Here is a 57,671-nt window from a genome sequence, read left to right as displayed (position 1 = left end):
GCCGCTACCCGGTGCTTTGAACATAAGCCGGGTAGCGGCATTTTTATTATTCATATAGATTGACAGTGATAATCGTTATCAATAATGTGAAGATAGGATATACGACGATCAATCTCAGAATTCCCCACAAACTACTATTGAAATGAGGTATGCAATGTGAAAATCGACGTTGATCAGTTAGCAGAGCATTTTGCACACATTCCTTTCCAAGTAGAAGGAATATATCGATATGCTAGAAATCCAGGTGTGCCTTACGCTGACTATACAGATTCTTTTCCTGGATTTGTTTTTCCACTTACAGGGAAGGTACAATTTCAATTTAATGGCACGCCTTATATCCTTTCGCCAGGAAAAGTTGTGCATGGCGGTGCAAAAATGAAACTAGCTCAAAAAATGTTTGGTAACACCAACTGGGAGTATATTCTTGTTTTATACCGGATATGTAATTCAGAACTAGAAGGGTCAAGCTTTTCTCATCAGCATTTTGAATTATCAACGGGACAATCCCCTCGTCTGATTGAATTAATCATGCGTCTTTGGCATGTGTATAATCAGCGTGGTGGCCTTTCGATGTTTCAGACCGAAATGCTGTTTCGAGATGTACTGAATGAAGCCTTATTATGTGTTGTTAATAGGCAAAATAGCTGTGAATCACATGCTTTATTCGAACGGGTATCTACTTATATTCATGAATACTATTATCAAAGCCTTACAATAGCATCGCTTGCAGAACAATATAACGTTAATCGAAATCGACTTTCTTACGTATTTAGAAGACATGCAGGCATGGGACCAGCAGAATATTTATTGAAATATCGTATAAAGATGGCGCAAAACATGCTATTTACAAGTGATGTGCCCGTACAGCAAATTGCGCAAACTGTTGGAATTGCTGACCCCTTTTATTTTAGTAGAGTGTTCAAGAAACAATTTGGTATTTCTCCTACTGAATATCGAGAGAAGTTCATCAATAATCCATGCTAATTTCAACAGGCATCCATTTTAAACGAATAATGACTTAACTATACTGATGGCAAGCCTAAGAAAACATCATGTCGGAGGAATTGCGTATGCACAAGATGAAAGGCTTGCTAATCTCCATGCTATTATTAGCAGGCATACTAGCAGGTTGTAATGAAACACCTGAAAATAAAGGATCAACTACAGAAAGTACATCAGCAGTTAAGGCAGATGCACCTGATTGGCCAAGAACAGTTAAGGATGCGTTAGGTAAAGAAATTGTTATCAAGCACAAACCAGAAAAATTGGCTGCATTATGGTATTTTTATCCTGAAATATTAGTTGCATTAGGTGAGCCTCCTGCTGCTTCTACTGATAAAGAGTATCTATCTTCTTTATCTTATTTAAGTGGAAAGCTGGATTCAGCTGAAGAATTAGGAGACAAATTGTCCCCTAGTATCGAGAAAATTTTATCTATTGAGCCTGATTATATTTTAGCAACAGAACAACATGAAAAAATGTATGATTCACTAGAAAAAGTTGCGCCAGTCATTACGTTAAAGTCCAAGGACATCTATGAAAATTGGCAATATGGACTTCGTACAGTAGCCGAGATTATTGGGAAAGAAGACGAAGCGGAAAAGGTCATTGATAAAATGATGAAAGAAATTACAACTGGGCGTGAAGCATTAAAGTCGATTCAAGGAGAGTCAGTAGCTCTTATTTTGTCTTGGGATGGTAAAACTTTTAATGTTCTAGGTGAAGGAAATCCTGTCTATACACTTGCGTTTGATAAAGAAAAGGGACTGGGGCTTACACCAGATGATACATTTAAAGGTACAAATAATAAATTTACGACGTTTGAAGGAATTTCAACTGTTCAAGCAGACCACATTTTCCTTATAGGTGACATTACAAAAAAGGAAATATTAATGAATGACTTAAAGCAAAGTAAGGTATGGAATAATCTGAATGCCGTGAAGAAAGGCAATGTCTATTTAATGGATACTTCCGCTATTACTGGTGGCCCATTAGCTATCGAATACGCTTTGCAAAATATAACAAATGCCTTGCGTAAGCTCTAAATCATGCAGGTTAAAAAATAAGGAGGGATTACTATGCATTACCAAGCTATCAATCTGAATGAGGAGCTATCTACATTCACCGATCTGTGGTCTCCGAAAGTCATTGCTGAAATGAATGACTATCAATTTAAGCTCGTTAAGATTGCTGGGGATTTTATATGGCACGAGCATCAAGGTACGGATAAGGTATTTATGGTACTCGAAGGAGAGATGTTCATTGATTTTCGTGATGGTCGGGTGAAAATTTCCAAGGGTGAGATGTTTATTGTCCCGGGGGGAGCCGAGCAGAAGCCCTTCGCCGAAAAGGAATGCCATATTATGTTGGTAGAGCCAAGAGGCGTAGTAAACACTGGCGGTACTGAGTCTGAATAACAGCAGTCAATAATACTTGGATCGATCCAGTGTTTGTTACTAGTACGAACTCAATGTATGAGAAAATGGTTCACGTAAGAAAAATAAACAGAAGGTGACAAGTGGAGTTGAAGCAAATGGAACAAGAGCTCGTTGCTTTAACATGCGGGGTATGCAAAGGCGTATCAGAGCGCATAAGGATGGAAAGTGAGCTGTTTGATATTGCTGGCTTCGAAAATGATATTATGGAATGGTCAGATTTTGAAAACGAAGTTCCTCCGTTGGATGAGCGACATTGGCTACGTTCTGATCGCCCGCCTGAGCAAGGTCAGGTTAGAACGGTGAAGGTTTCCCATCCTTTCCATATGAGGATTGGAGAACCCTTTTGGATCATGTACACTCCGGTACTCTCCAGTTTTAATGGATGGGATTCGCATCCCGAAGAGATTGAACAATCTTCATTTGTTCGGTGTTCTCTTGAGCGTGTTATTGAGCGGAATGAGTTTACAGCTTGGTTGTGCGTAAAGATTTTAGATGTATGGATGATTAAGGATTACAACGAGAGATTTCCAGAAAGAGATGGGAGCACAGGTTATTTAGAAGGTTTTGAGATGTTCGGAGATCCTTACATATTCAACTACCGGAACTGGCTATTTATCAGTGCTGGTGCACAGGGAGATCTCGGCGAATGGGGACTCGTAAAACAATTAAATAGTCAGTACCATATGCTCGTATATGGAGATTGGGGCTTTCATAAGAATAATGCTTATGGAGGAAACATCCTGCTGCCTAAGGATCGGATCGATGGATGGATCAAGCAAGCGATGGAGAATAATCGTTATGAAACGATAGAGTAGTAAGATGAGAGCGTGAAAGAGGCTTCATGGAAAGCATATGAATTTATCATTGCTTGGGGTAACGAAATAATGATTGAATATTAAAGGAAGGAGCTGACCGCCACAGCCCCTTCCTTATTTTTGCATTTTCATTCACATATACTGGAATTCGGGAATTTTCCTTGCAGATAGGAATCCCACAGGCTATTGATAAATTCAATATTGATCTTATTTTCAAACGCCTTGGAAATTAGACCAAAGTCGTCGGACGCATACCCTGCCAGCTCTGATTTCTGTGTGATCCGAAAAGTTTGCTTAAACACAAACTCCCTAATTTCTCTAATCACAGTATTTTCAGAGGGGGCAATTTCCTCAACTTTTTTGTAACTAGAACTCCATGCCGTATCAAATTCATCAGCATCCCTAGCGTCTAATTCAGCGTCCCAATCAACATCTTTATTGAAGACATTCTCTAAAAAACTGTCATTACTGATTATCGAAAGTATCTCACTTGCTGTTTTCAACGGAACCAGCCCCCTTCCATAATATACTAATGGGGATCACTTTGTAGCACAATGGGATATGCCTCAGTTTTTGCAAATCAGACATTCCCTTTCTTCTTCCATGCTTTGTATCTTCTCCGCTCAACTCTACAAGGCAAAATAAATTCAAAAAGGCTGACGTTTCGCAGTGCCTCGGCACCGGAACCGTCAGCCTTTCGTGCAGTTTATCCTACACCATCACTTTCTAACAAGGAATAAAAATTATTTCGGTCTTCGTCACCAAATTTGCCGAGTGTCCGTATCCTAACAAAAATTTGTAACGTTAACGGTATAATAGAACGGAAACATAGAACACATGAAGAGAAATTCTGCGAAAGCTTTACATATGTGGAAAGTAAGATAGGCTTGGCTCCGAGCCGTATCACCCGAAATGAAAGGGGAAGATGCATCATGTCGAAAACAATCGTTGAGAAGCTGAACCTGCAAAAATATCAAAAAACGGCTGTCTTACACACACCGGAGGGTGAGGGGAGCTTAGCCGTACTTAAAGAAGCGGACCATGAGTTGAAAGACGTGCAATATGACATGATTTTTGCCTTCGTACTGGATATGAAGTCCTTGTAGGAGCTGATGAAGAAGGTAATCGACCATAGCTATTTATTGGAGGGAGGGCTTCTATATGTTGCTTATCCCAAGAAAGGGAATAAAGTCTATCCGACTTATATCCATCGGGATGAATTATTCGATGGATTAGGAGCCGACGAAGATGGCTATATCGGGACAAGCACGATCAAATTTAATCGAATGGTCGGCATGAATGAAGTATTTACGGTTGTCGGGTTTAAAAATGAGAAAAAGAAGGCGGCAAAAGCTTCATCTAAGCCGAGTCAATGCGTAGATGATTATATAGACTTTGTGCCGAAAATAGAAGAGGATTTGCGTCATGCGCCAAAAGAGCTCGCTTTTTACCAATCTCTCACGCCCGGGTACCAAAAGGATTGGGCTCGGTATGTATATAGTGCCGCACAAGAGGGGACACGGGCAAAGCGCCGAGCTGAAATGATGGCAGTCTTGGCTGAAGGCTTTAAAAGCATCGATCTCTATCGCCGGAGTATATGAGGCGCTGTTTGAAGTTGTGAGGAGACCTCCATAGAATGAAATACAAGAAGAGCCCGCGTCGTGCGTGGGCTCTTTGTTGTTTGAATGAACCGAGGAGACCTTACCGGGGAAGCAGCCGCCACAGCTCTTGCCTTCCCGAACCGCAGACAGGGCGAGGAAAATACGGTCTCCAGCATACAGGGGGATGTCCTCCAAGCGAATCTCGTGCCACTTAAAAGGCTTTAGGAGTCAGCCTTTAAAACGGTTGATCGGAGAGCTCTTATATAAGAATACATCTTCAATGTATATATTAGCCTAAGGGCAAAAACACTATTACAGCATATATTAATATAACGATGATTTTCTTTATTTGGGAGTGAAATATTGTGAAAACTCCATGGATAAATTATGCGAAGATGGGGCAGATCAGTTTAAAACAAAAGAATAGTAAAAACACTAAGGTACCGCCAAAAAAAGAAATCCGTCTCAAAAAAAATAAAAAGAATGATGGCAAACAGCTAAAAAAGGCGAAAAATCGCAGAGCTGGAAACTATCATTATTGTCATATAGCTGAGAATTTTGATTGTAACCACAACTCTCAAGACGATGAGTTTTCTGTTTCTGATAATGTTATGGAAGTGAACGATTCCAAAGAGATTGAGCAAGTTTCTCAGATTGAGCAAGTCGATGAACCGACTAATGATCCGCAAATCGAATCGCCTAAACGTGGAAGAATCTATTCGCTAACAAACAAAAGCCCATTCTCGACTATTGTAAAAATTAAGGATTTTCTTCATCCCCCCATTTTTGGCGGTATAGATCAAAATACAATTGAATTTATAGACCTAAATAATAAACAACAACCTCAATTAGATACAAAGCTAGTCAATAGTACAGCTCATTATCAGGAGGAGATTTTTGGTCGTTTAATTCATTCTACAATTGCTGGAAGTATATTTTTAACTACTACTGTTCATGCGTGTAATATGAATAAACAAGATAATCTTTATCACACTTTTGCAGCTCCCATTCATGACTCGCCTGATACAATTTCAGCAGAAACAAATCATATATCCTGTCCTACTCATCATTTCATAAATATCAGGGTACCAGTTATAGTTGGAGAATATAAGGTTGAAATACCTCTAGATGAGGATATTATATTTGAAGAAGAGGTACTGGGTATTAAAGGAATCTCAAATGAGGTAATCCTTAAGGAGTGTAGATTGGTTCCTACTCAATTTTATCCATCATTAGGGGAAGGAACAAGGAAAGCCCGGGAAGGAGATTTATTCCTGGAGGGATATATACATCAAAATATCGAGTATTCTGTCGCGGACAAAACAAATGATACTACAATTCAAAAAGAGTCAGTATTGAATTTTTATCAATTACATCAAAAAATTGCAGTAGAATTAATTGTTCACATACTACAAATTCAACCGGTTCGAATCAGTTGTGATGGCACTAAAATTTAGGCAATAACGGAATCAAACACCGACTCAAGTAAAATGGGTATGTTGTCTAAGAGAATTGCCCTTACTTAAAAAGGAATGCGGAATATAGTGATATCGAGTTTAAAAAACTCAAATTGAAAATTGGAGTTGATTTCCAATTATGAGCAATGTCAATCCAAATCAAGTGACCCCCGCATGTCCAGTATTTTCGACAGAACAAATTCCATTAACCGTCGAACCAACCACGATCATTTCTCAAGCAGCTATACCAACCATTAAGGTTCCAGTTGTACTTGTGGAGCCAACACTTCAAATCGTTGTAGAAGCAAATATTCCACTTAACCCACCAGCAACCGAGATTAAGAGAGTGGTAAAACATGTATTTCTCAATCAGGTTAAACTTGTTCCTGTCGCATTTCAGCGTATTGGTACTACTGACTTTTTCAATGTTACAAGAGCCAAGTTATTTGTAGCAGGATTCATTCGTAAAAACATTGAATATGCTGCTGCTGGATGTAGTGGAGCACTTCAAGATACAATTGCGGATGTTTCTTTTACAGGTTTTGCTGACATCAGAACATTTTTAACAAGGCCAATTATTGGTGTCTCTGAGGCGAGTAAAGCATTTTTCCTCAATGAGACGGATGGCCAGATTCCACGTTTGGATAAAAATTTCTTCCAAAATCTCGTTAAATACAACGAACAACCATTTGGTGAGTTGGTAGCTGCCAACTTCTATGAACTTGATTTTTCACCGGTTGCCGCAACACCGGAGGGAACATTTAGTAGCCTGACTGAAAAAATTGTCCTAGACCTTACTGTAAAAGTGTTGCAGACACAACAGTTATTAGTTAATGCTACACAACAAATTACAATTCCTCCTGCAGGTACAGTTGGTTGTGACGAATAGGTTTATCTAAGAAGGTTATTCCCCATCGGCCTAAACGGTCGGGGGAATGACCTTTTTTCATTTTCGGAAATGGTCTACACTTTTCGGCAGAGTTCTTTCCGTTGAGTTGTCTCTCAAATTAGGAGACACCCTTTTTTGTTAGTTTCTTAAGAGAGTCTATTATGTACACCCATCCAATCAGGCCACATAAAACAAACCCAAACGCATGCAGAGATCCGTAAATCGGAATGAAATCGTGTATGGTTAAAGAAAACATGTTCTTCAATAACGGATAGCAAATGGAAACTACAACAATCGTGTAAAAGGAAATGCAAGAAAGGACTAAAAAGAAGTTGGACTTATTGAGCAAAGAACCTCTTTTCAAGTAACCAAGCAGATAAGTCGTGTAAATCGCAATATTACATGCGAACAAGGTGACGCCAATATACTCAATCGGCTTCGAGAAAATAATACCGATAGCGATCAGAATAGGTCCAATGATATCGACAGCAACGACCCAAGGATACCAGCTTTTCTTCGTCATAACCCGTCCGAGTAGACCGATAAAAATCGGAACGATTGCAGATGAGAAATGAAAGTGGAGCGAACTCAGGGCGTGAGTTGCGGGCTTAGCCTGGAAGAGGTCAAACTGATACTGATAGAGGGTGAACCAAATGCCCCCGATAAAAAAGTAAACGAGTCCCGCGCCAATCGCGATTTCCTCTGTTCTTCCCTTGCGATTCACAATAATGGTCAGGCCATAGATGCCGAGCAGGAATGTGAACAGTAGCCACCCGAGCGAGAGGGTCCCTGGTATTGCTGTGCTTCCCAGCCCACACGTCTTGCTGCCCATTACAGAGGCTAAGGCGAGAAGCGCTGCCGGAAATTGAAGTAGCTTGATAGCAGCAAAAATACTCCGTTGATGTTTATTCTTTTCGTCATAGCGCAAAACTCCAATCACAAGAGGCACAATGACGAAAGCCGCAAACATGAGAAATTTTTCAACAAGGTTAAATGGGAAGTAATCCAGATAAAAGATCAGGATGGTTATGATTCCACCGGGAATCGTCCGTACTATCAATGGTTTCATCACTTGCCCCCAAGAAGCCATTCATGGATATTCATATAATTGGTTGCTTATAGTAGTGTAACACATTTTGTGAGGGCTATTCTGTTCACGAATCGCATACTAGATTTGCTCCCTATTTATTGGAAGTATGCGAGAAAGGTGCTGCGGCGCCTTCTTTTCTTTCAGAATTCCAGCATGTATCCTCGGCAGAACTTAACCAGCGCTACTTCACCGAACGTACCGATGGTCTTTCGCTGCCAAGCGGCGAGGAATTCCTGGTAGCCACTACATAGAGTCGAGACTCATAAGAATTTGAGTGAAGAAAACCCCGGGTCCTTATCTTAGGATCGGGGTTCTTTAAGCTGTTTTCCAATGATTAGTAAAGCTTATGATCATAATAACGAATTCCAATTGCTCGGGTACTACTCACTGTGGTAGCTTAAAGTAAATAATCATATAAGAATACTCGGAATTAATTTTTTCTCTTGTGAGGTGCATATCGTTGGTACTTAAGGTGACAGATAGTCCTTTCAGTCAGGAACAAGTAGAGCTCCTAAATCGGTTGCTGCCCACGCTTTCGGAGGTGCAAAAGGTTTGGCTGAGCGGGTATCTTGCAGCTCTTCACAAAGTGGAGGCACCGATGACCGCTGGGTTTCAAGCCGCTTCAGCTGCCAATGGGGCAGTCATTTCGAAAGAAGTGACAGTGCTTTTCGGATCTCAGTCCGGGAACAGCCAGAAGTTGGCCAAGGTGCTGACCGGAAAGCTTCAGGAGCACGGCTTCCACGTAACGCTTTCCTCCATGAGCGACTTCAAGACGAATGCGTTGAAAAAGGTTGAAAACCTGCTTATTGTGGTAAGCACACACGGGGATGGTGAACCACCGGACAATGCTATCTCCTTCCATGAATTCCTGCACAGCAAAAGAGCGCCGCAATTGGTGGGCCTGCGGTTTTCCGTGCTGGCATTAGGCGACACCTCTTATGAATTATTCTGCCAAACTGGCAAAGAGTTCGATAAGCGGTTAGAAGAGCTAGGAGGCAAGCGTCTTACTCCCCGGGTGGATTGCGATGTAGATTACGACGAGCAAGCCTCTGAATGGATGAATCAGATCCTGGCTTCTCTCAGTGAAACTTCGGCAACCCAGGTTGCTGCTGCAAGCGCGATCGTCGGCGGTGCAGTGATCGGGACAGGGTCACAAACCGATTATTCACGGTCGAATCCGTTTCAGGCTGTGGTCTTGGAGAGCTTGAATCTGAACGGACGCGGATCAGATAAGGAAACTCGCCACTTGGAAATCTCCCTTGAGGGTTCCAATCTCGAGTATGAACCGGGTGACTGTTTGGGGATCTATCCCAAAAATCATCCTGCCCTTGTCCGTGAGCTGATTGACACGATGGGTTGGAAGGCGGAAGAGCTCGTTCCCATTCATAAAAACGGGGAAGAGCGCACGTTGGAAGAGGCCTTGTCCAGTCATTTTGAAATCACGGTTCTCACCAAGCCTCTCTTGGAACAAGCAGTAAAGCTATCATCAGGAAACGGGTTGCAGGAACTGCTTGCGGAAGGGCGAGAGCAAGAGCTTCGCGATTATGTTCGAAATCGGGATTTGCTGGACCTGGTGGAGGATTACGATTTTAAAGGCGTGCCTTCCAAAGAATTTGTCTCCATACTTAGAAAGCTGCCGCCGCGACTCTATTCGATCTCAAGCAGCTTAAAGTCCTACCCAGACGAAGTTCATCTGACAATTCGCAATGTTCACTATCAAGCTCATGGCCGAGATCGTTACGGCGTTTGTTCGAGCTATATCGCGGATCGTTTGGAGACGGGTGATACGCTGCCAGTATTTGTACAGCATAACCCCAACTTTAAGCTCCCGGTTAACCCGGACGCCTCGCTGATCATGATTGGTCCCGGCACGGGTGTCGCTCCGTTCCGTGCCTTCCTGGGAGAACGGGAGGAGCTTGGGGCGACGGGCAAGACATGGCTTTTCTTTGGTGACCAGCATTTCTCCACAGATTTTCTCTATCAACTCGAATGGCAGCGTTGGCTCAAAAAAGGCGTACTAACGCACATGGATGTCGCGTTCTCTCGAGATACAAGCGAAAAAGTGTATGTTCAGCACCGGATGCTTGAGAAGAGCAAGGAGCTCTATCAATGGCTACAAGATGGGGCGCACGTATACGTATGCGGAGACGAGAAAAAGATGGCGCACGATGTTCACGCAGCAATGGTCACCATTCTCCAACAAGAGGGCGGACTCGATTCAGAGGAAGCTGTGGCGTATTTGAAGCGGATGCAGCAGGAAAAACGCTATCAGCGAGATGTCTACTGATTTTTGAGAAAGAATGAGAGGGGAGATGAAACCATGTCAGAAAATCATTTACTTTCGCCAAACAGTGCTCCTCACAGCGATGTAGAAGACATTAAACGCAAAAGCGATTACTTGCGGGGGAGCCTGGTGGAAACACTGGAAGACAAAATTACAGGGTCCATCCCTGAGGATGATAACCGCCTGATGAAATTTCATGGCAGCTACATGCAGGATGACAGGGATCTTCGTAACGAACGGAGCAAACAGAAGCTGGAGCCGGCCTATCAATTCATGGTGCGCGTGCGTGCCGCTGGTGGCGTTGTCACACCAGAGCAATGGCTCATGATGGACGATATCGCCCAGCAGTTTGCCAATGGAACGATTCGCCTGACGACTCGTCAGTCTTTCCAACTGCATGGCGTGATCAAGTGGAATATGAAGCAGGTGATTCAAGAAGTAAACGAAGCCTTGCTTAGTACACTGGCTGCTTGTGGGGACGTCAACCGCAACGTCATGTGCAACCCGAATCCGTACCAGTCGGAAGTGCATCAAGAGGTTTACGAATGGGCAAAAAAAATAAGCAATCATCTCGATCCCCGTACCCGCGCCTATCATGAAATCTGGCTGGATGAAGAAAAGGTTGTCGACAGTCGGGATGGGGAAGAGCAAGAACCGATCTATGGGCCTGTTTATTTACCACGCAAGTTTAAGATCGGCATCGCCGTACCGCCTGCCAACGATGTTGACGTTTTTTCTCAGGACTTGGGCTTTATCGCCATTCATGAGGACGGTCGACTGCTGGGCTTCAACGTTGCGGTCGGAGGCGGAATGGGAATGACCCACGGCGATCCAAAAACGTATCCGCAGGTGGCGCGGGTGATCGGCTTCGTCACACCGGAACAAGTCTTGGATGTCGCCGAGAAAACGGTCATGATCCAGAGAGACTACGGAGATCGCGCGGTGCGGAAGCACGCTCGATTCAAATATACAATCGACGACCGAGGTATCGAATGGTTTATCCATGAACTGGAGCAACGACTGGGCTGGGAGCTGGAGAAGGCACGCTCCTATCACTTCGAGCATAATGGCGATCGCTATGGCTGGGTGAAAGGGAGTGACGATAACTGGCATTTTACCCTTTTCATTCAGAATGGCCGTGTAAAAGACGAGGACAACTATCTCCTGAAGTCCGGTCTGCGGGAGATTGCCAAGGTGCATACAGGGGATTTCCGCCTGACGCCGAATCAAAATCTCCTCATTGGAAATGTCACCAGTGAAAAGAAGCCGGAAATCGAACAGATCATTCAAGCATACGGGCTCACCGATGGAACTTCCTATTCTGCACTGCGGAGAAACTCCATGGCTTGTGTTTCGTTGCCGACTTGCGGACTCGCGATGGCTGAAGCGGAGCGTTATTTGCCTACACTGCTGGATGAGGTCGAGCTGATCTTGGATGAGGCGGGTTTGCGCGATGAGGAAATCGTCATTCGCATGACAGGATGCCCTAATGGATGCGCAAGACCTGCACTCGCAGAAATCTCTTTTATTGGGAAGGCTGTAGGTAAATACAACATGTATTTGGGCGGTGGTTTCTCCGGCAATCGATTGAACAAGCTGTATCGTGAAAACATCGGAGAAGCAGAAATATTGAATGAACTGCGGCCAATTTTAAATCGGTATGCGAAGGAACGTGAGGAAGGCGAGCACTTCGGAGATTTCGTTATTCGGGCAGGGTATGTGAAAGAAGTCAGATCGGGACTCGATTTTCATGAGTAGTGTGGCTGCGAAGAGAAGACCATCCCGTTAAGGATGGTCTTTACCTTTTTCTTTTAGGCTTCTCGCAGCTGCTGAATCACTTCCGCTGCGAACTGATCTGTAAACCGGATATGCCCATTTTCCTGTACAATCTGCCCTTCCTTCTTGCGACGGTCCAGCCATTCGCTAATCCATCCCGGGGCATAGCCGCCTTGACCGAATTCTCCACCAAAGGCGATCATTTTCTCATAGACAGCCAGGTACTGTTCGCGAGTGGTATCGGGATATGACTTTATGTATAGCCAAAATTGCACATCATACATCAGATACGAGAGTTCATCCGCATGAAAAGAAAAATAGCCTTTTTCCTCTACAATCCGTGTACAAATGCTGCGTATTTTTTGATCGATTTGTTCCACTTCCGATACTGGCGTGCACAGCTCCTCTAGCAAGGGAGAAAACTTCCCGTGGGCCACTTTATAGAGAGCGGCTTCCTTATCCTCCTCGGAGGTATCGTATTCTTCTTCGCTCACCAAGCCCTTGATAAACGCCTCGAAATTTTCAGCCAGGAACGTAATTTCATAATCGCTTTCCTGATCGACGTGAATGACTTCGGGTTCACCATCTCTCCCGCATGCCCGGTAATCCAGCATGACTACGTCGTGACCTGCTGAAGGACAATCGCAGATGACGACTCCAATGTCGGGATATCCCCAATCCTCAATCATAAATTGACTGCCAAGATCCCCGCAGAGCGAATAACTTTTCTCACGGCCAATGCCGAGAATACCACTAATGGCAATGTGATCCTCAGCCCAGGAGGTAGGGTCCTCTGTTGGAAAGCAGGTGTTCTTTGGAATTCCGCCATTCTGCTGCTTCATTAGTGCAAGATAGGAGGCAGGGAGCTTGTATCCCAGCTCTTCCTCGATCGATGCGATCAGTTCATCCGTGGGTGGCTCGGATAGATAGGACTTTTTCGCGTACTCGCTGTCGTCCCAAAAGTCTTCAAGCGACATGTTCGAAAAAGGAACTTCCTCCGATCCTGAACCCTCAACAGCAGCAGCTCTTTTGGCAGCCATCCGAAGCTCTTGTCTTTGCTGCTTTTCCGCTTTTTGCAAGCTCCATTTTAACCATGATTCGGTATTCTGATTACCGGTTTCTAACTTGTCTGAGGTACGGAATGATTGTGCCGCCTCTTCATATCTTTTCAAATGATAGAGGGCAAAACCTACCCGAAAGTGCCAGACTGGGTCTTGCTGACCTGCTTCAGCAATATTCTCCAATTGGTTGAGCGCTTCTTCATAATGCCCCAAGTTGTTATAAGCTCTGCCCAGTCGGCTGATTGCCTCATAGTCTCGTTCCTCCTCGGGGAGGCGTAACAGCGAGTCCACAATTTGCTGGTGTTCGTCTTCTTCATGCCAGCGGTCCAATTGTTCGATAAGTGCCTGGTCCATGGTAGCCTCCTAAACGATTCTTTTTCTTAAAAAATTTCCGGTGCTTAAGGGTTATTTCGACGCCAGCCACGCGAAGCTACTCCCATCTACCAAACGATTATGTATTCATATAAGATTAATTTATTTCGTGTCGTTTGTGCACTGCTGATCTAGAAGGGGTTAAATATTAAGGGGGCGTACAAGTTGAGTAAGATGGATATCCATGACGTATGGTTCGATTATGCCGCAGCCTTTGTGCAGAAAAAGAATGCTTCGGGCTGGAACACACTGACCTCACAGGAACAAGAGATTGCCGCCTTATGGTTGTTGGAAGCTGATGTATATAACGGCGGGTTTTTGCAGTTTTTTTGCAACTGGGGAGAAGAGGCATATATCTACGCGGTACGGGCTTTACAAGCCATCGGGGCAGTCCATGCACTCGAAATCGTCCAGTCGGGATATGCCTGCATCGAGCATTTATCGGAAGACAACCGCCTCACCCAACTCTGGGATATTCCACAGTTCCGTACTGAGGAAGAGGAAGAGCGGCTGGATAAGCTTGATCAGAGCTTCTGGGAAGACCAAGATCGCATTGCAGAAGTTGCACATCGATATTACGTACAGCAGTTGGGAATACCCACCCCATCATAAGGTGACGGGGGTGGGGACTATCAAGGAGAATCCGACACCTATTCGTCAGCACTGGCCTCTTCTGACTGAAGCATAAGCAGCAGCTCCCCAATATCGGGAGCGAGCTTATCATTCCCTTCCATAATTGCGGTGAAAACGGGAATGGAATCCTTTAGCAGCGAATAACTGAAAGAAAAATAGCTGAAAAATGCTTCCTGCTCATAACCCCGGGGCTCCTCTTCTTCCCACCATAATTCATCGTCTTCCTCGTCCTCTGGCCATAAGTACTTTTCGTCCAATAGCTCGTTCATGGACTCAACCGCATTTTGGGAATCCATTTCGTCCACGTTTATAGCCGAAGCTACAGCCAAGTACAACTGAATTTCCTGCGAAGAGACCTGCTCTGGTTTTTGTTTGGCAAGCTCCTTCAGGAGAATGAGCAACACCCACGGAGTCGTCTGCCACAAGGTGCTTTGGTGCTCGATTAGACTGGCTAATTCCTCATATTGCCCGGTTTCAATAAGCCGCGGAATGTCCGTTCCTCTCCCATAGGCTGTCGTCAAACGCTGCCACGGAATGTTGTTTGTCAGGTGGGTCAAAGAGTTCATCTCCATCTCTCCTTAGACATGAGATTAAGGTCTATATATTTTACTAAGTTTTGCTATATGCAACTTAAAAATTTATATGGTAAGCGCCTCGCTGGTTACAACAAACCAAATCCTTCACCCCTGCAAGAAGCTAAGGTAAGGTCTTGGTTTTTATATGTTCCTATAACCTTTTCTAGACAATCCTCTCTTTTTTACCAACATTAAATAGTTATTAATCCTCTAATTATAATAGATAATTGAATCAATAAATAATTTCTATGATATAGTTATAGTTGTGAAAGGTAAGATGTTTTCGTAGCGTCTTGCAACGGGGCAAGGAGCTACTACTTCTTTTTTACAAAAACAGTAGATAAGGAAGGGTAATATGAGCTCCATACAGCAAAAAACAGACGTTATTTTGATTGGTGCAGGGGTCATGAGCGCAACTCTGGGAGCATTACTGAAAGAATTGGCACCGGAGTTGGAAATCAAAGTTTTTGAGAAACTCGCAAAAGCAGGCGAAGAAAGCTCTAACGAATGGAATAATGCGGGTACTGGCCACGCGGCACTCTGTGAGCTGAACTATACATCCGAGAAAGCTGACGGGTCTATAGATATTAGCAAAGCGATTAAAATCAATGAACATTTTCAGCTGTCCAGACAATTCTGGGCTTACCTTGTAAAAAACAATCTCATCCAAAATCCGCAAGACTTTATCATGCCAATACCTCATATGAGTATGGTACAAGGCGAAAAGAATGTAAGCTTTTTGAAAAAACGTTTTGAAGCGCTGGCAAACAATCCTCTATTTCAAGGGATGGAATACTCCGATGACCCTGAAAAACTGAAGGAATGGATTCCACTCATCATGGAAGGCCGCGCATCGAATGAACCAATAGCTGCAACCAAAATCGACTCTGGTACCGATGTCAATTTTGGTGCTTTGACACGTATGTTGTTCGATTACCTGAAGACGAAAGACGTCGAGATTAACTACAACCATGCTGTTGAGGATATCAAACGTACGAGCGACGGCATGTGGAAAATGAAAGTGTACAATATGGGTACCGGTAACATCGAAGACCATATTGCCAAATTCGTCTTTATCGGCGGTGGCGGCGGAAGCTTGCATCTGCTCCAAAAAACCGGTATTCCAGAGTCCAAACATATCGGTGGTTTCCCGGTAAGCGGATTGTTCATGGTTTGTAAAAATCAAGAAGTGGTAGAGCAGCACCATGCAAAAGTGTACGGTAAAGCAAAGGTTGGAGCTCCTCCAATGTCGGTACCGCATCTGGATACCAGATACATCGACAACAAAAAATCCTTGCTGTTTGGACCTTTTGCGGGATTCTCGCCAAAGTTCTTAAAAACAGGTTCCAATATGGATTTGATCACTTCTGTAAAACCGAACAACGTCATCACGATGTTGGCGGCAGGCGTAAAAGAAATGGCATTGACCAAATACCTGATCGAGCAAGTTATGTTATCGCATGAAAAGCGCATGGAAGAACTACGGGAGTTCATTCCGAACGCGAAAAGCGAGGATTGGGGTATCGTGGTAGCGGGCCAACGCGTGCAAGTTATCAAGGATACACCAGCTGGAAAAGGTACCCTTCAATTTGGTACAGAAGTGGTTAGTGCCGCTGATGGCTCCGTAGCTGCATTGCTCGGCGCATCTCCGGGTGCTTCTACAGCTGTTCAGGTTATGCTAGAGGTATTAGAAAAATGCTTCCCACAACGTATGGCTGAGTGGGAACCGAAAATCAAAGAAATGATTCCTTCTTATGGCGTGTCACTCTTGCAAAACCAAGAGCTTCTTCAAGAGATTCAACGTTCGACAGACGAGGTGCTTGGTCTCGCCGAAAAAGAACTGGCTTATAGTTAATTAGTTAATGGCAATCTTACAGTGAACCTTCGATCCGTTTTTGGATGGGAGGTTCTTTTTTTCATAGGAGGCTAAAGGACAAAATTCAAAAGGAAAGTAGAGTGAAGGGTGAAAAGCTTGAAAAAATAAAAGGAAATAAATATACTATACTGTGCTACGATATACTGAAAATGATTATCATTAGCAAAAACAAGAGGATAGGAATGGGAGACACTGATTTATGAAAAAGAATAGCACTTATTCGTTCGCAGCACTTTCTTTCATTCTGGCAAGCTGCTTGTTTCTCTCCGGCTGCGGTGCTAGCCAGGAACAAATGTCTACTGCCAGTGACAATCAATCATCCGTACAGCGGGTCATTGAACACTATTCCGGTAAAACGACCATAAAAGGGGAGCCGAAGAAAATTTCAGTGCTTGATTATCGGCTGGCTGACTCTCTTTACGCTCTTGGCATAAAGCCCTATGCCATGACATCCTACCAGGGAGAAACGAACCTGGAATACATGGAGGGGAACCCGTTTGAAGGCGTGAAAAATCTGGGAGATGACCCGAATCTGGAAGCGATTCTGGAGGCAGAACCTGATTTGATCATAGGCAGGGAAGTCCATGCTAAAATTTATGACGACGCATCGAAAATAGCTCCCACAATCATTTTAAAAGACCAAGATGACTGGCGACTTGCTTTCCGTGAATTAGCAAGCATGCTTGGCAAGGAAAAGGAAGCTGACACATGGTTGGCAAGCTATGATCAAAAAGCCGAGGAAGCCAGGAAAAAGCTGGCGAAAAAGGTTGGTAAAGATGAAACTGTGCTCTACATGCGGGTCATGGCAAAAGAATATCGGATTCACGGCCCGAAGCAACTGTTTGGCGCGACGATTGCCCGCGATTTGGGATTAAAGCCGCTCCCACAAGTTGAAGCTATCAAAAAATTTGAAGTTATTTCTATGGAAAAATTGCCGGAGCTGAATCCAGATCATATTTTCATTCAGGTCGGAAATCCAGCCAAGGGTCCAGACAAAGAATCTGATAAGAAATTCCAAGAGTTGACTAACAGCGCTTTATGGCAGCAGTTAAAAGCAGTCAAAAACAATCAGGTATATGCCGTTCCTCACTGGATCATCAGTGATTTCCCCCACATCAAGGAGAAATCGATAGAGCTTGTCCTTGAAAAAATGAAAGCAGAGTAGGTCAGGGCTGCGTTCATTCGGCAAGCTAAGTTCATGCATAGATTCATATGGAAGCCACTCCGATGATTTGGGGTGGCTTTGTCTGTTGTCCGAAGGAGTGAGCGATCCCTGACTGATTATGACTATTAATGATTGTTTTTGAGTGAATTTGAATGTATAATTAAAATCAATCCTGGTGCAACTAGGAGAAGGGAGGATACGATGCTAACCCCTGAACGTCATCAACTGATAGTAGCTTTAGTGAAAGAAAAAGATATTGTGCGCATTCATGAGCTTGTGGAAGCGACTGGGGCATCGGAATCGACGATCCGGCGAGATTTAAGCGAATTGGAAGAACAGCGCTTGGTTAAACGCGTGCACGGCGGGGCGTCTGTGCTGCAGAGCAAAATCGAAGAGCCGACGATTCTGGAAAAATCGGTCAAACATGAGCGGGAGAAACTGGCGATCGCCAAATATGCCTCCAGCTTGATAAAACCACACGACTCGATTTTCATCGATGCGGGAACCACGACGTATCAGATGCTGCCCTATTTACCTTACGACAACATCATGGTCGTTACCAACGGTGTGGACATTGCCCTTCAGCTTATCAAGCGAAACATCAGGACGATCCTGCTGGGCGGAGAATTGAAAGCGGCTACACTGTCGATGGTGGGGCGTGATGCGATCACTGCGCTCAGTCAATACCGATTCGACAAATGCTTTCTCGGAATCAACGGCATTGACCAGCATCACGGTCTGACCACACCTGACCCGGATGAGGCATACGTCAAGCAGCTGGCCTTGCAGTTTTCCGACGAGCGATTTGTCTTGACCGACTCTGACAAGTTTTCCAGGGTCACCTTTGCCAAAGTGGGAGACCTGGAAGGCATCACGGTAATCACAGATGACGGTTTGAGCCAAGAGGAACAACAAGTTTACGGCAGATTATCAACTCTTAAAGTGGTGAAAGCATGATTTACACAGTAACCCTGAACCCATCGATTGACTACCACCTGTGGATTACTGCTCTGTCGCAAGGAACCATTCACGAGGCGCAAAAAGAGTGGAAGGTCGCAGGCGGAAAAGGCATAAATGTATCAAAGGTTCTCCGCATACTCGGGGAAAACAGCACGGCGCTGGGGTTTGTCGGTGGATTTACGGGAGCGTTTATTCAACAGCAGATCGAGCAAGCCGGCATCTCTCATGACTTGATACAAATCGAACAGGATTCCAGAATCAATTTAAAAATAAAGGCGCAAACCGAAACGGATATCAGCGGAGTCTCACCGGACATCCCGGAAGAAGCGCTCCAAAGGCTGATGCAAAAGATCGACAGCTTGCAGAGCGGCGATTATCTGGTACTCGCGGGAAGCGTGCCGAAAAGCTTGCCGTCTGATATGTACCAGACGATCATGAAGCGGCTGTGTGGCAAGGGCGTCCGTATCTTCCTCGACGCAAAAGGGAAAGCGCTTGAAACCGGTTTGTCGGAAGAGCCGTTTCTCATCAAGCCCAATCATCATGAGCTGGGGGAACTGTTTGGGGTGACGATTGCCACACCAGCAGAGGCGATCGATATGGCGCGTAAGTCTTTGCAAATGGGCGCACAGAACGTCATCGTGTCGATGGCTGGTCAGGGTGCTGTATTTGTCAATCGGCAAGCAGCCTATGTCGCCCAGATTCCGCAGCGCAAACCAGTCAATTCGATCGGTGCCGGAGACTCGATGGTTGCCGGTTTCCTTTATGGCTATAGGCAGGGAATGGATACGGAAGCGGCGTTTCGCTTTGCCGTCGCCGCGGGGAGCACGACTGCCCTGTCGGAAGGCTTCTGCACACATGAAAAGATACAAGCATTTCTTCCGGAAATCACAATAACCGCCATTTAATAAAGGGGGTTCAACGATGAATAACGAGATTCGCATTGCCGATTTGTTAAAAGCTGACACGATTCTTTTCCCTCTGTCTGCTTCCTCCAAGGAAGCGGTATTAGATGAGTTGATTGAAAAATTGGACGAAGCTGGACGGCTCAACAGCAAGGAAGAGATGAAGCAGGCCATTCTCGCGCGCGAGTCACAAGGCTCCACTGGAATTGGAGAAGGAATCGCCATCCCGCATGCCAAGACAGCAGCAGTCAAAACTCCCAGCATTGCATACGGCTTTTCCAAAGAGGGCGTTGATTTTGACTCGTTGGATAACCAAAAAGCACATCTTTTCTTCATGATTGCGGCTACCGAGAACGCCAATCAGGCCCATCTCGAAACACTGGCGTTGCTTTCTCAGATGCTCATGGATGAAGCATTTCGTCAGGAGCTGACGGGTGCAGAAACGAAGGAACAGGTGCTGGAGATTATCACGCGCAAAGAAAAAGAAATCCAGGGCGAAAATGAAAGCGCTGTAGAGAACAAGGAGCTAGAAGAGCAACAGAAGAGACAAGAGACCTCAGAGAAACAGGCGACAAAAGTAGTCGCGGTAACCGCTTGCCCGACCGGGATCGCCCATACGTACATGGCGGCCGATGCGCTGAAGAAAAAAGCAGCAGAGCTGGGGATTATCATCAAGGTGGAGACAAACGGTTCTGGCGGTGTGAAAAACAAGCTTTCCACGCAGGATATTGAGGAAGCGACAGCGGTGATTGTAGCTGCTGACAAGCAAGTGGAGATGGAGCGATTTGCTGGCAAGATCGTCATTGAAGTGCCGGTTGCGGAAGGGATTCGCAATACCGAAGAACTGCTTCAGCGCGCAGTAGAGCAAAAGGGTAGCATCTACCGCGGAGGCGGGACCAGCTATCAGGACCATGTCCAAGAAGCAAAGGCGGAGAAAAAAGCGAAGCAGCCCGCTTTTTACAAGCATCTGATGAACGGCGTGTCCAACATGCTTCCGTTTGTCGTGGGCGGCGGGATTATCATTGCGCTGAGCTTTATGTTTGGGATCAAGGCAGTTGATCCAAACGATCCGTCCTTCCATCCGTTGGCCAAAGTCCTGATGGACATCGGCGGAGGGACTGCGTTCCAGCTGATGATCCCGGTATTGGCCGGGTTTATCGCCAAGAGCATCGCTGACCGCCCTGGTTTTGCTCCCGGTATGGTGGGAGGCTTGCTGGCGGCTACTTCCGGCTCGGGCTTCCTCGGAGGAATCATCGCAGGGTTCCTGGCCGGATATATTGTGGTCGGATTGAAAAAAGTGTTGGCTGGACTGCCCGAATCGTTAGAAGGCATCAAGCCGATGCTGTTGTATCCGCTGCTTGGGATTTTGCTTACAGGCTTTGTCATGGTGTACGTAGTATCTGAACCGATCGCTGCCGCCAATACGGCGCTAGGTGACTGGCTGAAAAATATGGGTACTGGTAACGCCGTCATCCTTGGTGTGATTTTGGGTGCAATGATGGCCTTTGACATGGGTGGCCCTGTCAACAAAGCAGCATTTACGTTTGGAATTGCAATGATTGCCGAGGGCAACTATACCCCTCACGCAGCCATTATGGCGGCAGGGATGACTCCGCCGCTCGGAATCGCTTTGGCGACTACGCTGTTCAAAAAGAAATTTACCACGGAAGAGCGGCAGGCGGGTAAAACCGCTTACGTTCTGGGGGCATCCTTCATTACGGAGGGGGCAATCCCGTTTGCGGCGGCTGATCCTACACGCGTCATTCCTTCGCTCGTAGTTGGCTCTGCCGTAGCTGGCGGGTTGTCGATGCTGTTTGGGTGCACACTGCCAGCCCCTCATGGCGGAATATTTGTTTTGCCGGTAATCGGCAACTGGCCGCTTTACCTTGTTTCCATTCTTGCCGGAACAATAGTTACTGCACTCATGCTAAAAATTCTGAAAAAAGACGCGGTAGAGTAAAAGGAGCTGGAACCAGATGTTGACCAATACTTTCACCATTCAAAATCCGACTGGACTGCACGCCCGTCCGGCAACGTTATTCGTACAAAAGGCTACTTCGTTTCCTTGTGAGGTAAACGTGATCAAGGGCACGAAAAAGATCAATGGCAAAAGCATCATGGGCTTGATGACACTGGGTGCGAAGATGGGGGAGCAAATCACCCTTGAAATCACTGGGGAACAGGCAGAGCAAGCAATGGAGGAGCTTGGCAAATTGCTCATGTCGGTTCACGGGTAACATGACAGGAAGCCCCCTCTGTTCACCAGGGGTGCGGCTTCGATAAGGAGCGATTGTAATGCTGCAAAAAGGGATCGCGGCAGCTCCCGGAATCGTGATTGGACGAGCTGTTGTACAAAAGGACGAGATGGTTCGGTATGAACGACGCATCCTCGACCAAGACGAGGTGGCCCCAGAGCTTGGGCGATTTCGGGAAAGTGTGAGAGCGGCAGATCTAGAGCTCGAGCAGGTCAAGGAGAAGGTCCGCCACGAGATAGGCGAAGAAGAAGCGAGAATCTTTGAAGCCCACCAGCTTTTTTTGCAGGACCCGGAGTTTATTGGTGCCATTGAGGAGAAGCTGGAAAGCGAAAGAGTAAATGCGGAAGCAGCTCTGGAGGAGGTTCGTGACAGCTTTGTCGCCATTTTTGAAAGCTTGGACGACGAGTACATGCGGGAGCGGGCGGCGGATTTGCGCGATGTCAGCCAGCGTCTGCTGAAGAATCTGCTCGGCATACACGATCAGTTACAAGCGGATTTCGCAGAGCCGGTGGTACTGGTAGTACACGATCTGACGCCATCCGATACGGCACAGTTGGACAGGGAAAAGGTAAAAGGATTTGCAACGAATATAGGCGGCCGCACGTCTCACTCCGCCATCATGGCACGTACCATGGAAATCCCGGCGGTGGTAGGCATGTCGGACATTACAGAGCAACTGCAAACCGGGGATCTGGTCATCGTCGACGGCCTTGAGGGCGAGGTACACATTCGACCGGACGAAGCTGTCGTTGCAGCCTATGAAGCCAAACAGCAGGCCTACTGGAAACAAAAAGAAGACTGGGCTCGTCTGGTTCATGAAGAAAGTGTTACCGCTGATGGGCACCGCGTGGAATTGGCAGCCAACATCGGGAATCCGCAGGACGCTGTGCAGGCCGTTGAAAACGGCGCCGAGGGGATCGGACTGTTTCGTACCGAATTTCTCTATATGGGGCGGGAGCAGTTCCCCACGGAAGAAGAGCAGTTTGAGGCTTATAAAGCGGTTGCAGAGACCATGGGCAAGGATCGACCAGTTGTCATTCGTACATTGGACATCGGCGGGGACAAGGAGCTTTCCTACCTCGATCTGCCGAAAGAATTGAATCCGTTTCTAGGCTATCGAGCCATCCGGCTTTGCCTGGACCGCGTGGAACTGTTTAAGACGCAGTTACGCGCTTTGCTCCGGGCAAGTATATACGGCAATATCAAGATCATGTATCCAATGATCGCCACTATAGCCGAGCTGCGTCGAGCGAACCAGATCCTGGACGAAGTGAAGGCAGAGCTGCGCAGCCAAAGCATTTTGTTTAACGATCATTTGGAAGTAGGAATCATGATCGAGGTGCCAGCTGCCGCGATGATCGCAGACCAGCTCGCCAAGGAAGCCGATTTCTTCAGCATCGGGACGAATGATTTGATTCAATATGTGATGGCAGCGGACAGAATGAACGAGCAGGTCGCCTACTTGTACGATCCGTACCATCCCGCCATTTTACGGCTGGTGAATCAGGTAATCAAGGCGGCCCATCAGGAAGGCAAATGGGTCGGCATGTGCGGAGAAATGGCTGGGGAGTCATTGGCGATCCCGATTCTGCTCGGGTTGGGACTGGATGAATTCAGCATGAGTGCCACTTCCGTTCTCCGGGCCCGCCATTTGCTGAGAAAACTGGATTACAAGTCGCTACAGGAAACAGCACAACACGTCCTCACCCTGGAGAGCGGCGAAGAGATCAGAGCCTTTATCAAAGAGGAAATTTTGAATAAGCTGTAATGGCCGGTATAGTTGGCAAAATGATAAGGCTCCGCCATGATGTGTGGCGGAGCCTTCATTCAACTAAAAGCGTCAAACCAACACTACTCTACTACCGCCTCCAACGTCACTTTCACCTTCACAGTCTGCGTAACCGACTCATCTTCCTTAGAAGTAATCGTCACGTACAGCGTAACGGTCTCTTCCCCTTCGGCAGGCAGCTCCTTCAAAATCCCCTCGCCATCGATAAACGCCTCATCTGAGCTCTTTGTCACCTGATAAGTCACATCATCGCTTTCTTCCGGCAGGGCAAGCACTGGCTGATCCAGCTCTGTGGTGTTCGCAATCTCAATCTCGAATTGATCTACGGCTTCTTCAACCACCTTAGACAAGACCGCGTTTTTATTCGATGCCTTAATCATGAAGGATTTCCAAGCCTCGTATTCTTTTACAATCTGCTCACCCTTCGGCTGGTTTTGGTCAACGCTTCGACCGACGAGCTTCAGCTTGTATTTTCCTGGATCGAGCTTCTTCGCTACTTGGCCACCATCGTAGTAGGTACCATCGAGATTAGAGAAGGTGATAGGGCCTGGTGCAATCAGTGCGTAATTGTTGAACACGGATGCGAGGGTACCGATGTATTTATCGTCCATGTTCCATGCTTCAACAGAGATCTGGTTCACGTCTTTTGCTTGCAGCTCAGCCTCGAGTGTGAACGAATCCTCATTGCCATCGCCATCAGGCGTGATCGTCGTATCGGACAGCTTCAGGTTGTCGAAACCGAAGTTGGTATCCTCACGCTTGTCTCCCACGTGTACAGCAAACGGCAGGCGCAGGTCAGGGTTGCCTTTCGCTTTCAGCAGGACTTCTCCTTCATACACGCCGTCTTTTGCATCGGAGTCAACGGACAGGTTGAGCTCAAATGTGGTAGCATCGCCTTTTTTAGCGGAGATGGAATCATCGGAGATTTCCACATCGATGTCATCGACATCTGGCGATTTGGAGCCAGGCTTGTACGGATCTGTCGTGACGGATGGATGCATGATTACTTCTGCTTCGTAAGAAACTTCTTTCTTGGACAGGTTTTTCAGCTGGAGTGTTTTCGTGACGGTATTGCTGCCAGCCTTCAGCAAGCCAAAGGAAACGTTATCCGCATAGTACGGAATGGTCTTCGGCTCAAAATCTTCGCCCAAAATGGTGAGCTGCTCGACCGTTGTCAGAACAGCAGGTGTTTTCGATGCGGCGTAGCCGTTCACACGGCCAGCACCTTGGGAGTACACATCGTACAGTAAGCCGTCTGGGCTATACAGCGGTTTTGAAGTGTTCGCGAGCGCTGCCTTGATATCGGCAGGTGTCCAGTCCGGATGTGCCTGTTTCAACAGCAGGGCTAGACCGGAAACGTGCGGAGCTGCCATACTTGTACCGTTTAGACGGGCGTATGCCTTGTCGTACTTGGCGTCAGGGATAAGCTTGCTCCAAGATGGATAGCTGGACAGAACGGCTACACCTGGCGCAGCTAGATTCGGCTTAATGCTGTAATCGTCGCCCATGATTGGACCACGAGAGCTAAATCCGGCGATGCGGTCGCCCGGATCATTTGTGCTAGGGTAGTTTCCTGAGAACGTAAACGTCAGTGTTTTTGCTTTTTCAGGATCAGCCAGCAGCTCTTTTGCCAGTGTTCGGCCTTCCAGACCCTTCATGTCAAAGGTAGGGATCGCTTCGATCTGGTCACCCAGGATCGTGTTGACATAGCCTTCGCGATCACGGATATCTAGGTCGGCTTGGCCATCCCCGTCGACGTCGTTACCGTTAAAGACCACGATAGCGACAGCACCAGCTTTTCGGGCGTTTTCGATTTTTTCCGTGAAGCCGAGAGAACCACGGGAAACGAGAGCGACTTTGCCTTTTACATTTGCCTTTTCAAAATCGCTGCGAGAGCCAAGGTTGGCATAGGCGACTGGCAGCGCTTTGGTTCCGATAATGGAGGAGAAGTTATCCTTTCTGACCTGCCATGCCATTACAGGGAACTCGTAATTGGCTCCAAAGGATGAGGTTGCTGAGCCGTCATATTGCACGGTAGGGGAGTCTACCGCTGCAACTGTGATCGGCAGCCTCGCTCCAGAAGGTGATCCTGCCGTATAGAAATGTCTGCCGCGTTCATCATCGGCTGAATTCCCACCCGATACGACCGTGATCACACCAGACAGCACCGCGTTATTCACAGCGATGGCATCTGGGGAGTCAGAGTCCTTCTCCATAGCGGAGCCAAGCGACAGGTTAATGACATCCATGCCGTCTTTCACCGCTTTTTCGATACCGTCGATGACCTGAGCGGAGCTACCGCCGCCTCGGCCCAATACGCGGTAGACGTAGAGGTCTGCACCGTAGGCAACCCCTTTTACCTGTACATCTGAGGTCCTGTTTTTGGCGCGTCCTACGATGGTGCCGGAGACGTGAGTGCCATGGCTGGAGCCTTCATATCCTTTTCCATCGCGATCCTCTTCTACAGGGATTGGTGCTTGTTCATAAGGGTCTTTGTCATTGTCGAAGGAGTCATATCCGCCTTTATAGGCATCTTTGAGATCAGGGTGCTTGTAATCGACACCCGTATCGATGACGCCGACCTTCAATCCTTTCCCTGTCAAACCTTCTTTCCACATATCGAGAACGCCGATTTGTTGGAGAGGGGCCTGATCCCATTTGGTAGACGATGCTTTCTCGCTGACGGCATCAATCTCAGGAAGCTCATAATACGTATTCTGATAAATGCGTTTCACCTGCGGCAGTCCAGCCAGTTCTTCCAACTCGTCGGCTGATACCGTTACTTCCATCCCGTTGAATACATGCTCAAACTTGCGCTTTACCTTCAGTTTGACCTTGTTGTCTTTTGCCTCATCGAGGAAAGATTCTTGCTCCTCCTCTACTTTTGCTCGCAACGATCTAACGGAAGATTCTGAACCTTCTTCGTGTTTAGCTGTGATCGAAGGCTCGCTGTTCAGCTCAATAATGACACTGACGTTTTTGCTGGAACTGGTGTTCAGCAGAGGGGAGATTTTCGAGATTTCGGAGCCAAGCTCTACTTCCGCATTGGTATATTCGTTTACTTTCTCCCAATCCTGTTCGCTAAACTCCGCCGCTGCCAGTGCATTGTAAGGAAGGCCACTCAGCATAAGTGATGCTGCAAGCGTAAGAGAAGCGAGAGTACGCATCTTCTTCATCAGTCCACTCTCCTTAAAAATTATGTATAAGACGTTTTGCATAAGTATTTCTCTTCCCGTAAGACTACTCCTTTTATTGGGAAAAAACTTTTTATCGAGCAGATTCGTCAAAAATAGACATAATTGACTGTATTTTCAATCGAATAAAGGAGAATAAGGTAATAATTTGTTGTTTTTTGCCAATTTATTTTCTATATTTTTCATAAGACATAGGTTAGGAGAGGGTAATCAATGATCACGTTGAAAGGTATCGGGGGATTTGAAGAGCTGCCAGAAATCGCGATGCATATTTATCAAGGAAATGTTCCGGCTTTGCAAGATGCTATTGCAGCCAGCTGGGATATAGAAAAGGGCTTCGTGCTTAGCGAATATACGACGATAAGCCCGTTGGATCTGGCTCTCGTATCGGAGAAGTTGGAGGTTATAAAGCTGCTGGTAGAGCATGGTATCAATTTGAATGTGAAAAATAATCCAGCTTTTTTGATGGCAGTACGCTATTGCAAGGAAGAGATCGTTCGTTATGTTGCAGCTCAAGGCGCCAAGCTGGACATGCTCAATCAGGTGCGCTCAGGCGCTTATTCACAGGCTTACTATGGCAACAAAAAGAACATCCCGCTCATTCAAGAGCTGGGACTAGATATAAGACTGCATGGGGGCGATGTATTGCGTAAAGCTGTGTCGGATCATGACCTTACGACCACGGCCTACTTGCTCGATCATGGTGTGGACATCAATTACAACAAACCAAATATGGTGTATCCGTATCAAGCGACCCCATTAACAGTAGCCACGCGCATGGGGAATGTCGCCATGGTCAAGTATTTGGTTGAACGCGGTGCGGACGTTATGGTAGCGGAAAAGGGTGGTGAGCGGCCGTACACCATCGCGGTCAGCAATAAAGATACGGTGTTGGCTGCGTATTTGAAATCGCTGGAACCTGCCGAGCTGCATGATGTAGAGAACAGAAAGTACGAGCTGCAAAAATATAAACTGACCGAAGAACTGATTGGCTTCCTTACCGGAGAAGAGCTGCGTCTTGAGCTGGCGGAAAATGAGTATGCTATCGGGTACATCGATTTTTTCACATTGACCGATACGATTGAGATGAAGGTCGGTCGGCAAAAGCTACTGCGTTTGTCTGCCGAAATCGACAACTACTCCCATCTGCATCTTGTGTGGAATCCGAAGAAAAAAGGTAGCATAGGCTTGTATGATGAGGAGCATAAGGAGTATGCGGATTTGTGCAGCTTTGCGGAGTTCCACGCGCAGCCGGAAGTGTATCTGATCAAGTTTATGGAAGGCGAATTAGACTCGATGTAAAGGGAAATATCACACGGGCCCTCGATAATTCGGGGGCTTGACAGTAAAAAATATCCAATGGTAAGATCGTGAGCAAGAAACGAAAGGAGGAGGATTGAAACATGTTCGCATACGTAACTAAGCATGAAACAAAACAATGCAGCGATAAGATCCAACTCCATAGGTATGCCTTTTACGCAATCGAGTTGTTTAAGGGTGAGCCAATTCCGTTTCCCATAGATTGCGGATAACGCCCTTGTGGTAACACAATAGCTCTAAGCGTAAAGGCTGCGATTCCATGCTGCATTTTTTCATCCAGGAATGAAGAAATGAGCATGAAAAGCGGCTTTTTCTATTGGAAAACAAAGAACATACGTTCTTGTAAAACAAATAAAGGTGGTCTTCTATTGAGCAACACTCCGATCAAATATTTCATCAATCCGGAAGTAAAAGTGGAAAACAATGCGGTAGAGGAGCTTCATCGACTTTTAGAGGTGAATGAAACGATTGCAACGCTGCAAAAGCATTCACCCGATTATTTTGACGATCCCAATACAGGGGTTTTGGAAGTAGCCATTACGCCCGATTTTCACAAAGGAAGCGGCATTCCTGTAGGCACGACGCTGTTTACACGTGGGTTTGTACTGCCGCAAGCGATTGGCAACGACATTAACTGCGGGATGCGTCTGTATGTCACGGATTTGCACGAGGAACAGATTCGCACAAATCTGGATGCCATTGAACGGAATGTGCGCCATGTTTTTTTCGAAGGGGGCCGCAATATCCCCATGACGCGGCATATGCGGGAAAAAATGTTCAAGGAAGGCTTGATCGGCATACTGGACAGCCACAAGGAAGCGAATGGCGAGGGAATTTGGCGTTATTACAACGAGGAGCAGCAGGGGCTCGATTTGAGCCATGTGAATAAAATGGGTTCTTTTATCGCAGAATCGACGATTGGTCTCGATGACTTTCTCGGTCCTGCTGAGCTTTCCCGGGATGCACAAATCGGCTCGCTTGGCGGAGGGAATCATTTTTTTGAGATTCAGGTGGTCAAAAAAGTGCATCAGGGTGCTATCGCCAGTCAGTGGGGGCTGAAGGAAGGGCAAGTCGTCCTCATGATTCATACGGGCTCCGTTTCTATTGGGTATAACAGTGGGGCATGGATCAAAGAGATGCTGAAAAAGATGTACCCGACTTCCTTGAAGCATCCGGATAATGGGATGTATCCACTGCCTCTTTCGGAGCGTTCCCTGCCGCAGTGGAAAATGTTTTGGAGTCTCCTGCACAATGCGGCGAACTTTGCGTTTGCCAATCGATTGATGCTGGGCCTGATGATGTACAAATCGATTTCCGATGTGTTGGGCGATTTTGAACACCGGCTGTTGTACGATGCGCCTCATAATTATTTGTGGGAAGAGCAGCTGGAGCAGGTGGGCGGATTTTTGCATCGGAAAGGGTCGTGTACGGCGAAGTCGGCCGAGCAAATGATGGGCACGCCGTTTCAGTATACGGGCGAACCTGTGTTTATCCCTGGTTCCATGGGCTCGCACAGCTTTATTTTGGCGGGACTAGGCAATCGAGAAAGCTTGTTTAGCGCAAGCCATGGCGCAGGTCGTGCGCTTTCTCGCGGCGATGCTGTGAAAGTGGACGATGACCGATTTCGCGAGTTTCTTGCCAACTTCCGCGTGATCAATCCGATTGACCCGAAACGGGCGGACTTGCGTGGACGGAGCGATATTTTGAAGAAATGGGAAGAAGAGCTGAAAAAAGAGGCGCCGTATGCCTATAAAGATATTACACCGGTGATTCAGTCGCATGTCGATCATGGTATGGCTGAGATTGTGGCTGAGGTGGCACCGATTGCTACCGTGAAAGGCTAGATAGGAACCTCCGAGTATTCGGAGGATTTTCTTCTTGTTAGGAATAAAAAAAGAGACCGTTCAAACTTAAACGGTCTCCCCTTGTACTTCACTCACGAAGGCATGTGTATTCTCTTCTGTGTCTTTAAAAAAGGTCATCCAGGTTTCCGTTTGCCCCATTTTGGCTACGAGATGTGGCTCGTCGATAAACGTAACGTCTCTTTTTTTCAAATCTTCAAAAGCAGTTTGAATGTCATCCACTTGAAAGTAAAGGACGGAGCTGGCATGTGCAAATTGCTCTTTTTCCGGTAAGCTCAGCATGAGACGAAGTCCGTTACATTCAAAGAACGCCATATTGTCTGTCTGAAACAAAAGAGGGAGCCCGAGCTGCTCTTTGTAAAAATGGACGGCTTTTTCCATGTTTTTGACAGGGATGCCGATTTGCCCTACTTTTTGAATCAGGTTCGTTTTCATGATAAAATCCCCCTTTTGTTCGCGTCTCCTCATCAGCATAAACGAATTCATTGATTAATTCTTATCCAAAATCACTTTTTTTCTGAATGACAGAGGAGAAATGCCGACATGCTGTTTAAACATTTTGCTAAAGGAAACGGAGTTATGGAATCCAAGCTCAAAGGCGATGTCTGTCATACTGAAGTCCAGTTTAGCTAACAGTAGCTTGGCTCGTTGTATTCGGTATTCCGAAATATGCTGGTGGGGCGTTTTTCCATACACTTGGGCGTACGCTCGCAATAAATGGTTGGGGGACAGACAAGCAATCTTTGCGATCTCATCGAGCCTAATTGGTTGATCATAAAAAGCTCGTATATAATCATGGGCGGTACTGACTCTTCGATAGAGTTCTTCGCGCGTCGATTGTCGAAGCGCGTGCAACGCGTCTATTTCTTTTCTTACATCGAGGTGTCCGAGCAATATGGTCCGCATAATTTGGTGAAATTGTTCTTCATAACCGATGGATTCCCGATCAAGGAAGGTGAGACCATCTTTCAGAGTCGTTAACTGGGAAGCGAGTGTATGGCTCGTAGCATAGGTTTTTTCAAAGAAACCAATAGAAGCTGTGTCTTTATAAGGATCGCTAAGTAGTCTATCCGTCGATTCCTTGAGCGATTGGAAAATATTCTCTGCAAAACCATGCTTGAAGAAAATACAAAACGATTCAACTTCCTCGGAATCATCAATCGAAATGGTGTAATCCCCTTCGTTCAGCAGCAGATAACGATTTTCTTCCACAGCAAAAAAGCCTTTGCTCGTCTTGTAATGTGCCCTTCCTTTCCGGAATGTCTTGATAGAGAGTTGCCCCTCCCCTTCCCAGTAAAATTGCTTGCTTTTTGCATGCAGAACATAGTTGGTTGAGGCTTTGCCGGTCATTTCAAGATATCCTGCAACGTCTTATCGATATGGGCAAAGCGAAACTGGTACCCTTCACGCTCAAGCCTTTCTGGAATGACCCAGCGACTTTTCAAGACCAGCTCTGTTTCTGTTCCGATCATGACCGCTCCCATTTCCAGCATCCATTTGGGAGAAGGTAGTCCGAAGCTTCGATTCATGACGTTCCGAAAATGCTGCATGAACTCACGGTTTGTGACGGGATGTGGAGAAGAGCAATTAAATACGCCGCTTAAATCTCCCCGTTCTTTCAAAAAGAGAATAATTTGATACACATCTTCAACATGGATCCAGCTAAAACGCTGATTGCCCGATCCTTGGACACCGCCAAGACCAAAGCGAACCAGATTCTTGTAAGGCTCGATCACACCGCCGTTTTCCCCCAGCACGATTGCCATGCGCAAGGCAACTTGTCTCGTATGAGGCAAATCAAAGGAAAAGAAGGCAGACTCCCACTCCTTGGCGACATCAACGGAAAAGCCTGTTCCAAGCTCCCCGCTTCCTTCTGTCATGGGGCGATCCTCCGCATGCCTATAGATGGTGGCTGTGCTCGAGTTGATCCAAAGCGGTGGCGGGTTTTTGCAAGCCAAAACAGCATTGCCGAGTATGTGAGTGGTCTCTGTTCGAGATTTCAGGATTTCCTCCTTGTTCTTGTCATGGTAACGGCAATTGACGGATTTGCCCGCCAGATTGATGAGCAGCTCGGAATCTTCCAAAGCTTCCACGATCTTTGCATGATTGTCCCACGTTATATGAGGGAAAGTTCTTGCGATGATCATGACTTCGTAGCCAAGTTGATTGAATTTGTCTGCCAGATACTTGCCGATAAAGCCAGTGCCGCCGGCCAGGATGACTTTCTTTTTCATAAGATCAACTCGCTTCCTTCTGTATGCGTATTTCTTACAATAATTGTAACATAATGCGAAGTGGCGGCAGCATGTATCCGTCATTCTAGCGATTTTTTTGATAGACCATACAAAATACAGGTACATCATCGATTTTGGTTTGTTCTCGTAACGTAAATCCTAGTTTGCGATACAAACCGACATTCTCTTCCTTTTCCGTATCCAGCGCGATTCCCTGCGATTCGTGGTCATCCTCTATGGTTTGAAACAGGTGTTGCATCAGGGTTTTGCCGACTCCCTTGCCTTGAGCCTCCGGTTTTACACCAATCATAATGAGGTAGTGATGCTTCCATGGAGGAGCGGCAGAACGTGTGATGCGCATATAAGAATTAAGGAGCATCAGCGTTTTTCCAGACAGTTGAAATACTAAAGGAATTAGCATACCGATTAACAGCAAGCCCCCTTTTATATTCGGAAGCTTGCTGGTTTGTGGCTTCTCGACGACGTATGTGCCGAGTAAGCTGTCTTCGTCAAAAATACCCCATACTTCCTCATAAAATAGAAAGCTCTTATCAAACAGAAAAGACAGAAAAGCTGTCACGCTGTTTCTTGCTGTATGGTCGAGCTCTGAATCCCCAAATACGTGAAGAAAGAGTGGATCACGCGAAAATGCCCTGCTCATGAGTGAGACGAATGCGGGTTTATCCGACTTTGTGAGTTTGGATATGCGGTAGGAAGTCTTCATTTTTCTGTACCTGTGTCGTCGATTACTTTCCCATAATGATTGACAGCAAAGCTAAACAACACTTTTACCATAAAGAATAAGCAGATGATCAACAGAAACGGATGCATACCCGGGAGCAATGGTATCCAGCCAAGGCCAACAGACAGGAGAATGCCTGCGACAAACAGCTGTGAACGATGCCCAATAAGAGCATTCACAACAAAAGCCCCTACAATCGTATAAGCCCATACCCCTATGGAATACGCGAGGTTTTGCTGTAAGAGAAATGCACCCAGGATGATATGGACGTGAATCGCGATGAAGACGATGCGATTTTTTTTACGTGCTGCATAAAAATTGCTAGTTGAGATCGTAAAATTCGCTAGGCAGCCAGAAAATATATCGAATACAAGCAACAATGCCAATGTACTGCGCCAAATGGGCAAGCTCTCCGTGAGTTCAGGGAATCGCAAATAGAGAGCAGTTGTGAGCACTCCACCGAACAGCAAGATAACTGCGATCGAGCCAATGCTCTGCTTTTCACCGAAGACGTCATGCAAAAAAGCAGGAATCCGTAATTGTTTCATGATAAATACACTCCCGTCTCTCGAAGAAATTTGTAGTAAATATACTCATTTACTACAAAATAATTATAACTATCGAGGTCCGTCCATTTCAATAATTTTGTAGTGTATTCGTTGAATTACTCTAAAACCTGAGCTACACTACAGAAAGAGGTGGAGAAGATGAACGGATTCGAACGACGAAAACAGAACAAAATCGATCAGATATACAGCGCCGCCTTTCCATTGTTCTCCAAGCATGGCTTTCAAAAAGTCAGCGTAAATGAAATTGCGCAGAACGCGAAGGTTTCTCCGGCGACCATTTATAACTACTTTGGGACAAAAGAACAGCTCTACGCGGACATGCTAATGAACTGGATGGACAAGCAGTTGGAGCAGTATGAGAGGATTCTCGATTCGGGGAGTTCTTTTCCTGAAAAGACAAAGGACATCATGCTGATGGAAGCCAAGAATTTGCATACCCTCACGGACGAGTTTCAGAACGCCCCCTTTTCTGAACTAAGTCGTTTGCTGCAACGAATCGAAAGCGAATACGAGCAAAAAACCAGGCGCTTTTTTACGAAGTTCGTCGCGCTTGGGAAGCAGGAAGGTTATATTCAGCGTGATCTGACAGAAGAAATGATGATGATGTACTTCACGATGTACAAAAATGAGCTGGGACGGCATTGGGAAGCATCGAATCGTGAGCGAGTCACGTTGAGTATGGAACAATGGGTGGATATGTTTTTCTTTGGTTTGGTTGGACAGAAGCAGAAGTAGCACGAAAGTAAAAAAGCTCTTCACCCAAAATGGGGAGAGCTTTTCTTTATTAGCTAAAATTTGAAAAGTCTGTATGCCAGTTAGATTTCGATAGGCTGCCGTGTTTGGAAACAAAGGAGCGTGAAAAATTCCAATCATTTTGGCGCAGGTGATCCAGCGATGTTTGCGCAGTCATAAATTGATAGCCGGCGATATATCCCGTGATAAACTCGCTCCAGCTGTTATAGGCTTGTTGCGCTTGTCTCACAGCCTGTAGCTTAAACTGCCGAGCTTCCTCTTTTCTGATATAGCCGCCATTTTCCCATCTCGTACCACTCAAGTACGAGGCCCAGGCAAAATCATAGGCGGCAATTCCTTCAGCAGGGAGTCTTTTCAGATAGTAATGAACGACCTTTGCCTTGCCGAGGCGATGCTGATCTGGTTCCAGAGAGTCGATATATTCTGCTCGTCCTGATTCTGATAATGCTGATAAGAAATGGTGAAGCCGGGCAAATTCTTTCCGCTCGCCTTCTTTAAGCATCCACGATACTCTCTCTTTCTGACTCGCTGCGTCTCTTATTCCCCGTTTGCTAAAGTTATCTTTTGTTTCGATGAAGAGCGTATCTGCCCCGATCATAATAGCTGAATGCATACTGTGGGTAAAGAAGTGAAATTGTTTTTCCTTTTTACGCTTGAATGTGAACATGTATGAAAAGTTCACTCCTTGTTAATAGAATCGAGTGATGATATACAGCTTGTACAGTGAACCAAAGAAGAAACGACACAAGACCAAAAGAATCAGTCCATAGAAATAAATCGCTAACGGCGGGCTCGGGCTCGGGACCGTCGGGATCGTTAAATACTTTACCTCGATCATTTGATTCTGATTGAGCTTGTTGAAATCGAACAAAGGAGTCAGTTCCAAATGCTGTAACATGTTCTTTGTGTCCACCAGTACCTTAGGCGGTATATCTATTATCTGGCCCATTTCAAATTCTAAGATTCCGGTTTTTTCAATCTCGATCGTACTATACTTCGTAATGACGAGGATGGGTGTATCGCCCAAGTAGCCGATTTTTACGTAGCCTGAAGGAGTAATTTTTCTTATGTCTCCGGTTTCATTAAGCGTCAAATAATTTTCGTATGTCGTGTAGCTATTTCCGTCTTTATCTGTTTTCGTATATTGATAGATGTTCAGATTACGGAGATTCGTTAACTTGGCCTGAACGAATTGGTTGGGTCCAATCTGTTTCAAAGCCTCTGGCGATGATAATTTGACCAGTCCATTCTGATGAAGCTCTACATTAGAAATGGGAGTGGACTTCGTATGATCTACATATACGTTGTATAGAAGAGATTGAAAAAGCATGATGAGAGCAAGGGCAACCGTAGCTACGGCTACTTGAAAATGAATGGCCGGCTTTATTTGTTTATTCAAGCCTTTCCGTTCTCCCAGCTCCGAAGTCAATTGCTGCAAGGCATGCTTTCGATCTTTGGCTGGTAGCTTCTTGACTTGTTTCAGCATGTTTCCACGAATCTGGGTGAGCAAAATGAGTGCCTCGTAATCGTGTGGACTGGCTGCGAGCAGCTTTTCAAATGTGACTTTTGCCTGAGCCGCCTTACCCAGCTTCAGCTCACACTTTCCGAGCAGGCTCAGTGCTTCCGGATGGTTTGGGAGTTGAGACAAGATGTACTCGCATTCCTTCTGAGCTTCGGTGACATGTTGTTTGTGGTACCATATGTAGGCTCGAGCCAGGTAGCTGTCGATATCGTCTGGCTGAATGCTGATGATACGGGAATAAGCGTCAAGTGCACCATCCGGGTCACCGATGCGTTGGCAATACTCTCCCTGAAGGCGAAGCAATTCGGGGTCATCGGCAAATAAGGCAATAGCCGCGTTAAGTGAGTTGCTTGCTTGCTCCAGTTGATTTTCTTTCAAGGCTTGATAAGCTGCATCGCGGTAAGACAAAAATTTATCACGATCGAGATGGGTCGCCGCAAGCAAAGTATCAAAACGCAATCCTGGCTCGTCTAGCTGCTTCAGATAGTATTGGCAAAATTTTTTCGAGTGCTTGTCCATATAAAAAGGCTTTTGAATAAGCTCCCGCCATTGAAAGCCATCCTCTAGTATTAACCAGACGCTTTTGGGCAAATGGTGGTGCTCGTGCAGAAAGTGAAACAGGCGATCACTGACGATTCTGCTCTGATGTATATTCCACACTAAGTCAGAACGGAGCAGTTTTGTCCAATTTTCCGGATTGATTCTGGAAGGGAAATCGTCGTACAAAGCTTTTACTTGCTCCATAAAAGTGTCTATCTGTTCAACCGGATTATTGCGATCCAGTGTGGCGTCAATATGTTGAAAGGACAACCGACGTTGAACAGTGAGAACGGGGGTATCCTCTTCCGTTTGTACAGGAGCTTCTGTATCGGCTGTGAATGTCACTTCTGCTTTTGGTATTTTCTCACGCTGCTTCGCCATTTTGATGGCCCGATCGTATGTTTCTCTCAGTTGCTGATAGCCCTCCGGATCATCTTCCGGGTGATGCATCTTCAGCTTTTTCGCATAGGCTTTCTTAATCGTCGAAATATCTTCGGTAGGATCAATGTCCAGTATCCTCCAAATATTCACAAGTCGTCACGCCACCTTTTTCATGTGATTCATCTGTTGTTTCATGATTATAATCCACTAAGGATAATTTTAACTATCATGGAAAAATAAAAAAGACGCAGACCTTCTTTCCTTGTGAGAAGAAGATCCGTGTCTTTTCATTGTTAAGGTAGTTGGACGGCAGGTTACTTAGCTTTTGCAAGGGCAATCACGTTTCGGCCCAAATGTCTTTGCATGGAGTTTCTTTAATTTAAGATAAATTTGATTCGATTAAAAATCGTACTCCGCATCTTTTTGCTCCCGAATCCGTGCATAGGCATCGACGAGTAGTACCGTATCCTCGACGAGACGCTCCAGACGAAAATGAATATCATCATTGATGATTTCTTTGCGGTTGAAGTCCTTCTCTTCGATAAAGACATAAGTGGGTACGATATGTGCCTTCATATAAGAGAGGATCGGCTTCAACTGTTGTTCCGCCATGAGATAATGCTTGGATGTTCCTGCCGTGACCAATACGCTGACCACTTTATCCCTGAAAGCGTTGACGGGCAACAGGTCAAAAATGTTCTTCAATGTGGCTGGGATAGATGCTTGGAATGTAGGTGTTCCAATGATAAGCGCATCGGCCCCCATGATGGTTTCGGTCACGAACTTGGTGTCGCCTTCGTAATCCGTGTAATTCCGACCGTCGCTGAAGACGAGATTGTACTCGGCTAGGTCAAGCAGCGTAATTTCTGCATCCGGGTATTTTTCCCGTGCTTTTTTGAGTGTCCAATCCATGGCTGTTCATGTTTTCGAGCCTACGTTAGAGCCTGCAATTCCGACGATTTTCATAGGTGTCACTCCTTTTTTTGTTCTTATTTTGCTGTATGCTTTTTAATTTCTGGCAAGATTTTCGTTGCGATCAGCTCAATATTTTTGGCAATCTTATCAAACGGAACGCCGCCAAAATCGATTTGCGCCATGAAGCGCTGTTGCCCATACATTTCGTATTGGTAGAGCATTTTTTCGACGATGACATCTGGGCTACCAATCATTAACGCATCTCGATAATCGACAGCTTGCGCAAACTGTTGCTTCGGATATCCACTACCACGCAAAGCGATAAAACCACCGTTTAGATGCGGATAGTACTCGCGAAGCGTATCAGAAGTTTTGTCAGCTGTATAAAACAAGCTTGTTGTCGCTACTGGCAAGGTAGCTGGGTCAAAGCCATTTTGCTTCGCAGCCTCCCGATAGGCATCGACGGAGCCTTTAAAGTTGATGGCAGGACCTCCGAGTGTTGTCAGCATCATGGGTACTCCTGCTTGACCGGCTTTGATCGCACTCGCAGGTGGTCCCCCTACTGCTCGCCAGATAGGCAGGCGTCCGTCTAATGGCTGCGGCAGGATCGTAGCATTTTGTAGCGGTGCACGGAATTGCCCTTCCCACGTAATGCGTTCCTCGTTATTCAGCTTCAAAAGCAAATCCATTTTCTCTTCAAACAATTCTTCATAGTCGCGTACATCGTAGCCGAGGAGGCTATAAGCCCCTACACGGGAACCGCGTCCCGCAACAATTTCAGCCCGACCATTGGAGATCAAATCCAACGTAGCAAAGTCTTCATACACGCGGACTGGGTCGGATGTGCTCAATACCGTAGCAGAGCTGGCAATTTTAATGTTTTTCGTAGCTTGTGCGATCGCGCCCAGAATGACGGTATGCGCTTGCGTCGTAAAATACGTCTGGTGGCTTTCGCCAACAGCGAATACATCAATACCTGCTTCATCTGCCAGCTTACTTGCCTCGATTAATTCCTTGATACGTTGTTCAGCAGAAATCTTTGAGCCTGTGTGGGGGTTCGGGGTATGGTCGCCAATTGAATACAAGCCGAATTCCAGTCCCTTTTTGGTGTCGATACGATATTGTTCCATGTTCATTCACTCCTTTTAGTCTATAGGTGTCAATTTTTCTTCAATCTCTGCACGACGGCCTTCGAGGAATGGAGGTAAATCCAACGCTTTCCCGAGCTCCTCGACGGTTGAATCTGCTGTGAAGCCAGGACCGTCTGTTGCGATTTCGAATAAAATTCCATTTGATTCACGGAAATACAAGCTTTTGAAGTAGAATCGATCGATCACTCCTGTTGAACGGAAGCCGCGTTTTCGAACGGCGTCATCCCAGTATTGCAGCTCCTCATCGTTGTTCACGCGGATCGCCAAGTGATGGACACTCCCTCGTCCTGGTTTTTCAGGTGTACCCTCTTCCTGCTTGATGACAATTTCTCCGAAGGATTTCCCTGGGATGGATTGATAAATGGCTTCTTGTTCTGAGCGTGATACTTCGGTATAACCGAATGTGTCTGTTAACAGACTGGCTATTTTGTCCAAGGAGCGGACGGTAATCTCAACCGTGCCGATTCCCAAAATGCGATGCTTTTCTTCGACCACGGATTCGTCCCATGGAGCCCAACTCGATGGAACTCCTTCGCCGTTGTTATTGATCAGGATCATTCGCAGGCCTTCTGGGTCTTCGAAATGCAAGGCATCGCGGCCAGCGTACTTGGTAATCTCGCCATGGTGAACATTCAGTTGTTCAAAGCGCTTTTTCCAAAAGGTCAGGCTCTCCAGTGACGGAACGAGCAGTCCGATTCGAGTGATGGCGTTCGTGCCGCGTACGGTTTTTCCTACCATCGGCATTTCAAAAAATGACAACTCGGTTCCGGCACTGCCTGTCAAATCTCCGTAAAACAGGTGATACATAGACGGATCGTCTTGGTTGACGGTTTTTTTCACTCTGCGCAGTCCCAATACGTTTTGATAAAACTGATTATTCGATGGAGCGTGTTTGGTTAACATAGATACATGGTGATGGCCTGGAATGGTGTACATGGTAGCCCTCCTTATTTAACTTGACTAATCAAGTGATGGTGTAAAAAAAATTACACAGGTGGTAATTCCTTTTTTTGGCTATTCTTATGAACGCGTGTCATGAGGGTGTATAGCGTTTTTTGCTCTTCTTCGCTGAGTACTTCGTCAAAGAAAGACGATTGGAAAGCCAGTTGTTCAGGAAAGGCTTGTTCCAGTACTGCTTCCCCTTTTTCGGTAAGGCTGATCGTTTTTGTTTTCCAATCCTGCTTGCGTACAATGTAGCCTTCTTTTTCAAGACGTACGAGCATTCGAGAAATACCACCTTGGGTAACGGTTACCCTCTCAGCTAACTCCGATTGGGTAAGAGGCTGATAGACGCTAATTTGCATCAGGACATCGAATTGAGCTGTTGTTAAATCGAATCTATTTAGGAACTCATTTGACAGCTGGTTGCTTTGGGTGGTAAACCGCATCAAGCGTAACCAGATTAATGAACCTATCGTGTTATTACGCATGTTAGTTTGCCTCCCTTCGCTGAGCTTAATATCACTTTACTACTCAACTGATAAAAGGGCAAGCGTTTTTTAATCTCCTTCCACACCCATTTATTCATCCAAGTATGATGTTGTGTCGATTATTTGGTATTTTTATAAAAGAACACTATGAGATATATACAATTACTCGGAATGGAACTTTGCCCAAGTGGGGTACGGATTAAAAGGTAATGCACACTATTTATGAAATAACAGGGGATCATTTATGGAGAAAAAATCAGGAGTATACTTTGGCAAAGAAATTGCCTTAAACAACTTGAGAGATATCCTATTTCACTATCATACTGAAGAAAATGCAGATTATGAGCTTACCATTGATTGTAAAGAGTTCGATCCAAGAATTGAAATAGATGCTGAAATAATTGGGTCTTATGTAAGAAAAGAAGACATAGAAGAATTGAATTTAAAATTAAAAGGTCTACCAGGGAACTTCCGTTGGTGCACATACAAACACTGGCATACGACTGCAGTAATCAATGAAGTAAAATATGAAGCATATGGAAAGGAAACGCTAGATGGTGAACGGTTGCTTCTATTAGAAGATTATACGGGAGAGTTGAATGATCTCAGATTAAAAATATGCAATCTCCCTCAGCATTTACAGTGGGTGACATTGAGGAAAAATATTGATGGAACATACCCAAATATGCAAGAAAACTTTAGATCTTGGATAAACGAGATGTTAAAACTTTAAACTGTTTGTAAGAATGTGCCGCTCCATTATTAGGAGCGGCATTATTTTTATCTATTGTTTTTTTTCAACCGTCTTCTTCATCGTTTCAATTAATGCTTTCAAGAGGGGCAAATTTCGGTTCTTCATATGATATGCCAAGTACAAATCATTAAAAACAGTACAGGACGGATACATGATCTTTATTTTGTTTCTGGACAAATGGTCATCCAACATGAACGTGGGCAACAGGCTGATGCCAGCGCCATGCTCGATAGCCTTCAGCACACTGTGCAAATCCGGTACGACGTGTGTCGGATGCGTTTGTGGACGCTTCTGAAAATGCTCACGCCAAAAGCGGCGGATGATCGGCAAATCCAAATCATAGCTGATCCACGGCTGGGAGCATAGCCACGATTCAAAAGACTCCTTGTCGTCAAACGTTGGTTCACTGTAATCGGGAGGTGCCACCAAAGCAAATTCCTCTTGCATGTACGGAATATATTCGACGCCTGGCGCGGAAAGCTTTTGCGACATGACGATGAGATCTACTTTTTCCTCCAGTAATAATTCGAGTACCTTGGAAGCGACTCCGAGATAGGCGATGACGCGCATTTGGTAGCTTCCAATATGCGGAGCTAATTTTTCACGGAAAAACTCATGTGCTGACCCGATTCGAATCACGGGTAAAGACGTGGCCGCGTTCGTCTTGAGGGTCTGAGTGGTTTCTTCCAAAGCTTCGATGAGCGGAACCACCTGTGTATAGAGCGCTTTGCCTCTCTCGGTAGGAATCATTTTTCGGGGAGCTCGTGTAAATAACGGCTCACCCACCTCTGCTTCCAGGGAGGCCAAATGCTGGCTCATGGCTGGTTGGGTCATCATTCTCGTCCTGGCAGCTTCCGATACGGAGCTATGCTTATAAATGCTGATAAAGCTTCGGTACCATTCAAAGTCCACCATGTTGGCTATCCTTTCTTAACTGAGACGTTTCTGGTGCTGTGCTCCCCATATCGTAAACAAAATTCCGATGACCGTCACGAGCGAAGCGACCCAAGGAACAGCAGTAAGACCGCCTGCAAAGTTAAAATCGATAACAACGCCCCCGATATAGGCACCAAGTGCATTTCCCAGGTTGAAGGCCGCGATGTTCAGGGTCGAGGCGAGCGTAGGTGCTTCCTTGGCTGTGTTGAGCATGTGGAGCTGCAAGCCAGGAACGGTACCAAATGCGGCAATCCCCAAAATGAATACGGTAATCAAGGTGAGAAGCTTATTTTGATCGGTAAAGCTGAACACAGCGAGAATGAGCGCCAGTGCGACAAGTATCCCGAGCAGGGAAGGAAACAGCTTGCGGTCTGCCAATTTTCCACCGTAAATATTCCCGATTGTAATCCCTACGCCGAACAAGACGAGGATGTACGAAACAGAGCTGGGTGAGAAGCCCGTGATGTCCACCAGGATTGGCGAAATGTACGTAAACGCGGTAAATACGCCACCAAATCCGAATACAGTCATCAAAAGCGCGATATGAACCGCTGGGCGTTTGAGCACGCCGAGCTCTTGTCGCAGACTGGACGCTGCGTTGGCGACCTTCGGAACGAGCATGACAATTCCGATCAATGCAATGATCCCAATAATCGTGATTGCCCAGAAAGTAGAGCGCCACCCGTACGCTTGCCCCAGAAACGTTCCAATCGGTACACCCAAAATATTGGCCAGTGTCAGTCCGGTAAACATAATCGCGATGGCACCCGCGCGTTTTTCCTTGGGAACCAGCTCAGCGGCAATGACCGAACCCACACCGAAGAACGATCCGTGGGTAAGAGCAGCCAGGATGCGAGCCAGCATCAGAACCATATAGTTCGGTGCGAGGGCGGCTAGTGCATTTCCCGCGATAAATAGAATCATAAGAAACAGCAGAAGTGCTTTGCGCGGCATTCTGTGGGTAGCCATCGTAATGATGGGAGCGCCGATAGCGACACCCAATGCATAGCCGGTAATAAGGAATCCAGCCATCGGGATGGAAACGTTCAGACTGGTGGCTACCTCGGAAAGCAGCCCCATAATGATGAACTCTGTCATCCCGATCGCAAATGCTCCGAGTGTCAGAGCGTACAAAGCCAGAGTCGATCCTTTGCGAGAGGCCTGTGCCTGTTCAAAGTGACGGGCCATATTTTCTGTTGCCATGGTAGTGAGTAGCCCTCCTTTAGTTTCAAGAAAATGAACAAGATGAATAGGAAGGAGGCTGATATTTTCGTCTATCAGCCTCACGTGTATTATTCACCTAATTTGCTTAGTACTGCTTCTGTAACGGCGAGCGTAGATTGCGGATTTTGTCCGGTAGGACCCCAAGCCCGTCGCTGCTTCTTCTCTGTCTGTGAAAGCATTCACGCGCTTGCCTGCGACCAGCGGCTGACCATTTGACAAGGTCGCACCACGAGCCCGGCAGGACCGTGGCAAACAGCGGCTACGATTTTTCCTGCTTCATAAAAATCTCGCAGTAATTGTTGCAGCCTTTTGTTATCTGGCAGGTCAAACATCGTACCATGACCACCAGGAAGGAAAATGGCCTCGAAGCCGTCTGATGTTACATCATCCAGCTTTTTGGTGTTTTCCAGATGCTTGGCGGCTTCCAAGATTTCTTGCGCTGTTTGGTCGTCCACGCTACCAGGGTCAACCGGACCAACTCCGCCCAATAGACTTGCTACGGTGATTTCATAGCCTTTGTTTTCGAAGGCCAGATAAGCCTCCGCAAACACGGACAGCCAGATTCCTGTCTTTTTGCCTTCCTGCATGTCTGTATGATTAGTGACTACCATCAAGATTTGTTTTGCCATCTATATGGGATACAGTCGAGCCAGATAAAGGTCCAAAATGCCTCGTCCATTGAGTCCAGTGTTCAACATTACAGAGGATGTCAAGAATATTTCTTTCTTGTAATCGTTGAGTAATCGTAGATTCCAGCGCTTTTAGAGTTGGAGAACCTTCCTTTTTCGATATACGTTTGAGGGTAGGTTCCCCTTTTTCATTAATGATTACTTGACCATTATCCGGATAATCAGCTACGTAGGAAAGAAGGCTTAAAAATTGATCCTCCATTAACTTCCTGTGATTTTCTTCCATTCTCTAATGATACCATCATAATCTCGTCCTAATCGGGCGATAAGCTGTCATATGACAGTAAAAACGCATCATGGTGACATAATGGCATCTTGGCAGTATGACAATTACTTTGCAATACTCGGGGAGACAAATCGCTTCGCAACGAATGAATAATACGATTCTTTAATCAAAAGGAGAAACGAAATGAACAAAATTTCTATGCTCACTGTATCGACAATGATTACCGCGACTCTATTACTGTCATTACAAGGAACTGGTTTTGCAAAGCAGGCGGATCCCCTCGTTACTACTTACAGTCAAGCTTCGCAGACCAAAGCCAAGCAACTTATCGATGAAGCTGCTAACCATCAAAATATACCGGGCATAATTGTAGCTTCCTCAAACAAAGGATCAAAATGGGCATATGCTTCCGGTGAAGCAAGCATTTACGGTACTGACCCGGTTAAGACGAACTTTACTTTCCGGATCGGTAGTCTAACAAAGACGTTTACTGCAATGGTCGTTCTTCAGCTTGTTGATGAACAAAAACTGAACCTGGATGACACGATAGAAAAATGGCTGCCTGATGTTGTTAAGGGTACTGAATATGAAGGGGATCATATCACGATTCGGCAACTATTAAACCAAACAAGCGGTATTCCTGACTATTCAGACCACAAGGATTTTCTCGATAAATTTCTCCCAAACCCGTTACATTCCTTTACTGCTGACGAATTAGTTCGTACTGGACTGAACATGAAGGCAATCTCTAAGCCTGGAGAGAAATGGGTTTATTCCAATACGAATACGGTACTGGCAGGGATGATTATTAAGAAGGCTACTGGAGAAACATACGGGGAACATATTAGGAAACGTTTCATAGCTCCCCTTAACCTAACGAGCACGTATGTACCCGACGACTACTCGTTTATTCCAGGTGAACATGCACGAGGATACTTCGTACTCGACGGTCAATTCATAGACAGAACCGAAATGAATCCCTCTTGGGCAGATGCTGCGGGATCTATGATCTCCACAGCGGATGATATGAATACATTCTTCAGTGCTATACTTAGTGGCAAGCTATTAAAACCAGCTACTTTAGATCAGATGTTAACTGGGGTTGAAACTCCAGCAGGTGAATACGGCTTGGGGATCGTTGGAACAAAGCTGACGAATGGTATTACGATTTGGGGGCATGGCGGCAACGTTCCAGGATTCGCAACGTTCACAGGTGGAACTCGCGGCGGGGATTATGTACAAACCCTTAATATCAATGCGATGCCTTCTGAAATTAATACGTTGACTCTTTCCAAAAGCATTGCCGAGCAACTCATTGGCTCTTCATCACATTAAGAACACCAGCAAGCTGGCACTGGAAATTTCCTATTCCGGTGCTAGCTTGCTGCCATCTCGGCCCCGACCGTTTCCTCTGCCCGCGACGGAATGTCCGAGATAAACAGTCTCAAACTATCTTATAAACAGTCTAATTTACGTTATAACTCACACCTGCGCGAACGCATGGGACATTTTCCTGATCGGATTACCGATGGATACGGGTGCAATAACTGCCCAGAAGATCGATGCAGCCATACGTGACATTCTGAATCAATAAACATTCCGCAGCCACATGAAGGAGCAATGTCAGTACCTATTTAATTGATGGGGTCATACTATATTGCCTCCTGTATTTTTTGATTGGGATACAGTTGCTATTCTAAGGTCGAGTTATCGATAAAACAAATTATGTTTTAATAGCATATCCATAAATAAATTAATAGATATAATTGAAAAGGAAAAAGGCTTATTGCTCTTGGAGTTCCCAAGGCAAAAGCCTTCTTAACTTAACGGCTAAATTCCTTTTCGAACATGGCTTGATTAGCGATGACAGGTTCTTGACCGACCGCATTGATGTTCGTCACCAAAATATTCTTCCCGCCTAAGGTACCACCCGCTAACGTTTCAAATCCATGAATGCCGCCTCCATGTCCCCAATAGGTCTTTCCGTTCGGCAGTGTTACTTCATAAAGTCCCAGTCCATATTTGCCAAAAGGTGAGTCCACACCTGTTGTCATCTGTTTCAACATCTCGTCATTTAATAATTTCCCACCCAAAAGCGCACTAAAAAAGGTGGTCAAATCTTTGCCAGTCGAGATCATTTCCCCCGCAGCATTCGCCCATGAAGGATTATACTCTGTGAAATCAAACAGTTTCCCTGCCCGATTCATGCTATAGCCTGTGGCATGCTGGCCCGGGATTTTTGGATTACTACCACTAAAGGATGTATTTGTCATCTGAAGCGGGTCGAGGATCCGTTTCTTCATCTGCACATCGTACGTTTCTCCTGTCACCTTTTGAATAACAAGACCAGCCAGTACGGTATTTGTATTCGAATAGTCAAAGCCTGCCCCTGGTTGAAATACTGGCGGCTTAGCCAGTCCCATACGTACAAGGTCATTAACGGTATATTGAGGGAATGAGGTAGCGTACCGCATGTCTGTACTCGTATAGCTTGCAATCCCGCTCGTTTGGTTCAATAACTGACGAATCGTGATTTTGTTGCCGTCATACCCATTACCCTTTACCACACCTGGGAGCCATTTTTCTACCGAGTCTTCCAGATTCAGCTTTTTCTCCTGAGCCAACTGTAAGACAAGGGTAGCAACAAACGCCTTTGTGACACTGCCAATACGGAAAGTAAAGTCTGGTTCCATCGGATTTTTATGATCGAGGTTGGCAACACCCGCTGCATAAGACCAGTATTCTCCGTCTCTTAACCCAGCAGCAACTATGCCAGGGATTTCCTCGCTTTTTGCTTTCTCATCAATGAAGTGTGTCACTTCTTCCCCATGTTTTTGAGCAGCTTGATCCGGGGTGGATGGTTGCTTGGCTTGTCCCGAGAATTCAGTCATCTGGATGCTCTCCATATGAGGAACAGCACCTTCTAATACGTTGATACTCATCGCGATCACATGCTCGCCGTCTTTTGTTCCACCTGCGAAGTTGGTGAATCCAGGAATGCCGCCTTGATGACCCCATATAGTAGTGCCATTCGGCAAGATTACTTCCTGAATACCGAGTCCGAATTTCCCGTGTGGAGTATCAACAGTGGTCACCATTTCTTTCTGCATTTCAGGTGGTAACAGTTTTCCACCTAATAAAGCACTGAAGAACGTAGTCAAATCTTGTGCAGTCGAGATCATACCCCCTGCCGCGTCAGCAAACGAAGGGTTAAGGTCAGTCATATCCATTAATGTACCGGCATTGTTAAAGTAGCCATTCGGACTCTTTTCAGGCAAGGAAGTAGAGCCCCCAGGCAATAGTGTGTTTTTTAATTGAAGCGGCTCAATAATTCGTTTCTGAATTTGCTCTGCATACGTTTCTCCAGTGACCTTTTGGATAATGAGTTTCATAAGCACAGTATTCGTATTCGAATAGCCGCCTGTGGTCGGTTTATGCTTCAATGCACGAGAAATTAGCTGTTCAACTGTCAGCGTTTGAGTAGAGTTCGAAAGTAAACTTTCCTTGAGTTCACCATCTAAGTAGTCGGTAACTCCACTCGTATGATTTAATAACTGACGAATCGTAATTTTGTTACCGTCATATCCGTTTCCATGGACAACACCTGGCAGCCATTTCTCCACCGAGTCATCGAGGCTTAGCTTCTTTTCCCCAGCTAGTTGCAGGGCAACTACACCGACGAACGATTTCGTTATACTCCCGATTCGAAAGGAATAGTCAGCTTCCATCGGTTTCTTACTTTCTATATTCGCTTCGCCGGAAGCATACGACCAGAAATCATTTCCCTTCTTTACTGCAAAGAGGACACCTGGAATGTTTTCGCTGGCAGCAGCTTTATCAATCGCTTCTTTTATTTTGGCATGATCCGTATTTTGTTGTTGCGTGATTGCTTGGTCCACACTTGCTTCCGCACAACCGTAAGTAGGAAGTATCAGCGTTCCTATCAATAATGCAGATAACGTAAGGGACGCTCCTTTTTGCATGTGGAATGGTTTCATTTCGCATCGCTCCTGTAAGTTGAAATGTGTTGTTTCACACATCCACCTTATTCTCAGGGCTGTAAAATCACATAGTGACAATACCGTTCTATCTATATATGACAACGTGCTAACCCATCATATTTCCGGCATGATAGAATGTCATAAAGGCTATATGACACGGCGCATTCTGCTTGACGAATCGGGAATTGGTGAGGCATGATGAGTCAGAAACATTCGGGAAATTCCTTACCATTCAAACGAGCAGGAGTACATGAAAAATGATATTCAACATAAAAAAATGGTTCTGGTACAATTGGGTGATTTTTGCCTTGCGAACGATCTGGCTAGGCATCATCGTCATCGCAGATGTTATGTATCCGGCAATGATAGCCGTTCCGTTCGGAGTCATCATCCTTAGTGCCCTTTTGGTTTATGCCATTCCATTGATCGTTCAATATAGAAAAAAAGATTGGTATCTGGCAGTCGAAGTCGTAATGACAGGCTTTTTTTATCTATTTGTGGCCTTTGTAGCGCCTGGATTGACTTGGCCTTTCGTTTTACTAGTAATCATTATTGGTGTGGCCAGTAGTCGCAGAACGTATATGTGGACGGGAATCTCTAGTGGGATTATTTTTCCGGCTCTGAACGGGTTGATTACCAATCGTCTCCCGTACGAGTTCATGTTTAGTTGCAGCTTTGGTTTTGCGATTGGTATGGCATTTAGCATATTAATCGAGTCTCATAAGCAAGGCCGCATTATTCAAGAACAGAAGCAATTATTGGAGCAGCATATTAAGCAAATCGAGGAGCTGACACTGATCGAAGAACGTAATCGGCTGTCACATGAGTTGCATGACACGATTGGACATGCGTTAACCTCTTTGATTGTTGGCGTGGAATCGCTCCGATCCTCGGTTCCTGATTCACAGGTCGAACGAGTTGATAAACTTGTCTCCATAGCACAGGGCAGCCTGGATGATATCAGAAAGCATCTGCATCAGCTCTCTCATGCTCATGCCCGGTTCAACCAGTCGTTAAGTGAGTCGCTCCTGGAACTGACGGAAGAATTTATGAAGTCAACAGGTGTAACGGTCAACTTCCGTGTGATCGGAAGTGAGACGCTCGTTATGCAAAAAATGAGCATTTCTTTATATCGTTGCCTGCAAGAATTGCTCACAAATGCGGTTCGTCACGGCCAAGCAAGTGTGATAGCTGTTGATCTGTATTTCGAAAGTCAGCAACTCCGTTTACAAATTGAAGATAATGGAAACGGACTAGAGTCCATCGAATTCGGCTTAGGACTAAAGGGAATAAAAGAACGGCTTGAGCAACAGCAAGGTACGCTGTCCGTTCATTCACAATCAGGGCAAGGGACCGTTGTCATTTGTAATGTTCCCATACAGGCAGAAGCTGGACAGGGAAGTATCCGCCTGCTTATTGTTGATGATCAGGTGATGATTGCCGACAGCTTACAGCAAATTTTAAGCCAGCAGGACAACTTTATCGTTGTGGGTACAGCGAGTGATGGGCAAGAAGCTTTAGAACAGTGTGAGCGACACCAGCCGGATATCGTGTTAATGGACGTGCACATGCAAGGGATGAACGGACTGGAGACCTTCCTTCAAATGAAAGAACGTTGGCCGAACATGAAGATTGTGGTCATGACAACGTTCGAGGATTCGGTACAGGCAGCATCAGCGTTGGAGCACGGGGCGGAAGGATATATGCTGAAGTCTACTCGTCCAAAAGAGATGATGGAAGCGCTGAAGCTCATCTATAGCGGGGGAACGTGGCTTGATCAGTCGATCGCTACACGCGTATTTGAAGAGATGAAGCGCCAACGTGAGCAATTAGAGAAGTACAGCCCGAATGATCCCTATGGATTAACGAAACGGGAAAGGGAGATTTTACAGCTTTTATCGGATGGGCTTCGTTACAAGTCGATTGCCACCAAACTATATTTATCGGAGGGAACGGTACGGAATTACTGTTCCACTCTTTACTCGAAGCTCGGTGTCAGCAACCGGGAAGAAGCAATTGAACTGGCACGAACTGAGAGTATCCTATAGATGACAAAAAGACGGGAGAAATCCCGTCTTTACTCTTCCGGCGTTCGGTCGAGGAACAGCCGCGTTACCTTTGTGTAATCCCCTTTTTCCACTTCTTTTTCCGTCGCCTTTTCTTCCAAAGGATCATGACCGTACATGCTTGGCGCTACTGTGGGCTCGTGCTCGCCAGAACCTCGCTTTTTCTCCATGATTCACCACTCCTTTTGCCAGTAGGGTGTGATGGATGGCTTATTCTTATCCCCGATTGCAGCATATGACATTGGAAATGCTATTTCAAAAGTACCGATCTTCAAGATCCGGTGCTTTTTTTGATGACAAATTGTCATATAGGGTAAGGAGAAAACGTTGGTAACAGGGCGTCTGAACCTTATGACAAAACGTTACTTGTTGTACAGGCAGTGCCCGGGCCATACTTTGAGCATACAAAGTTGTTTGGAGGAAAGAGAAATGAACTTGACGGCCTTTTACAGAAGTAGCATCGTCGCGGTATCGATTTGTGGTTTACTCATAACAGGATGCACGAATACAGCTCCATTAACCGAGACGGACAGCGAACAACAACAAGGGAAGAAGGCAGAAAATCTAAGTCCAAAAGAATGGTTAGAGCTGAACTCTTTTCAATTGAATAGCGCTGAGCCTGGGACTGATCTTAAAGATATTGAACCGCTGCGCCAAATGATCGGTTCTGCTTCAATCGTAGGTTTAGGTGAGGCAAATCATGGAAGTCGTGAAATTTATACGATGAAACACCGGTTTGTTGAATTTCTCGTCATGGAAATGGGCTTTACCACCCTTGTATTAGAAGAAAACTGGGGCAACGCATTGAAACTTGATCATTACGTTCTCACAGGAGAAGGGAATCCGAGTAAATTCCTAATGCCTATATTTCAAACAAAAGAAATCGTAGACATGCTGGAATGGATGCGTGAGTACAATGCCGATCCCGAGAACGAAACGAAACTGCGGGTGGTCGGAATGGATGTACAAAATGTCAGCGAAAATGTATACGATGAGATCAGACAGTATATAAAAAAATATAAGCCTGACCTGCTGCCCCGTGTGAATAATAAAATGAAGGAACTTGCCGAAGTTACGAAGGACCTGGAAACCTATTCAGCTTTGCCAGTGGCCATTCAGAAAAAACATCAGGAGCAAGCGAAAGAAATCACGGAAATATTGGAACAAAACAAAAGCAGTCTGAACGGCCAATCCAAGGAGTTCGCAAGGATTAAGCAACACGCCAAGGTCATTGAGCAATTTACTGGCATGTATTTCAACTTCTCGGAGAATCCATCTGATTTATTTTTGAAGCATGATATCGCGATGTTTGAGAATGCGAAGTGGGCTCATGAACAGCTGGGAAAAACAATCGTATGGGGTCACAATGGGCACATCGCAAAGAACAATATGTTGCAAGAGGTATACCCGAAGCTCGCCGGTCAGTATTTACTGGAGCATTATGGAAAGGAATATGTAACGATTGGAACTTCATTCGGGAAAGGCGATTATAACGCGTTTAACATTGAAAATAAAATTGTTCCAGCTACCATTCAATCGAATGATCCAAAAACATTCAATCATACTCTGGATCAAGTCTCAAAGGATCAATACTTTGTTGATTTACGGAATGCTACAGGTCTCACCCAAAAATGGTTAGAGGAAGAACGGCCGTTTTTGATTGGATTCGGTTCTGCTGATCCAAGCAAACCAAACTCTATAACAACTTCGCTTGGGCAAGCATTTGATATTCTCATTCATATAGACACAGTGAGCGCTGGCAAGCTTGTTCGTTAAATAGCAGAAAGAAACCGGCATTTACCCAAGAGCAATGGGCAGAATGCCGGTTTTATTATATAAGAAACCCCATCAAGCGTTTCACATTGTCGGTGTTTTCGCGGGATGTCAGCGACTCCAGCAAGGTGAATGCCACATCAAAAGCGGTCGAAGGGTTGTACGAGGTGATGACATTGTTGTCGATCACGATGGATTGGTCAGGGATGACATCTGCGCCCATCGCAGCTAGTTGCTTTTGCCGCAACTGGTTGTTCAGGTTGTAGGTCGTTGCTTTTCGTCCTTGCAAAATCCCGCTTTTCCCAAGGGGAAGTGCGCCAACACAGATGGAAGCGATCACTTTGCCTTGCTTTTCAAATTCACGTATGAAAGCGAGAACGTCCTCGCGATAAGCATCCTCATAAAACCCCGCCTGCTCAAAACCGCCAGGCAGTGCCAATGCATCGAAGTCATTTACATCCGCATCGTCGATCACCATTTCGGGGATCACAGTAAAATTCCACGTGCATTTCAGCTCTTTGCGCGTTCCCACCGTCACCAGCTCCGTTGTTCCGTCGCCCTCTTCCTTGTTCCAGCCGATCACATCTGTAAATACGCTAGCCTCTACTGCTTCAAAACCATTCGGTAATAACAAGCACACTTTTTTCATCGAAAATCAGCTCCTGTGTTCGAATCCTTCAAGCCGTACCGGTACTTACCAAGAATCATATGCTATCATTGATTATTAGTAAAAATGAAAGTTCTGAAGATGATCTTCAGGATTTCTGATAATAAATATGCGGGCAAGGGGGAGCGGGCATGGAGATTCGCCAATTTCAAACCTTTAAGGCAGTCGTCGATTTCAACAGCTTTACGAAGGCGGCACAAGCTCTGCAATATTCACAGGCGACGATTACCTCCCATATTCAGCAGTTGGAAGAAGGAATGGGTGTCCCTCTGTTTGATCGATTGGGAAAGAAAATTCAGTTGACCGCTTATGGCCGCGAGCTGTACACGTATGTCGAGGAGCTGCTGGTTTCGTATGCGAAGATCAAGGATATATCGGCGAATGAGCAATCACTGCAAGGAGAGCTGCGCATCGGAGCCTCGGAGACGATTACGATCTATCGGCTGGGTGACATTTTGTCTAAGTACAGAGCGAGCTACCCGGGTGTGAATATTTCATTTGTAATGGACGACTGCAGTCGACTGCGGGAAAAGCTGCATGATGGTCTATTGGATATCGTGATCACGTTGGAGCCAAAGCTCGATGATCCGAATCTGGTCGTGGAGCCGTTCTCTACGGAACGTTTGGTTTTTATCGGGGGGCGCGATCATTCGTTTGAAAAAATAGAGGATGCTGGCGAGGAATGTATGATTTTTAGCGGGGAGCATTGTGCTCTGCGGCGGTTTTTTCAACGCTTCCTGGAAAAAAGAGAGATCAAGCCGAAGCACCACCTGGAGTTCTCCAGTATGGAAGCGATCAAGCAGAGTGTGGCGAACGGGCTAGGCGTGAGCTTGATGCCGTATATTAGCGTCGAAGCCTTGTTGAATGAGCAAAAAGTGAAAATAATAGCGTGCGAGGAAGAGCTGTTGTTCTATGCGCAAATTGCCTACCATAAAAACAAGTGGCTTTCACGGGCACATAAGAAGTTTATTGATTTCATGCTGGAAAGTCGGGATATCGGGTAAAGCGGCAACCAACAACCAACCAGTCTGTTTTGGTCTAGAACCAGAGCAGGCTGGTTTTATTTTCGGAAAATTTCATAACTTGTTTGACATCCGTTTTTCTACAATGCTAAGATCGAAATGAAAGTAAACGAAAGGAAAATGGAAATAAAACGAAACAAGATAATTCATGATCGTAAGGAAGTGAAGTCCTATGCTGGCAGCCGAACGGCACAGCAAGATCCTCGAACAATTGAAAGCAGAACAGAGCGTAACCGTCAGCCAATTGAGTCTGGCGCTGGATGTGTCTGAAGTAACAATCCGAAAAGATTTGATCAAGCTCGAAAACGATGGTCTCTTGACGCGCATTCACGGGGGAGCGACGATTACGAATTTCTTGCCATTGGAGCGCAGTTTTACAGAGAAGCTGGAAGAGAAAAGCGAAGAGAAGCAAGCGATCGCTCATCAAGCGCTGTCGCACATCCAGCCGGGGGACACGGTTATTCTCGGGGCAGGGACAACGATGATGGAGCTCGCCAAGCTGCTGCGCGGCTTGAATGATCTGACTGTCGTGACGAATGCGGTCAACATCGCCATGGAGCTGAACAGTCAAGGCAAGCATCACGTTATCTTGATCGGTGGAGAGATGCGCCACAAATCCTTTGCGCTCGTTGGTTCTGTCGCAGCGGACAATTTGCGAGGACTTTCTGTTTTCAAATGCTTTATCGGGGCAGATGGGGTTCATCCGGAAAATGGGCTGACGACACTCAATCTGGCAGAAGCGCAAATCAACCAAGTCATGATGGAACGCGCCAGAAAAGTCTATGTGCTGGCCGACCACAGCAAGTTCGGAGAGACGCATTTGGCGAAGTTCGCCGGGTTGTCCGATGTCGATCGGATTATTACGGATGCGGCGGCACAGCATCTTGTCAGTAAGTACGCGGAGCTGGGCATCAACCTGGAGCTGGCGAGCTTGCAGGGCGTGACCAGGTAAACTACCAGATCAGAAAGGAAACGGAGGGATCGATATGGCGTTGGTATCATCGACACAGATGCTGCGCACAGCAAGGGAGCAAGGATATTGTGTGGGGGCATTCAACGTACACACGATGGAAATGCTCCAAGCAGTAGTGGAGGCGGCTTGCGAAGCAAACGCACCGCTCATTTTACAGACCACAGTCGGAACGGTTCGGCATCTCGGACCTGAGTATATAGCAGCAATTGCCCGGGTAGCCTCAGAAGAGGCCCGGGTGCCGATTGCCCTGCATTTGGATCATTGTCATGAAGAGGAGCTGATCGTGCGATGTATCGAAGCGGGTTATACATCGGTCATGATCGATGCGTCGATGCATCCTTTTGCGGAAAATGCGGAGATGACGCGGCGTGTAGTGGAGCTGGCTAGGGAGCGCGGTGTCAATGTGGAGGCAGAGCTCGGCAAGGTCGGGGGCGTGGAGGACGATCTCGTCGTGGACGATGCAGATGCTGCACTGGCTGACCCGATTGAGTGCGAGAGATTTATCGAGTTGACTGGCGTAGATACGTTGGCTCCGGCCATTGGTACGGCTCACGGGATTTACAAGGGGGAGCCGCGCATTGATTTTGCTCGTATCGAAGAGATTGCTCGTCGTGTTTCTGTGCCGCTTGTATTGCACGGCGGTTCGGGAATTCCCGAGGAGCAGGTGAAGCGGGCGGTTCAGCTCGGCATGGCAAAAATGAACGTAGCGACAGAGCTGCGTATCGCGTTTTCACAAGCGATCAAGGGCGTATTTGACGACAACCCACAGGAAAACGACCCACGCACCTATATGAAGCAGGCCAAGCAGGCGGTCAAAGAAGTGGCTCTCGCCAAGATGGAGATGTGTGGTTGTATCGGGAAAGCTAGTGGACGTTAATCAAAAAAAGGGAAAGGGACGATTTTACATGCGTATGAATCTCGATGATACAAAAGCACTGCGTGAACTGGATACGATTCGGGCACTGCAAGATACGGAAAGCTATGATGAGCAGTTTAAAACAGGCTTACAATTATCTGATTCTTTAGATGTGTCGAATATTTCTGTTAAAATTGAAAATATTGTGGTGCTTGGCACTGGTGGCGGTTCGGCTGCGAGCGTCAATTTGATCAAGTCGTATTTGTTTGACGAGTTGCAAGTGCCGCTTCAATTAAATCAAGGCTACACCCTCCCGGCTTTTGTAGATGCGAAGACGCTCGTCATCGTCGTTAGCCACTCCGGCAATACAGAAGAGGTCGTCAGCGGCTACGAAGCGGCCATCGCCAAAGGAGCACAGATAGCCGTCATTACGGCGGGCGGAAAAGTATTGGGGCTGGCTCGTGAACACAATCATGCGTGCTTGATTGTACCTGGCGGAATGATGCCTCGGATCGTACTCGGCTACATTTTCCTGCCGATTCTCGCCATCTTGACGAAGCTCGGGCTGATTTCCGACAAGCGTACGGAGGTCGAGGAGACGATTGCCCTGTTCGAAAAGTGGAAGCACGTCTACGGAACGGACTCTCCGATCGAGAATAATGAAGCCAAGCAAATCGCCATCGAGATGGATGGACTGATACCTGTTGTGTACGGAACGCTACCGTTTTTCGATGCTCCTGCATGGCGTTGGAAAAACCAGCTCGGGGAAAACAGCAAGCTGATGGCATTTTGGAACGCCATTCCGAGTCTTCACCACGACGAAGCTGTGGGCTGGGATTCGCCGTCTGCACTGCTGAAGGGCGTTCATTTTACACTCATCCGCGATCAGGAGGATAGTGAGAAGACGACCCAACGTGTAGAGATCAGCGCTGACATTTTGCGTGAGCGCGCTGGTGGGGTAAGGGTGGTTCACTCCCACGGCGTGTCCCGAATGGCTCGTTTGTTTTCCATCGTGTACTTGGCTGACTTCGTGTCGCTGTACGCTGCTCTGATTCGCGGCGTCGATCCAACCCCTGTAGAAGTGATCAATTTGTTCAAACAAAAAATGGGCCAGCCGCTCGTTACTGTGCAGGTGAGATAGCATGCTCGTAACGGTCACACTGAACGCGGCCATCGATAAGACGTATCGCCTCTCGCATTTTCGTTCTGGAGAGCTGCATCGCACGACTGATGTACTGAGCTTGCCCGGCGGAAAAGGGCTAAATGTAGCGCGTGTAGTGAAAGCATTGGGGCAGGATGTAGTCGCAAGCGGTTTTGTCGCTGGTCACAACGGGAGATTCATCGCGGAAGGCTGCGAGTGTGAGGGGATTACGTCCTCCTTTATCGAAACGAGCGGAGAATCCCGACTGTGTCTCGCTTTTCTCGACGAACAGGAAAAGAAGGTGACAGAAGTGCTAGAGCAAGGTCCTGCGCCCAGTGAAGAAGAGATCAGTCGCTTGCAAACGCGTTTGATCGAGCTGGCGGACCAGGCACAGTACATGGTTTTTTCCGGAAGCTTGCCAGGTGGCGTTCCAACCGAAACATACGCTGCGCTCATCCGAGGTGTCGCTGGGAAAGGAACCGCATGCGTGCTCGATACGAGCGGCCAGGCCCTGCTGGAAGGAATCAAAGCAACACCCTCACTCATCAAGCCCAATCGACCGGAAGCGGAAGCGATTCTCGGATTTTCGCTGGATAGCGACGATGCCAGATGCAGAGCCATACGCGAACTGCGTGAGCACGGTGCCCAGCGAGTCCTTCTCTCGTTAGGAGAGGAGGGCGCGTGGTTTGGCGATGGCAAGGAGACGTGGCGTATTTCCGCGATTCGGTTAGCGGATACCGAAGTGAAAAATACAGTGGGCTGCGGTGATTCGATGCTTGCGGGTGTCCTTGT

At 46.2% G+C, this 57,671-nt stretch carries 52 protein-coding genes and 1 pseudogene (1 of these 53 only partly in view); 30 read left to right on the top strand and 23 right to left on the bottom strand.

Translation table 11 applies throughout. The features are described from left to right. The first annotated feature begins 156 nt into the window (after nucleotides 1-156). From C7R92_RS21170 to C7R92_RS21155, 4 genes are all read left to right on the top strand, one after another. Entirely contained in the window at nucleotides 157-984 is an 828-nt protein-coding gene (locus C7R92_RS21170) for a helix-turn-helix transcriptional regulator (RefSeq protein ID WP_106835564.1), read from the top strand. 86 nt (nucleotides 985-1,070) lie between these two features. Next, complete coding sequence (locus C7R92_RS21165) at nucleotides 1,071-2,045, top strand: ABC transporter substrate-binding protein (protein ID WP_106835563.1); 975 nt, start codon at nucleotides 1,071-1,073, stop codon at nucleotides 2,043-2,045. Nucleotides 2,046-2,078: 33 nt separating this feature from the next. After that, the gene (locus C7R92_RS21160) at nucleotides 2,079-2,417 is read left to right on the top strand and encodes a cupin domain-containing protein (RefSeq protein WP_106835562.1); all 339 of its coding nucleotides are present in this window, start codon (nucleotides 2,079-2,081) and stop codon (nucleotides 2,415-2,417) included. 101 nt (nucleotides 2,418-2,518) lie between these two features. Beyond that, on the top strand, nucleotides 2,519-3,253 hold the full coding sequence (locus C7R92_RS21155) for a hypothetical protein (RefSeq protein ID WP_106835561.1): 735 nt from the start codon (nucleotides 2,519-2,521) through the stop codon (nucleotides 3,251-3,253). A gap of 128 nt (nucleotides 3,254-3,381) precedes the next feature. Here the strand turns inward: C7R92_RS21155 and C7R92_RS21150 are convergent, their stop codons facing one another. Continuing rightward, nucleotides 3,382-3,756 carry a hypothetical protein gene (locus tag C7R92_RS21150; RefSeq protein ID WP_106835560.1) on the bottom strand — a complete coding sequence of 125 codons (375 nt, stop codon included), beginning with the start codon at nucleotides 3,754-3,756 and terminating at the stop codon, nucleotides 3,382-3,384. Between the two features lie 429 nt (nucleotides 3,757-4,185). On the opposite strand from C7R92_RS21150, the gene C7R92_RS33285 reads away from it, so the two are divergent. The 4 genes from C7R92_RS33285 to C7R92_RS21130 all read left to right on the top strand — a co-directional run bounded on the left by C7R92_RS33285 (nucleotide 4,186) and on the right by C7R92_RS21130 (nucleotide 7,200). Then, nucleotides 4,186-4,359 (top strand): hypothetical protein, encoded by a 174-nt coding sequence (locus C7R92_RS33285; protein WP_328138787.1) that lies wholly within the window; start codon nucleotides 4,186-4,188, stop codon nucleotides 4,357-4,359. A 6-nt stretch (nucleotides 4,360-4,365) separates the two neighbouring features. After that, the gene (locus C7R92_RS21140) at nucleotides 4,366-4,854 is read left to right on the top strand and encodes a YdeI/OmpD-associated family protein (protein ID WP_328138786.1); all 489 of its coding nucleotides are present in this window, start codon (nucleotides 4,366-4,368) and stop codon (nucleotides 4,852-4,854) included. A gap of 365 nt (nucleotides 4,855-5,219) precedes the next feature. Further along, nucleotides 5,220-6,311, top strand: coding sequence for a BC_2427 family protein (locus C7R92_RS21135; protein WP_106835558.1), 1,092 nt, complete (start codon nucleotides 5,220-5,222; stop codon nucleotides 6,309-6,311). A 139-nt stretch (nucleotides 6,312-6,450) separates the two neighbouring features. Continuing rightward, nucleotides 6,451-7,200, top strand: a complete 750-nt coding sequence (locus tag C7R92_RS21130) for a CsxC family protein (protein WP_106835557.1) — start codon at nucleotides 6,451-6,453, stop codon at nucleotides 7,198-7,200. 118 nt (nucleotides 7,201-7,318) lie between these two features. Here C7R92_RS21130 and C7R92_RS21125 read toward each other — a convergent pair whose 3' ends face one another. Continuing rightward, complete coding sequence (locus tag C7R92_RS21125; protein ID WP_106835556.1) at nucleotides 7,319-8,269, bottom strand: YndJ family transporter; 951 nt, start codon at nucleotides 8,267-8,269, stop codon at nucleotides 7,319-7,321. A 481-nt stretch (nucleotides 8,270-8,750) separates the two neighbouring features. Here C7R92_RS21125 and C7R92_RS21115 point away from each other — a divergent pair, with 481 nt between their 5' ends. Together C7R92_RS21115 and cysI are read left to right on the top strand one after the other, a co-directional pair. Continuing rightward, on the top strand, nucleotides 8,751-10,577 hold the full coding sequence (locus C7R92_RS21115) for an assimilatory sulfite reductase (NADPH) flavoprotein subunit (protein WP_106835555.1): 1,827 nt from the start codon (nucleotides 8,751-8,753) through the stop codon (nucleotides 10,575-10,577). 33 nt (nucleotides 10,578-10,610) lie between these two features. Further along, nucleotides 10,611-12,332: an assimilatory sulfite reductase (NADPH) hemoprotein subunit gene (gene cysI / locus C7R92_RS21110; RefSeq protein WP_069850109.1), complete on the top strand. Its 1,722-nt coding sequence runs from the start codon at nucleotides 10,611-10,613 to the stop codon at nucleotides 12,330-12,332. A gap of 53 nt (nucleotides 12,333-12,385) precedes the next feature. Here the strand turns inward: cysI and C7R92_RS21105 are convergent, their stop codons facing one another. Then, entirely contained in the window at nucleotides 12,386-13,765 is a 1,380-nt protein-coding gene (locus C7R92_RS21105; protein WP_106835554.1) for an SMI1/KNR4 family protein, read from the bottom strand. Nucleotides 13,766-13,948: 183 nt separating this feature from the next. Here C7R92_RS21105 and C7R92_RS21100 point away from each other — a divergent pair, with 183 nt between their 5' ends. After that, nucleotides 13,949-14,395, top strand: a complete 447-nt coding sequence (locus C7R92_RS21100) for a DMP19 family protein (protein WP_106835553.1) — start codon at nucleotides 13,949-13,951, stop codon at nucleotides 14,393-14,395. Between the two features lie 38 nt (nucleotides 14,396-14,433). On the opposite strand, the gene C7R92_RS21095 is transcribed toward C7R92_RS21100, so the two are convergent. Further along, nucleotides 14,434-14,982, bottom strand: a complete 549-nt coding sequence (locus C7R92_RS21095; protein ID WP_106835552.1) for a hypothetical protein — start codon at nucleotides 14,980-14,982, stop codon at nucleotides 14,434-14,436. Nucleotides 14,983-15,346: 364 nt separating this feature from the next. Here C7R92_RS21095 and C7R92_RS21090 point away from each other — a divergent pair, with 364 nt between their 5' ends. The 7 genes from C7R92_RS21090 (at nucleotide 15,347) to ptsP (ending at nucleotide 23,917) form a co-directional block, all read left to right on the top strand. Continuing rightward, nucleotides 15,347-16,846 (top strand): malate:quinone oxidoreductase, encoded by a 1,500-nt coding sequence (locus C7R92_RS21090; protein ID WP_106835551.1) that lies wholly within the window; start codon nucleotides 15,347-15,349, stop codon nucleotides 16,844-16,846. 220 nt (nucleotides 16,847-17,066) lie between these two features. Then, nucleotides 17,067-18,032 (top strand): ABC transporter substrate-binding protein, encoded by a 966-nt coding sequence (locus C7R92_RS21085; protein ID WP_106835550.1) that lies wholly within the window; start codon nucleotides 17,067-17,069, stop codon nucleotides 18,030-18,032. A gap of 201 nt (nucleotides 18,033-18,233) precedes the next feature. Further along, nucleotides 18,234-18,989: a DeoR/GlpR family DNA-binding transcription regulator gene (locus tag C7R92_RS21080; RefSeq protein ID WP_106835549.1), complete on the top strand. Its 756-nt coding sequence runs from the start codon at nucleotides 18,234-18,236 to the stop codon at nucleotides 18,987-18,989. Further along, nucleotides 18,986-19,897 (top strand): 1-phosphofructokinase, encoded by a 912-nt coding sequence (gene pfkB, locus C7R92_RS21075; RefSeq protein WP_106835548.1) that lies wholly within the window; start codon nucleotides 18,986-18,988, stop codon nucleotides 19,895-19,897. The genes C7R92_RS21080 and pfkB overlap by 4 nt, the downstream gene beginning before the upstream one ends. Before the next feature lie 16 nt (nucleotides 19,898-19,913). Further along, on the top strand, nucleotides 19,914-21,854 hold the full coding sequence (locus C7R92_RS21070) for a PTS fructose transporter subunit IIABC (RefSeq protein ID WP_106835547.1): 1,941 nt from the start codon (nucleotides 19,914-19,916) through the stop codon (nucleotides 21,852-21,854). A gap of 16 nt (nucleotides 21,855-21,870) precedes the next feature. Then, entirely contained in the window at nucleotides 21,871-22,131 is a 261-nt protein-coding gene (locus C7R92_RS21065) for an HPr family phosphocarrier protein (RefSeq protein ID WP_047070224.1), read from the top strand. A 58-nt stretch (nucleotides 22,132-22,189) separates the two neighbouring features. Beyond that, nucleotides 22,190-23,917: a phosphoenolpyruvate--protein phosphotransferase gene (ptsP, locus tag C7R92_RS21060; protein WP_106835546.1), complete on the top strand. Its 1,728-nt coding sequence runs from the start codon at nucleotides 22,190-22,192 to the stop codon at nucleotides 23,915-23,917. 83 nt (nucleotides 23,918-24,000) lie between these two features. Here ptsP and C7R92_RS21055 read toward each other — a convergent pair whose 3' ends face one another. After that, nucleotides 24,001-27,114 carry a S8 family serine peptidase gene (locus C7R92_RS21055; protein WP_106835545.1) on the bottom strand — a complete coding sequence of 1,038 codons (3,114 nt, stop codon included), beginning with the start codon at nucleotides 27,112-27,114 and terminating at the stop codon, nucleotides 24,001-24,003. A gap of 231 nt (nucleotides 27,115-27,345) precedes the next feature. Between C7R92_RS21055 and C7R92_RS21050 the strand changes: the two genes are divergently transcribed. Both C7R92_RS21050 and C7R92_RS21045 read left to right on the top strand, forming a co-directional pair. Then, nucleotides 27,346-28,434 (top strand): ankyrin repeat domain-containing protein, encoded by a 1,089-nt coding sequence (locus tag C7R92_RS21050; RefSeq protein WP_106835544.1) that lies wholly within the window; start codon nucleotides 27,346-27,348, stop codon nucleotides 28,432-28,434. 386 nt (nucleotides 28,435-28,820) lie between these two features. Then, a complete protein-coding gene (locus C7R92_RS21045) occupies nucleotides 28,821-30,296 on the top strand; it encodes an RtcB family protein (RefSeq protein WP_106835543.1) in 1,476 nt (491 codons plus the stop codon). A 66-nt stretch (nucleotides 30,297-30,362) separates the two neighbouring features. Here the strand turns inward: C7R92_RS21045 and C7R92_RS21040 are convergent, their stop codons facing one another. The 5 genes from C7R92_RS21040 to C7R92_RS21020 all read right to left on the bottom strand — a co-directional run bounded on the left by C7R92_RS21040 (nucleotide 30,363) and on the right by C7R92_RS21020 (nucleotide 33,838). After that, the gene (locus tag C7R92_RS21040) at nucleotides 30,363-30,749 is read right to left on the bottom strand and encodes a VOC family protein (protein WP_017246772.1); all 387 of its coding nucleotides are present in this window, start codon (nucleotides 30,747-30,749) and stop codon (nucleotides 30,363-30,365) included. 54 nt (nucleotides 30,750-30,803) lie between these two features. Then, complete coding sequence (locus C7R92_RS21035; RefSeq protein WP_106835542.1) at nucleotides 30,804-31,664, bottom strand: helix-turn-helix domain-containing protein; 861 nt, start codon at nucleotides 31,662-31,664, stop codon at nucleotides 30,804-30,806. After that, on the bottom strand, nucleotides 31,661-32,548 hold the full coding sequence (locus C7R92_RS21030) for a TIGR01777 family oxidoreductase (RefSeq protein WP_069850089.1): 888 nt from the start codon (nucleotides 32,546-32,548) through the stop codon (nucleotides 31,661-31,663). Before C7R92_RS21030 ends, C7R92_RS21035 begins: the two co-directional genes overlap by 4 nt. 85 nt (nucleotides 32,549-32,633) lie before the next feature. Then, nucleotides 32,634-33,272: a GNAT family N-acetyltransferase gene (locus C7R92_RS21025; protein ID WP_106835541.1), complete on the bottom strand. Its 639-nt coding sequence runs from the start codon at nucleotides 33,270-33,272 to the stop codon at nucleotides 32,634-32,636. Continuing rightward, nucleotides 33,269-33,838, bottom strand: coding sequence for a hypothetical protein (locus tag C7R92_RS21020; RefSeq protein WP_106835540.1), 570 nt, complete (start codon nucleotides 33,836-33,838; stop codon nucleotides 33,269-33,271). The genes C7R92_RS21025 and C7R92_RS21020 overlap by 4 nt, the downstream gene beginning before the upstream one ends. 159 nt (nucleotides 33,839-33,997) lie before the next feature. Between C7R92_RS21020 and C7R92_RS21015 the strand changes: the two genes are divergently transcribed. Further along, nucleotides 33,998-34,594: a TetR/AcrR family transcriptional regulator gene (locus tag C7R92_RS21015; protein ID WP_106835539.1), complete on the top strand. Its 597-nt coding sequence runs from the start codon at nucleotides 33,998-34,000 to the stop codon at nucleotides 34,592-34,594. A 49-nt stretch (nucleotides 34,595-34,643) separates the two neighbouring features. On the opposite strand, the gene C7R92_RS21010 is transcribed toward C7R92_RS21015, so the two are convergent. From C7R92_RS21010 to C7R92_RS20985, 6 genes are all read right to left on the bottom strand, one after another. After that, nucleotides 34,644-35,279, bottom strand: a complete 636-nt coding sequence (locus tag C7R92_RS21010) for a DUF1266 domain-containing protein (RefSeq protein WP_106835538.1) — start codon at nucleotides 35,277-35,279, stop codon at nucleotides 34,644-34,646. A 21-nt stretch (nucleotides 35,280-35,300) separates the two neighbouring features. Further along, complete coding sequence (locus C7R92_RS21005; protein ID WP_106835537.1) at nucleotides 35,301-37,205, bottom strand: J domain-containing protein; 1,905 nt, start codon at nucleotides 37,203-37,205, stop codon at nucleotides 35,301-35,303. Nucleotides 37,206-37,454: 249 nt separating this feature from the next. After that, the gene (locus tag C7R92_RS21000; RefSeq protein ID WP_244195787.1) at nucleotides 37,455-37,967 is read right to left on the bottom strand and encodes an NADPH-dependent FMN reductase; all 513 of its coding nucleotides are present in this window, start codon (nucleotides 37,965-37,967) and stop codon (nucleotides 37,455-37,457) included. 77 nt (nucleotides 37,968-38,044) lie between these two features. Beyond that, entirely contained in the window at nucleotides 38,045-39,100 is a 1,056-nt protein-coding gene (locus tag C7R92_RS20995; protein WP_017246763.1) for an LLM class flavin-dependent oxidoreductase, read from the bottom strand. A 15-nt stretch (nucleotides 39,101-39,115) separates the two neighbouring features. Beyond that, entirely contained in the window at nucleotides 39,116-40,057 is a 942-nt protein-coding gene (locus tag C7R92_RS20990) for a ring-cleaving dioxygenase (RefSeq protein ID WP_106835536.1), read from the bottom strand. A 50-nt stretch (nucleotides 40,058-40,107) separates the two neighbouring features. Next, a complete protein-coding gene (locus C7R92_RS20985; RefSeq protein WP_017246761.1) occupies nucleotides 40,108-40,551 on the bottom strand; it encodes a MarR family winged helix-turn-helix transcriptional regulator in 444 nt (147 codons plus the stop codon). A gap of 244 nt (nucleotides 40,552-40,795) precedes the next feature. On the opposite strand from C7R92_RS20985, the gene C7R92_RS20980 reads away from it, so the two are divergent. Beyond that, nucleotides 40,796-41,284: a hypothetical protein gene (locus C7R92_RS20980; RefSeq protein ID WP_017246760.1), complete on the top strand. Its 489-nt coding sequence runs from the start codon at nucleotides 40,796-40,798 to the stop codon at nucleotides 41,282-41,284. A gap of 51 nt (nucleotides 41,285-41,335) precedes the next feature. Here C7R92_RS20980 and C7R92_RS20975 read toward each other — a convergent pair whose 3' ends face one another. The 4 genes and pseudogenes from C7R92_RS20975 to C7R92_RS32925 form a co-directional block, all read right to left on the bottom strand. Continuing rightward, entirely contained in the window at nucleotides 41,336-42,220 is an 885-nt protein-coding gene (locus tag C7R92_RS20975; RefSeq protein ID WP_106835535.1) for a LysR family transcriptional regulator, read from the bottom strand. Between the two features lie 15 nt (nucleotides 42,221-42,235). Next, the gene (locus tag C7R92_RS20970) at nucleotides 42,236-43,444 is read right to left on the bottom strand and encodes an MFS transporter (protein WP_106835534.1); all 1,209 of its coding nucleotides are present in this window, start codon (nucleotides 43,442-43,444) and stop codon (nucleotides 42,236-42,238) included. 200 nt (nucleotides 43,445-43,644) lie between these two features. Beyond that, nucleotides 43,645-44,076: a type 1 glutamine amidotransferase domain-containing protein gene (locus C7R92_RS20965; protein ID WP_412678988.1), complete on the bottom strand. Its 432-nt coding sequence runs from the start codon at nucleotides 44,074-44,076 to the stop codon at nucleotides 43,645-43,647. A 34-nt stretch (nucleotides 44,077-44,110) separates the two neighbouring features. Further along, nucleotides 44,111-44,317: pseudogene (locus C7R92_RS32925) on the bottom strand (hypothetical protein); the annotation flags it as partial. A 246-nt stretch (nucleotides 44,318-44,563) separates the two neighbouring features. Here C7R92_RS32925 and C7R92_RS20955 point away from each other — a divergent pair. Further along, complete coding sequence (locus C7R92_RS20955; RefSeq protein ID WP_106835533.1) at nucleotides 44,564-45,715, top strand: serine hydrolase domain-containing protein; 1,152 nt, start codon at nucleotides 44,564-44,566, stop codon at nucleotides 45,713-45,715. Nucleotides 45,716-46,203: 488 nt separating this feature from the next. On the opposite strand, the gene C7R92_RS20950 is transcribed toward C7R92_RS20955, so the two are convergent. Then, a complete protein-coding gene (locus tag C7R92_RS20950) occupies nucleotides 46,204-48,378 on the bottom strand; it encodes a serine hydrolase domain-containing protein (protein ID WP_106835532.1) in 2,175 nt (724 codons plus the stop codon). Nucleotides 48,379-48,638: 260 nt separating this feature from the next. Here C7R92_RS20950 and C7R92_RS20945 point away from each other — a divergent pair, with 260 nt between their 5' ends. Beyond that, a complete protein-coding gene (locus tag C7R92_RS20945; protein ID WP_106835531.1) occupies nucleotides 48,639-50,429 on the top strand; it encodes a helix-turn-helix transcriptional regulator in 1,791 nt (596 codons plus the stop codon). 29 nt (nucleotides 50,430-50,458) lie between these two features. Here the strand turns inward: C7R92_RS20945 and C7R92_RS32395 are convergent, their stop codons facing one another. After that, nucleotides 50,459-50,617, bottom strand: coding sequence for a hypothetical protein (locus C7R92_RS32395; protein WP_167403225.1), 159 nt, complete (start codon nucleotides 50,615-50,617; stop codon nucleotides 50,459-50,461). A gap of 259 nt (nucleotides 50,618-50,876) precedes the next feature. Here C7R92_RS32395 and C7R92_RS20940 point away from each other — a divergent pair, with 259 nt between their 5' ends. Then, the gene (locus C7R92_RS20940) at nucleotides 50,877-52,223 is read left to right on the top strand and encodes an erythromycin esterase family protein (protein ID WP_106835530.1); all 1,347 of its coding nucleotides are present in this window, start codon (nucleotides 50,877-50,879) and stop codon (nucleotides 52,221-52,223) included. A gap of 55 nt (nucleotides 52,224-52,278) precedes the next feature. Here the strand turns inward: C7R92_RS20940 and C7R92_RS20935 are convergent, their stop codons facing one another. After that, complete coding sequence (locus C7R92_RS20935; RefSeq protein ID WP_106835529.1) at nucleotides 52,279-52,869, bottom strand: DJ-1/PfpI family protein; 591 nt, start codon at nucleotides 52,867-52,869, stop codon at nucleotides 52,279-52,281. Between the two features lie 149 nt (nucleotides 52,870-53,018). Here C7R92_RS20935 and C7R92_RS20930 point away from each other — a divergent pair, with 149 nt between their 5' ends. The 5 genes from C7R92_RS20930 to C7R92_RS20910 all read left to right on the top strand — a co-directional run. Continuing rightward, nucleotides 53,019-53,891 carry a LysR family transcriptional regulator gene (locus C7R92_RS20930; RefSeq protein ID WP_106835528.1) on the top strand — a complete coding sequence of 291 codons (873 nt, stop codon included), beginning with the start codon at nucleotides 53,019-53,021 and terminating at the stop codon, nucleotides 53,889-53,891. Nucleotides 53,892-54,081: 190 nt separating this feature from the next. Further along, nucleotides 54,082-54,861 (top strand): DeoR/GlpR family DNA-binding transcription regulator, encoded by a 780-nt coding sequence (locus C7R92_RS20925; protein WP_106835527.1) that lies wholly within the window; start codon nucleotides 54,082-54,084, stop codon nucleotides 54,859-54,861. A gap of 34 nt (nucleotides 54,862-54,895) precedes the next feature. Continuing rightward, the gene (gene fba / locus C7R92_RS20920) at nucleotides 54,896-55,759 is read left to right on the top strand and encodes a class II fructose-1,6-bisphosphate aldolase (RefSeq protein WP_106835526.1); all 864 of its coding nucleotides are present in this window, start codon (nucleotides 54,896-54,898) and stop codon (nucleotides 55,757-55,759) included. Nucleotides 55,760-55,787: 28 nt separating this feature from the next. After that, nucleotides 55,788-56,879 carry a bifunctional phosphoglucose/phosphomannose isomerase gene (locus C7R92_RS20915; RefSeq protein ID WP_106835600.1) on the top strand — a complete coding sequence of 364 codons (1,092 nt, stop codon included), beginning with the start codon at nucleotides 55,788-55,790 and terminating at the stop codon, nucleotides 56,877-56,879. A 1-nt stretch (nucleotide 56,880) separates the two neighbouring features. Then, nucleotides 56,881-57,671 carry the 5' portion of a 1-phosphofructokinase family hexose kinase gene (locus C7R92_RS20910; RefSeq protein ID WP_106835525.1) on the top strand. The gene runs 154 nt beyond the window's last position, so the window shows 791 of its 945 coding nt (coding positions 1-791); it begins with the start codon at nucleotides 56,881-56,883; the stop codon falls past the right edge of the window.

It is taken from the genome of Brevibacillus porteri, from assembly GCF_003013475.1.
Lineage (GTDB): Bacteria > Bacillota > Bacilli > Brevibacillales > Brevibacillaceae > Brevibacillus > Brevibacillus porteri.
The sequence above is the reverse complement of the archived record's forward strand: the minus strand, read 5'-3'. Positions and strand labels throughout refer to the sequence as shown.

What these genes read in the sequence shown, in the direction of transcription:
- C7R92_RS21025 (WP_106835541.1), bottom strand. Translation starts at nt 33,272, where the DNA reads ATGAAGACTTCCTACCGCATATCCAAACTCACAAAGTCGGATAAACCC.
- C7R92_RS20940 (WP_106835530.1), top strand. Translation starts at nt 50,877, where the DNA reads ATGAACTTGACGGCCTTTTACAGAAGTAGCATCGTCGCGGTATCGATT.
- C7R92_RS32395 (WP_167403225.1), bottom strand. Translation starts at nt 50,617, where the DNA reads ATGGAGAAAAAGCGAGGTTCTGGCGAGCACGAGCCCACAGTAGCGCCA.
- C7R92_RS20915 (WP_106835600.1), top strand. Translation starts at nt 55,788, where the DNA reads ATGCGTATGAATCTCGATGATACAAAAGCACTGCGTGAACTGGATACG.
- C7R92_RS20950 (WP_106835532.1), bottom strand. Translation starts at nt 48,378, where the DNA reads ATGAAACCATTCCACATGCAAAAAGGAGCGTCCCTTACGTTATCTGCA.
- C7R92_RS21015 (WP_106835539.1), top strand. Translation starts at nt 33,998, where the DNA reads ATGAACGGATTCGAACGACGAAAACAGAACAAAATCGATCAGATATAC.
- C7R92_RS20985 (WP_017246761.1), bottom strand. Translation starts at nt 40,551, where the DNA reads ATGCGTAATAACACGATAGGTTCATTAATCTGGTTACGCTTGATGCGG.
- C7R92_RS21130 (WP_106835557.1), top strand. Translation starts at nt 6,451, where the DNA reads ATGAGCAATGTCAATCCAAATCAAGTGACCCCCGCATGTCCAGTATTT.
- C7R92_RS21105 (WP_106835554.1), bottom strand. Translation starts at nt 13,765, where the DNA reads ATGGACCAGGCACTTATCGAACAATTGGACCGCTGGCATGAAGAAGAC.
- C7R92_RS21035 (WP_106835542.1), bottom strand. Translation starts at nt 31,664, where the DNA reads ATGACCGGCAAAGCCTCAACCAACTATGTTCTGCATGCAAAAAGCAAG.
- C7R92_RS20995 (WP_017246763.1), bottom strand. Translation starts at nt 39,100, where the DNA reads ATGGAACAATATCGTATCGACACCAAAAAGGGACTGGAATTCGGCTTG.
- C7R92_RS21090 (WP_106835551.1), top strand. Translation starts at nt 15,347, where the DNA reads ATGAGCTCCATACAGCAAAAAACAGACGTTATTTTGATTGGTGCAGGG.
- C7R92_RS20980 (WP_017246760.1), top strand. Translation starts at nt 40,796, where the DNA reads ATGGAGAAAAAATCAGGAGTATACTTTGGCAAAGAAATTGCCTTAAAC.
- C7R92_RS20970 (WP_106835534.1), bottom strand. Translation starts at nt 43,444, where the DNA reads ATGGCAACAGAAAATATGGCCCGTCACTTTGAACAGGCACAGGCCTCT.
- cysI (WP_069850109.1), top strand. Translation starts at nt 10,611, where the DNA reads ATGTCAGAAAATCATTTACTTTCGCCAAACAGTGCTCCTCACAGCGAT.
- C7R92_RS21095 (WP_106835552.1), bottom strand. Translation starts at nt 14,982, where the DNA reads ATGAACTCTTTGACCCACCTGACAAACAACATTCCGTGGCAGCGTTTG.
- C7R92_RS21010 (WP_106835538.1), bottom strand. Translation starts at nt 35,279, where the DNA reads ATGTTCACATTCAAGCGTAAAAAGGAAAAACAATTTCACTTCTTTACC.
- C7R92_RS21050 (WP_106835544.1), top strand. Translation starts at nt 27,346, where the DNA reads ATGATCACGTTGAAAGGTATCGGGGGATTTGAAGAGCTGCCAGAAATC.
- fba (WP_106835526.1), top strand. Translation starts at nt 54,896, where the DNA reads ATGGCGTTGGTATCATCGACACAGATGCTGCGCACAGCAAGGGAGCAA.
- C7R92_RS21020 (WP_106835540.1), bottom strand. Translation starts at nt 33,838, where the DNA reads ATGAAACAATTACGGATTCCTGCTTTTTTGCATGACGTCTTCGGTGAA.
- C7R92_RS21085 (WP_106835550.1), top strand. Translation starts at nt 17,067, where the DNA reads ATGAAAAAGAATAGCACTTATTCGTTCGCAGCACTTTCTTTCATTCTG.
- C7R92_RS20975 (WP_106835535.1), bottom strand. Translation starts at nt 42,220, where the DNA reads ATGGTGGACTTTGAATGGTACCGAAGCTTTATCAGCATTTATAAGCAT.
- C7R92_RS21080 (WP_106835549.1), top strand. Translation starts at nt 18,234, where the DNA reads ATGCTAACCCCTGAACGTCATCAACTGATAGTAGCTTTAGTGAAAGAA.
- C7R92_RS21160 (WP_106835562.1), top strand. Translation starts at nt 2,079, where the DNA reads ATGCATTACCAAGCTATCAATCTGAATGAGGAGCTATCTACATTCACC.
- C7R92_RS20925 (WP_106835527.1), top strand. Translation starts at nt 54,082, where the DNA reads ATGCTGGCAGCCGAACGGCACAGCAAGATCCTCGAACAATTGAAAGCA.
- C7R92_RS21140 (WP_328138786.1), top strand. Translation starts at nt 4,366, where the DNA reads ATGAAGAAGGTAATCGACCATAGCTATTTATTGGAGGGAGGGCTTCTA.
- C7R92_RS21165 (WP_106835563.1), top strand. Translation starts at nt 1,071, where the DNA reads ATGCACAAGATGAAAGGCTTGCTAATCTCCATGCTATTATTAGCAGGC.
- C7R92_RS20965 (WP_412678988.1), bottom strand. Translation starts at nt 44,076, where the DNA reads ATGGTAGTCACTAATCATACAGACATGCAGGAAGGCAAAAAGACAGGA.
- C7R92_RS20935 (WP_106835529.1), bottom strand. Translation starts at nt 52,869, where the DNA reads ATGAAAAAAGTGTGCTTGTTATTACCGAATGGTTTTGAAGCAGTAGAG.
- C7R92_RS21040 (WP_017246772.1), bottom strand. Translation starts at nt 30,749, where the DNA reads ATGAAAACGAACCTGATTCAAAAAGTAGGGCAAATCGGCATCCCTGTC.
- C7R92_RS21030 (WP_069850089.1), bottom strand. Translation starts at nt 32,548, where the DNA reads ATGAAAAAGAAAGTCATCCTGGCCGGCGGCACTGGCTTTATCGGCAAG.
- C7R92_RS21125 (WP_106835556.1), bottom strand. Translation starts at nt 8,269, where the DNA reads ATGAAACCATTGATAGTACGGACGATTCCCGGTGGAATCATAACCATC.
- pfkB (WP_106835548.1), top strand. Translation starts at nt 18,986, where the DNA reads ATGATTTACACAGTAACCCTGAACCCATCGATTGACTACCACCTGTGG.
- C7R92_RS21055 (WP_106835545.1), bottom strand. Translation starts at nt 27,114, where the DNA reads ATGAAGAAGATGCGTACTCTCGCTTCTCTTACGCTTGCAGCATCACTT.
- C7R92_RS21070 (WP_106835547.1), top strand. Translation starts at nt 19,914, where the DNA reads ATGAATAACGAGATTCGCATTGCCGATTTGTTAAAAGCTGACACGATT.
- C7R92_RS20930 (WP_106835528.1), top strand. Translation starts at nt 53,019, where the DNA reads ATGGAGATTCGCCAATTTCAAACCTTTAAGGCAGTCGTCGATTTCAAC.
- C7R92_RS20945 (WP_106835531.1), top strand. Translation starts at nt 48,639, where the DNA reads ATGATATTCAACATAAAAAAATGGTTCTGGTACAATTGGGTGATTTTT.
- C7R92_RS21065 (WP_047070224.1), top strand. Translation starts at nt 21,871, where the DNA reads ATGTTGACCAATACTTTCACCATTCAAAATCCGACTGGACTGCACGCC.
- ptsP (WP_106835546.1), top strand. Translation starts at nt 22,190, where the DNA reads ATGCTGCAAAAAGGGATCGCGGCAGCTCCCGGAATCGTGATTGGACGA.
- C7R92_RS33285 (WP_328138787.1), top strand. Translation starts at nt 4,186, where the DNA reads ATGTCGAAAACAATCGTTGAGAAGCTGAACCTGCAAAAATATCAAAAA.
- C7R92_RS21000 (WP_244195787.1), bottom strand. Translation starts at nt 37,967, where the DNA reads ATGGATTGGACACTCAAAAAAGCACGGGAAAAATACCCGGATGCAGAA.
- C7R92_RS20990 (WP_106835536.1), bottom strand. Translation starts at nt 40,057, where the DNA reads ATGTACACCATTCCAGGCCATCACCATGTATCTATGTTAACCAAACAC.
- C7R92_RS20955 (WP_106835533.1), top strand. Translation starts at nt 44,564, where the DNA reads ATGAACAAAATTTCTATGCTCACTGTATCGACAATGATTACCGCGACT.